The organism is Kitasatospora sp. NPDC101176, from assembly GCF_044768035.1.
GTDB lineage: Bacteria > Actinomycetota > Actinomycetes > Streptomycetales > Streptomycetaceae > Kitasatospora.
The window spans coordinates 112,222-157,743 of record NZ_JBIWPA010000020.1; the positions used below are offsets into that span (position 1 = coordinate 112,222).

The following is a 45,522-nucleotide window of genomic DNA, read 5'->3' on the forward strand; positions in this document are numbered from 1 at the left end:
CCGTCCCGCCAGGTCCAGATCGCCGGCCAGGCACCCAGCTGGAGGGGAAGCGTGACCCGGGCCGACACGACGTCCCCGGTGTGCACCTGGAAGCCGTCCGGGCTGCCCTCGGTGGTGAGCAGACTGCAGGTCCACAGCCCGCCGGTCAGTCGCCGGGCGGCCGTGAACACGCCGCCCGGGCAGTAGGCGCGGCCGAGGTAGTCGAGTTTGTGGTCGCTCCGGTTGGTCGGCCCCATCCGGGGATAGGCGCTGCTGCGCCCTGCGATCCACTGCCTGGTCGAAGTGAAGTCTGCGTCGAACACGACTGCCACGGCCGCCTCCCCTGGGCTCCGGCGCCCCGGGGGTCCGAACCGCCGGGCACACAGAGTGAGTTACCCGATACGCTCCGCAGTATGCGAACCGGATCGCTCCGGTCCGTGCCGGGCAGCTCGAACGATCGGCGGATCAGCCCACCGGCGCGGCCGCTCCCCCGGCCTCCAGCCGGTCGGTGACCGACACCACGCCGTCCACCGAGCGGCACAGGTTGAGCACGATCGGCACCAAGTGCAGCTCCGGCACCGTCCCGCTGAGCACCACCCGCCCCTGGTCGACCTCGACGCCGACCTCCGCCGGGCTCACCCCCTCGACCCGGCCGAGCACCTCCTCCACGATCTCCCGCCGGATCACCCGGTCCTCGCGCAGGAACACCCGCAGCAGGTCCCCGCGGCTCACCATGCCGATCACCCGCCCCTCCTCGTCCAGCACCGGCAGCCGCTTCAGCCCGTGCCGGCTCATCAGCCGGGCCGCCGCCACCACGCTGGTGCCGGGGGTGGTGCAGACCGGCTGCCCGGTCATCAGGTCCGCGGCGGTGACGGCCCCGCCCGGCCCCGGAGGCGGCGCCGCCTCCGGGGCCGGCAGCAGGGCGCCCGGATCCTCCTGCGCGGCCAGGGTGCGCAGCAGGTCCGCCTCGGACACCACGCCGAGCGGCCGACCCTCGGCGTCCACCACCGGCACCCCGGTGATGTCGTAGTCGGTCAACAGCGCCACGATCTCCCGGAAGCCGGTCTCGGGCGCGACCCGGACCACGGGGCTGGTCATCACTGATTCGACGGTGGCATGCCGCACGCCGGTTCACCTCGTCCACGACGCTACTCCGCCCGGGCACGGATCGTCCCGGCCGTACCGGCAGCATCGCTCCCGGCCGCGCGGACCGCCAGGGGCCAAGGGGCTGAACGGGAGGGACCAAGGCCCCCGCCAGCCGAACACCTCTCCGACATCCGCTCACACGTTCCCATCGACACCTGGCGCGGCCGCACCCCCGCCCCCGCCCCGCAGCAGCGTGCCCGCGGACGGCCGGCACCCCGGACGGCGCAACCATCACATGATCGACTCGTTGGACCGTCCACCACGACAGCACCGACGACTCCGGGGAGGGCCCGTTGGCAGAACGGACGGTGGACTCGGCGGCGCCCGCCCGGGGTACCGCCGCGCGCCCGGTGGCCCGGGCCGAGGCCGCCCTGGTGCGCCACTACCGCAGGCTGGTCCGGCTCGCGTACCTCGCGCTGCCCGCGGACCGCGACCGGCACAGCCGCGTCCTCGCCGCCCACACGGCCGTCCAGCGCGCCCTGCCGTCCCGCTGGACCCGCCCGGTCGACCCGGCGCCGGCCGACGAGGACCCGGTCTACGCCGCACTGCGGCTGCGGGTGCTGCGCGACGCGCTGCGCCCCCGTCCCGCCCGCCGGCTGCTGGCACCCCGGGTCTGGGGCCTGCGGCTGTTCACCCCGCACGGCGGCGAACAGGACGCCGCACTGGACCACGCGCTCGCGGCGCTCGACGCACCCGCCCGGGCCGCGTTCGCGCTGCGCGCCGTGGAGGGGCTGACCGGCGCGGAGGCCGCGGAGGTGCTGCGGCACGCCGGGGTCGAGCAGCCCGAGCAGGCCCTCGCCGCGGCGGCCGGCGTCGGCTCGGAGGCGGAGCCGGACCCGTCCGCCCCGGAGCCGGGCGCCTTCGACCCGTCCGCGTTCGACACGAGGACCTTCGACCCGTCCGCGTTCGACCCGTGCGCCGTCCGGGTCCAGCCCACCGACCTGCTGCGCCGCCGCCGGGCGCTGACCGCCGTGCTGCTGGTCGGCGCGCTCGGCCTCACCACCACGGCCGCCGTGCTCACCGGCACCGGCCCCGCCGCCTCCACCACCCGGCCGGCGCCCGCCCCGCCCGCCGGCGCCACGGCCGATCCGGCGCACCTGGTCCGGGTGCCCGCGGACCTGTGGCAGCACACCGCCCGGGTCGACTTCACCGCCTGGCCGGCCCGCGGCGACCGCCGCGAGGACGCCGCGCTGCTCGGCCGCGCGCTGACCGCCTGGGAGCGTCCCGGCCCGCAGACCCGCGCCGAACCGGGCGCGGACACCGCGCCGCCGGTCACCGCGCCACGGCTGCTCTACGCCGGGACGGTGGACGGCGCCGCCGTCGTCCTGCTGTACGACGGGCAGCGGCTGGCCCGCTACACCGACGGACGCGGCGGCGGCCTCGACCTCGCCCGGGCCGACGACTCGGACGTCACGACGGCCGGCGCGGTGGTGCTGCGCCGCCAAGGCACCTCCGTGCGCTACCTGCTGGCCCCCTGGGTGGAGGCCGCCGAGACCCGCCGGATCGACCAGCCCGACACCCCCGCCCGCCCGTTGGAGCACCCCGACGGCCTCACCCCGGCGGCGCCGGGCGGCGTGCTGACGGACTGCCGGGGTGCCACCGTGCTCCAACTGCACTCCTCCCCCCTCATCGCGGAGAAGCACGCCTTCCTGCTGGCCGACCTCGGCGGGCTGGTCCCCGCCCACCTCACCTACACGCCGCCCCCGGACCGCAGCCAGCCGGCGCGCGAGCCGCGCGAGGCCACCGGCCCGGACGCGCTGCAGGCCTGGGCCCGGGCGGGCTGCGCGGCTCCCGACGGCACTCCCGGCGTCAAGCAGCTCAACCTGTGGGCCTTCGCGGTGCAGCCGCTGCCGCAGAACGCGGGCTCGGCGTCCTGGGTCTGCCTGCGCGCCGACCGCTGGACCGGCGAGGGCAGCGCCGCCACCGCCGTCCTGCTGCCCGCCGCCCGGGGGCCGCAGCGCACCGGCGGCGGCCCGGGCCGGGCGTGCAGCCGGTTCGAGCAGGACACCGTGGGCTGGGCCTGGTGGCGCTCCCCGCAGGGCACCGAGTTCCTGCTGGCGGCGGGCAGCCGGCGGGTCGCCCGGCTCGCCGTCAAGGGCCCGGACTGGTCCGCCGACCGGCCCGCTCCGGACCACACCCTGGCCGTGGAGCGCCCGGTCCGGGCGAACGTCCAGGTGGAGGGGGTGCTGGACGGCGGCACCCGGATCAGCCCGCAGCACTGACCCGGACGGACGGCTCGCACCCGTAGTCGGGCAGCTCGACGCTGGAGACCTCCTGACCCAGCTGCAGCATCCGGTCCAGGATCCAGCGCCGGTTCAGCAGGCCGTTGCGCACCCGCAGGCCGGCGGCGGTGCGGGGCGCCAGGAACGGGCCGGTGCGGTCACCGCCCTTCTGGCAGCCCCGGGCGTAGTCACGCAGCAGCGCCTCGTACCGGCCGAAGGCGGTGCGGTGGTCGCCGCCGGAGCGGGCCAGTTCGCCGGCCAGCACGTACGCGGCCACCACGGCGGTACCGGTGCCCATGCCACCGATGGTGGCTCCGCAGGCGGCGTCTCCGAGCAGCGCGATCCGGCCGGTGGACCAGCTGGGGACGTCGGCGCGGCTGATCGAGTCGAAGTACAGCTCGGGGGCGTCCCGCAGGCTGTCCAGCAGGCGGGGCACCTCCCAGCCGAGGCCCGCGAAGGCCTGGTGGACCAGGGCCTTCTGCTGGTCCTGGTCGTGCCGGTGGTGGCTCAGCTCGGGCGAGGCGAAGAGGCAGAAGGCGCCCGCCCTGGTCGGGTCGCGGTGGTCGCCGCCGAGCGCGGCCAGCCGGCCGGGGACGTTGAGGCCGAGGGAGCCGGGCGGCAGGCCGAGGTCGTTGGGCAGCTGCCAGGTCGCCGCGTAGTAGCCGAGGTGGCGGACGAAGCGCTGCTCGGGGCCGAAGGCGAGCCGGCGGACGGTGGAGTGCAGCCCGTCGGCACCGATCACCAGGTCGAACTCCCGCGGCGCGCCGTCCCGGAAGGCGACCCGCACCCCGCGCGGGGTCTCCTCCAGGGCCGTGATCGTGTCGCCGAAGACGTACTCGGCGCGGTTCCGGCTGTGCCGGTGGAGCAGCTGGGCGAGCTCGCCGCGCGGGATCTCCAGTTCGCCGCCCGCGAACTCGGCCGGCAGGCGCAGGAGTCGTCGCCCGTCGGGGCCGAGGAAGGTCATCGGGGAGCCTCCGGTGTCGAGCGCGCGCAGTTCGTCGAGGACGCCCATCCGCTCCAGCACGGTCAGGTGGGTCCGGCCGCGGAAGTCGACGTTCTGGCCGCCGCCGCGCAGCGCGGGGGCGATCTCGACGACGGTGACCTCGAAGCCGTACCGGCCCAGCCAGTGCGCCAGGGCCGGGCCGGCGATGCTCGCGCCCGAGATCAGGACCTTGGTGCTCATGGGAGTGCTCCGTTCGATAGGGACGAAGAACTGTGTCCATCGGACACTGTTTTCTTGCTGTGTACGGTAGACACAGTTCAAGCCGAGGGCAACCCCCGGACCGGGGGCGATCACAGGAACAGGAGCGGAACGTGAGCGAGGCGGCGAACCCCGCAGGGCCGGCCAACCCCGCAGGCCCGGCGGACGCGACCGGCGCGGCGGACACCACCGGCCCGAAGGGCACGGTCGCCTCGAAGGGCACAGTCGGGCCGGACGACCCGGCGAACGCCGTGGTGCGACTGCTCTGGGGCCCCGCCCCCAAGCCGACCCGGGGCCCGAAGCCGGCCCTCAGCCTGGAGCGGATCGCCGCGGCGGGCGTCGAGATCGCCGACGCGGAGGGCCTGGGCGCCGTCTCCATGCAGAAGGTCGCCGGGCTGCTGGACTTCACCAAGATGTCGCTGTACCGGTACGTACCGGGCAAGGCCGAACTCGTCGCCCTGATGGTCGAGTCCGCCGCCGGCGACCCGCCGGCGGCCGGGCCCGCGCTCGGCTGGCGGGAGCAACTCACCGCCTGGGCGAAGCTGTTGGCCGAATCGTTCGACCGCCACCCCTGGCTGCTGGACGCCACCGTCGGCCCCCGGGTCATCGGCCCGAGGGAACTCGCCTGGCTGGAAAGGGTGGTGGCCGCCCTCGACGGTTGCGGACTGACCGGCCCCGAGCGCATGGACGCCGCCGTGCTGCTCGCCGGGCACGTCCGCAGCATCGCCGAACAGTCCCGCGCCGCCGGCCCGGACGGCTCCCCCGAGGCCGACCTGCTCGCCGCTCTGGGCACGGTGGTGCACCGGCACGCCGACCGCTACCCCGCCGTCGCCGTCGCCATGGCCGAACCCGGCGGCCGTGACCAGGCCCTGGGCTTCGGCCTCGAACGGATCCTGGACGGCCTCGCCGCCCTGATCAGCCGCCGGACGGGCGCCGCGTAGCCGGACACGCCCTCAGGGACGGCCGGCGGACCGTGCCGGGCGCGAGACGCCGGACACGCCCTACGGGCGGCGGCCCCAGGCGGAGACCATCGGGGCGGTGGCCAGGTCCAGCCGGCCGGCGGCGACGTTCGCGAGGTGGCGGTCGATCTCCTCGTCGGTGGCCAGCCCCTGCCCGGTCAGGTGATGCCGGATCTGCCGCACGGTCGCGTCCTCCAGCACGGCGCAGGCCGGCGAGGTGATCGGGAAGTACGCGTCGGCCCGGACGTCGACCAGGCCCGCCTCGCGCAGCACCCGCGGCAGCGTCCGGCCGTAGGAGAGGTCCGCGCCGCGGGCCGCCATCAGGGTCCGAAAGCCGGCCCGCAGACGGTTGGCGAGCCGCTGCTCGGGGCCCGACTCGTCCGGGCACAGCAGCGGCTGCAGGGCGGGGTCGGCGTCCTCCAGCAGCAGCCGGCCACCGGGGCGCAGTGCCCCGACCATCCGGCGCAGGGCCTCCGCACGGTCGGCGACGTGGACCAGCACCAGCCGGGCGTGCACCAGGTCGAAGCCGCCGGGCGGCGGCGGGTCGGCCGCCACGTCGTGGGCCAGCACCCGGATCACGCCGCCGGCCGCACCGGCGGTCCAGGACACGTCGATGTCGGTCGCGACGACCTCACCGGTGGGGCCGACGCGCTCGGCGAGTCCGAGCGGGACGGAGGGGCCGCCGGCACCGACCTCCCAGCAGCGCGTGCCGGGGCCGATCCCGAGCCGGTCGACGTGCCGGAAGGTCACCGGGTCGAACAGCTCGGCGAGGGCGCCGAAGCGGGCGCCGGCCTCCGACTGCCGGTTGTCCAGCAGGTAGCCGTCCTCGCCGCGATGCTCAGCCATGCGGCGATTCTGGCAGACGGCCACGGCCACGGCCCGGGCCGTGGCCGTACGGGGCGGCACCGGGAAATCCCCTCGCGCCCCGCCCGGGCGAGGCCCTAACGTCCCCCTCCATGGCGATGTTCGTGCACCTGACCGCCGCGGCGAACGCACCGCGGATCCGCCGCGCCGGGATCCGGGCCGACAGCCGCGGGCAGGGCGGCGCACGCGGGCTGTACTGCTTCCCCGTGCTGCCGTCCTACCCGCTGACCCACCAGTGGCTGCGCGAGCTGGCCCGGTTCGGCGCCCGGGGCCCGCTGGTCGCCGTGCACCTCCGGCTGGACGACGCGCAGCCCGTACTGGCCGGGCACTACCGGGACCGCGCGCAGGCCGCCCAGCAGCGGCTGCCGGCCGCCGAGGCGGTGCGCCGGATCGGCGCACTGGCCGATCCGCGCGGCTGGGAGGTGTTCGTTCCGCGGGCGGCGGGCCCCCGCGAGGTGCACCGGATCCGCCCGGTGCCCCAGGTCGCCGGCTGGCGCTACCGGCTGGACGCCCACGGCACCCGGCCCTGCACCTGCTACGGCTGCCGGGTCCGAGGCGAGTACGGCGGCCGCCGGCTGCGCGAGCGCCTTCCGCACCCGCTGGACGGCCCGCCGCCGCCCGTGCCGGTCCTGCTGGCGCGGCTGGACGCCGCCGGCGAGCCGGGGGACGCCGCCGAACTGCGGGCCGCCCTGCACTGGTTCGGGATGCGCCGCCGCGGGCCGGTGGACCGGCTCGCCCGGCTCGCCGCCCATCCGGACCCGGGGGTGCGCACCGAGCTGGTGTGGGCCGTCGGCGGCTGGTCCACCCCCGGGGTCGCGGCGCTGCTGGCCGGCCTCGCCGGGGACCCGCATCCGGACGTCCGCGAGGCCGTCGAGGCGGTGCTGGACCGCTGAGACCTGCGGGTGTCCGGGCCTGCAGCGGTCCGGCCGGCGGGGGCCCGCCGCCTCCCGACGGGCGTCAGGAGACGCGCTTGAGCTGCCAGGAGTTGTCGTTCAGGCTCGGCACCGCGGAGTACTTGCAGCCGGCGCTGTAGAAGCTGCTGACGATGGTCCAGCCGGCCGGCGGCCAGGTGGAGCCGCAGGCGTTGACGACGGTGCCGACGGGGTAGCCGGTGAGCTGCATGATCTTCTTGGTGTTCGGGTTGAAGCCGGAGCCGCAGCCGCCGCTGTTCCACCACTGGACGTCCACGAAGCCGCTGGGGGTCAGCGAGGATCCGCACATGGTGGTGGTGTCGCCGGGCGCGGCCTGTGCGGTGCCCATAGTCAGGGTGAGGGCGGCGGCGGTACAGCCGAGGGTCATGACGGCAGCGCGGAGTCGGCTCACGGGGGGCTCCTCTCGGTGACGCGGCGGGTCCGCGCCAGGCACATTCCTATCGGCGCCCGCCCCTGACGGACAGTGGGTTTCCGGCCCGCTCATCGGCGCGTTTTCGCTCCCCACACGCCACCGCCACATGCTGTTTACCGTTGCACACCTCGCTGACCTGCGGGTCTTCGCGCCGACATGCCCGGCGGGCGGAACCGGGCGATCATGGGACGAACCGTGTCTTCGGCGATGCGGCGCACCGGTGCCCCTCCGGCCGCGCCCGGAAGGTGGACCGCGATGTTCCAGCTCCTGTGGATCCTGATGATCGGCTTCGTGCTGGGCCTGCTCGCCAAGCTGCTGCTGCGCGGCCCGCAGTCGATCCCCTGGTGGCTGACCATGCTGCTCGGCGCGGCCGGAGCCTGGCTCGGCAACGCCGTCTCCGGCTGGATCGGCGTGCGCCACACCTCGGGCATCGACTGGATCCGCCACCTGCTCCAACTCGGCTTCGCCGTCGCCCTGGTGGCCTTCGTGGCGCCCGCCTGGAGCAGGTCCCACCCGAACCGCTGACCGCCGGGCCCCGAGCCCCGCGCCCTGGAAGAGGACGCCGGGCCGCGGGGCGCCGTCAGCCGACGTGCACGGCCGGGCGCCGCCCGCGCTCCGGTTCGGCCTCCCGCAGCACCTCGCGGGTGACGGGTGCGATCTCGCCCTGCCCGAACAGGAGGAACCGCAGGAACTGGGCGAAGGGGTTGCCCTCCGTCCACTCGAAGTAGATGTGCGGCTGCTGCCCGGTGAGGTCGCGCACCCGCAGCAGCAGCGCGGCCAGCGCGTTCGGCACGCTGGAGCTCTCCAGCGAGAGCACCCGGTAGCGCTCGTGCAGGACCTCCCCGCGCACCGTGAGCTCGGCCTCGAAGTCGGACGGGTCCAGCACGGTGACCTCGACGAAGACCAGGTCGTCCTCGGCCGGGATGTCGTTGTCGCGCCGGATCTGGTGGATCTTGTCCCGGTACTCGGCGAGGTCCCTGCTGTTCGGCTCGTTGGCGATCAGCCGCAGCGGGCGGTGCATGTAGTCGCGGACGAAGCGCTCCGCCACGTCGTCCAGCACCACGTCGGTGACGCGCAGTTCGAACGCCCGCTTGAGCCGGGACAGGAAGGAGACCAGCATGATCCCGGCGATGAAGCAGGCGCCGATCTTGACGCCGTCCGGCCGCTCGGCGATGTTCACGGCGGTGGTGTAGAGGAAGACCGCGGCGATCACCGCGAAGCCCGCCGTCCAGCGGCGTTGGGCGGCCTTGTGGGCGGCGATGGTGACGGCGATGGCGGCCGAGCTGATCAGCACCAGGACGCCGGTGGCGTAGGCGCCGCCCTGGGCGTCGACGTTGGCGTCGAAGAGCCAGGTGACCAGGAAGGCGATCAGGGTCAGCACGATCACCGTGGGGCGCACGGCCCGGGCCCAGTGCGGGGCCATGCCGTAGCGGGGCAGGTAGCGGGGCATCAGGTTGAGCAGTCCGGCCATCGCGGAGGCGCCGGCGAACCAGAGGATGGCGATGGTGGACAGGTCGTAGACGCTGCCGAAGGTGTTGCCCAGGTTCTCGTGCGCGAGGTAGGCGAGCGCCCGCCCGTTGGCCGGCCCCCCGGTCTTGAAGTCGTCCGGGGGGATCAGCAGGGTGGTGATGAAGCTGGTGGTGATCAGGAAGCAGCTCATGATCACGGCCGCAGTGGTGAGCAGCTTGCGGGCGCCGCGGATCCGGCCGGTGGGCTTCTCCTCGGTGTCGTCCGGGTCGCCCTCGATGTGCGGCATCACGGCGACACCGGTCTCGAATCCGGACAGGCCCAGCGCGAGCTTGGGGAAGACGATCAGGGCGACGCCGATCACGGCGATCGCATTCCCGTGCTCGGCGGTGAGCGCGTCGGTCCAGTCGGCGAACAGGTGCGGGGCCTGGAGCACCTTCCAGATGCCGTTGACCACCACCACGACGTTGAGCGCCAGGTAGACCCCGACCAGGACGACGGCCACGCCGATCGCCTCGCCGAAGCCCTTCAGGAAGACCCCGCCGAGCAGCGCGATCAGGATCAGCGTGATCAGCACCTGTTTGCCGTCCAGCGCCGTGTGCAGGTGCGGGTTCTCCACCAGGTGCGCGGTCGCGTCGGCGGCCGACAGGGTGATGGTGATCATGAAGTCGGTGGCCGCGAAGCCCAGCAGCGTCAGGACGAAGAGCTTGCCCTGCCAGAACGAGAGCAGCCGCTCCAGCATCGCGATGGAGCCCTCGCCGTGCGGGCTCTCCTGCGCCACCCGGCGGTAGACCGGCAGGGCGCCGAGCAGGGTGACGAGCACCAGCACGAGGGTCGCGATCGGCGAGACCAGGCCGGCGGCGAGGGCGGCGATGCCGGGCTGGTAGCCGAGCGTGGAGAAGTAGTCCAGGCCGGTCAGGCACATCACCCGCCACCAGCGCTGGCCCTTCACGTGCGGAACCTGCGCGTGCGGGCCGGGGTGCTGCTTGGCCATGTCGGACAGGCCCTCCAGCAACCACGCCCGCAACCGCGAGCCGCGGTTCACGGGCGCCGACCCGACTCCGACCGAACCCGACGAGACCACGCGCACCCCTGTCCACGGTCGGCCGGGCACACTGCGCCCGACCCTCTGGCCGCCGGACGGCGGGCCTGGTCAGGCTAGGTGACGCGGCGCCACGGCCGGGCGGCCGCGGGCCCGGACACGCCGGGGTCCCCCCGGACGGCCCCGGGCGCGGCGCACGGCGCGGCGGGGCCGCCCCGCCGGCGGACGGCCACCCGGCGCGGCGGCCCGTAGACCTCACCCCCGAGGGGTAAGGATGACCGCGCGCATTGACCCACCGTCTTGACCCGCCGTCCTGGCCCATGGTCCTGACACGGCGTCGCACCCCGCCGTCCGGACGCGGCGCGGGGCGCAGCGGGCCGTCGCACCCCGGCGAGGGACCGATCGCACACCAGGGAGGCCACGATGGCGGAACCGAGCCGGCGCGGCGTACTGGGCCTGGGCCTGATGGCCGCGGCCCTCTCCTCCTGCGGCACCGGCCCGGACCGGGCCGCCCCCGCACCGCACCCCTCCCCCGACGCGGGCGGCCCGGGTACCGCCGAACACGTCGGCCTGCGCACCGAGCAGTCCCTCCCCGGCGACCCGGACTGGGAGATCACCGACCCCGGCCCCGCCGACGCCATCGAGGGCTTCGCCGACCGCGTCAGCGTGCTGCCCGGCGAGCAGTTCGGGCTGCACGTCTCCACCCCGGCCACCGCCTTCACCGTCTCCGCCTACCGCGCCGGCTGGTACGGCGGCGCCCGCGCCCGCCTGGTCTGGCGCCGCGAGCACGTCCCCGGCGGCAGACAGCCGGCGCCGCACGTGGACCCGGCCACCCGCACCGTGCTCACCGGCTGGCGGCGCACCCTCGCCGTGGACACCACCGGCTGGCCCGAGGGCGCCTACCTGCTGCGCCTGGACGCCGAGGACGGCACCGGCCGGCGCTACGTCCCGCTCACCGTCCGCTCCGCCACCACCGCCGGCCGGACGGTGGTGATGAGCGCCCCGGCCACCTGGCAGGCCTACAACGAGTGGGGCGGGCACAGCCTCTACAACGGCCCCACCGGCGGGCTCGCCACCCGCTCGCTGCGGGTCGTCTTCGACCGGCCGTACGACTACGACCACGGCGCCGGGCTGTTCCTGGTCTACGAGGCCCCGCTGGTCGCGCTCGCCGAGCGGCTCGGGCTGCCGCTCGCCTACACCACCGGCATCGACGTCGCCCGCGAACCCGGGCTGCTGCACGGCGCGAGCACCGTCGTGTCCCTCGGCCACGACGAGTACTGGTCCCCCGAGCAGCGCGCCCACGTCACCGCGGCCCGCGACGCCGGGACCAACCTGGCCGTCCTCGGCGCCAACTGCTGCTACCGCCGGATCCGCCTCGAACCCTCCGAGCTGGGCCCGGACCGCACGGTGGTCTGCTACAAGGGCGCCTGGGCGCAGGACCCGGGCCACCTGGCCGGCGCCCCCGCCACCACCGACTTCCGGGCCGACCCCGGCGCCGACCCCGAGAGCTCCCTGCTCGGCGTCCTCTACGACGGCTACCCGGTGGACGCCCCGTACGTGGTCCGCGCGGCGGACCACTGGGCCTTCGAGGGCACCGGCGTCGCCGCCGGGGCGTCCTTCCCGCACCTCGTCGGCGTCGAGTACGACCGGGTGGACACCGCCTTCCCCACCCCGCGCCCGATCCAGGTGCTCGCCCACTCCCCGGTGGTCTGCGAGGGCCGGCCCTCGCACGCCGACACCGCCTACCACACCCTTCCCGGCGGCGCCGGGGTGTTCGCCACCGGGACGATGCGCTGGGTCGAGGCCCTGGACGCGCACGGCCCCGGCGGCACCGGCGCCGACCACGGCATCGACGCCCGCGCCGGCGACCTCGTCCGCAAGGTCACCGAGAACGTCCTGCGCACCTTCGCCGCCGGCCCCGCCGCCCGCACCCACCCGGCCACCGACGACCTGGCCACCGTCTACGGCCCGGCGTAGGGCCCGGTCAGGGGGTCGCTCCCGGGGCCGGGGCGGCGGCGAGGAGCCGGGGGGCGACGGATCTTCACAAGAGGTCTCCATGTCGGTCGGTCGGACGGCAGCGGCAGCCTGGCATGGACACGCATCGAGGTCGAACGGTCTTCCGACGGGCCGTCAGCCGGGTCGGCCGGGACGCCCGGGGCGGGGGGAGCCCCGTGGCACGGATAGACTCACACGGTCCAATCCAGCGCAGGTCGTCCAGACAGACCGACCGGTGCGGCACGGGTGCCGGCCGGCGAGGGCACGAGGGAAACAGAACATGGTCGAGGCCTCCCCGAAGGTCGTTGTCGTCGTCCCCACGTACAACGAGCGGGAGAACCTCCCGGTCCTCGCGGGGCTCCTCGCGGACCTCCCGGTTCCCGACCTGCACCTGCTGGTCGTCGACGACAACTCCCCGGACGGCACCGGCGAACTGGCCGACAAGCTCGCCGCGGACTCCGGCGGCACCGTCGGCGTGCTGCACCGCACCGAGAAGAACGGCCTCGGCCGCGCCTACCTGGCCGGCATGGCCCGGGCGCTGGACGAGGGCGCGGACGTCGTGGTCCAGATGGACGCCGACCTCTCGCACCCCGCCTCGGCGATACCCGCCATGGTGGAGGCCCTGCTCGCCGACGAGACCGCCGTGGTGCTCGGCTCCCGCTACGTCCCCGGCGGCTCCACCGCCGCGGAGTGGCCCTGGCACCGCAAGGCCCTGTCCGCCTGGGCCAACCTGTACGTCAACACCATCCTCGGCCTGGGCGTCCGGGACGCCACCGCGGGCTTCAAGGCCTGGCGGGCCGCCACCCTGCAGGCGATCGACCTGCCGAGCGTGCAGAGCAGCGGGTACTCGTTCCAGGTCGAGATGAACTACCGGGTCGTCCAGCGCGGCATGACGATCCGCGAGGTGCCGATCCGCTTCGAGGAGCGGATCGAGGGCGCCTCGAAGATGAGCATCGGGGTACAGGTCGAGTCCGCGCTGGCGCCCTGGAAGCTGCGGCTGAACCGCTGAACCGTCGGGCTGCCCGCCCCTCGGGCCGTCGGGCCGTCCGACCCGCCGAACGGTCGGCCCCGACGAGTCGTCGGCCCGGCTGGAGCACGGGGACGCGCCGCGGGGTGGCTCCGTAGGGCTCCGTAGGGCTCCATAGGGCGCCGGACGGCTCCGAAACGGGCATACGGGTGCCCGTCGGGCCGCCCGGCGGTGTGGACGGCGGCTGCGGGGAAAGAAGGGCCACATGTCCCTTCTCCCGGAGTCCCTGACGGCCCTCGTCCGCCGCGGCGCCCGAGAACCCTTCGTCGTGCAGACCGTGCGGGCCACGGTGGCCGCCACCCTCGCCTACGCGGTGGCGACCAGGCTCAGCAGCGAGCCGGCCCCGCTGACGGCCCCGCTCACCGCCCTGCTGGTGGTGCAGGTCACCGTCTACTCGACGCTCAAGACCAGCATCCGCCGGGTCAACTCGGTGGTGGTCGGGGTCCTGATCGCGATCGGCTTCAGCGCCGTGGTGGGGCTCTCCTGGTGGAGCCTCGGGCTGATCATCCTCGCCTCGCTGGTCGTCGGCCGGTTCGTCCGGGTCGAGGAGTTCGTCCAGGAGGTCGCGATCAGCGCGATGCTGATCCTGGGCGTCACCAAACTCGCCTCGCAGGCCTGGGACCGGGTGCTGGAGACGCTCATCGGCGCCGCCGTCGGCCTGCTGTTCAACCTGCTGTTCGCCCCTCCGGTGTGGGTGGACACCGCCGGTGAGTCGATCGAGGACCTCGCCCGGCGCGCCCGCCACCTGCTGCTGGACATCTCCGAGGAGCTGGGCCGCCCGACCCCGGTCGCCCGGGCCGCCGAGCGGCTGCACGAGGCCCGGCGGCTCGACCAGGCGATCGCCGACGTGGACGCGGCGCTGCGCCAGGCCGAGGACAGCCTGCGGCTCAACCCGCGGATCAGCGAGGGGCTGCTCTCCCGGCTGGTGCTGCGCACCGGGCTGGACACCCTGGAGATCTGCGTGGTGGTGATCCGGGTGCTGGCCCGCTCGCTGACGGACCTGGCCAAACGCCGGGCACCCGGCGAACGGCTGCTCCCCCCGGACGTGGCGGTCGGCCTGGAGGAGCTGCTCGGGCACGTCGGCGGGGCCATGGTGAGCTTCGCGGTGCTGGTGACCACGCAGGTCAGCCGCAACGCCGAGGAGGCGGAGCAGCGGCTTGCCGCCGAGCTGGCCGCGGCCTGGAGCTGCCGCGAGAACGTCGCCCAGGTGCTGCTGCGCAGGGTGCAGGAGCACCCCGAGGCGTGGCAGCTGCACGGGTCGATACTGGCCGAGGTGGACCGGATCCTGGACGAGCTGGACCCGGAGCACCGCGGCCGGCGACTGATGGAGGAGCTGGACCGGGCCTCGGTGGCCAACCGGGAGCGGTTCTCCCGGTTCGCCGGGCTGCGCCGCTTCCTGCGGGGCGAGCGCTGGCGGGCCCGGCGGCGGGGCCGGCCGGACGGCCCCGGCGACGGGCCGGAGCAGGGGGGACGGGAGCGCCCGACGGTGGGGGCCGGGCGCTGACCCGGCGCCCCCGGGACCTCGGTCGCGCCGTCAGCCCCGGGCCGCGTCGAGCAGCGGCTGCACCTCGATCTTGCGCATCTGCAGCATCACCGCCATGACCCGGTCGGCCGCGGCCCGGTCCAGCCCGCTGATCAGCTCGTTGAGGACCCGCGGCACGATCTGCCAGGACAGGCCCCAGCGGTCCTTGAGCCAGCCGCAGGGGCCCTCCTGTCCGCCGTCGGCGGTGAGCCTGGACCAGAGGTCGTCGACCTCCTGCTGGTCCTCGCAGTCCACCTGGAGCGAGATCGCCTCGGTGAAGCGGAACTCGGGGCCCCCGTTGAGCGCCACGTACTGCTGGCCGGCGAGCTCGAAGACCACGGTCATCACCGAGCCGGGCGCGCCGGGGCCGGCCTCGCCGTAGCGGTTGACCTGGGTGATCCGGGAGTCGGGGAAGAGCGAGGTGTAGAAGGTCGCGGCCTGTTCGGCCTGGTCGTCGAACCAGAGGAAGGTGGTGATCTTCTGCATGCGCCCGACCGTAGACCCGGGCCGCGGCCGGGTGGCCGAGCCACGGCCGGGGGTCACCGGTTCGGAGCCCCGGGCGCACGGGGGAGCGGCCGGGAGCGCCCGGGCGAGGCGCCGCGGGGCGGGAGGGCCTGCGTCCCCCGGGGTGTGCGGCTGGTGGTGACACCCGGCGCGCGGGGCGGGCCCGCGCGCCGGGGCCGGTCCGTGGACCCGACCGGTCAGTGCACCCAGCCCGCGTAGCGCTGGGCGAAGCGCCGCCCGCTGTGGGCGGTGACCACCACGTCGTAGCGGCCCTGCCTGTCCAGCGGCCAGGCCACGTCGACCTGCTTGCCGGGCCGCACCCACACCGTCCGCGCCGTCCCCGCGAAGTCGTTGGGCTCGGCCGTGAAGGCGAGGTCCGTCAGACCGTCGTTGACGAGCTGCAGGGTGAGCCGACGGCCGCGCAGGTCCGCGGTGACGATCGGTACGGCGACGTCGTTCTGTCCGTCCCGGCCGTCACGGACCACCGTGCCGGCGAACCGGCGCACGAAGCCGTCCGGGCCGTGGACGGTGAAGTCGTAGCGCCCGTTGGTGGCGGCCGCGTCCCAGGTGTACGTGGCGGTGGCACCGGGCGCGACGGTGTACGGGGTGCCCGCGAACGGGAACACGATGTTGGGGTAGACGGTGTAGGGGAAGGCGACCGAGCCGTCGTTGCTCAGGGTGCAGACGACCTTGCCGCTCGTCCGGTCCACCTCCACGTCGGCCCACGGCTGGTACGGCAGCGCGCGGTGCGGCCGCTCACCGCGCTCCTGGACCGGCATCGACTGGGCGCCGACCGCGGGCAGGACGACGCCGGGCAGCTTGGTCCCGGCGTCGGCCCTGGCCATCAGCGCGGTGGTGTCCGGCAGCTCGGGGATCGAGTGGTCCGGCGCGGCGAAGTCCAGGCAGCTGGTGAGGTCGCCGCAGACGGCCCGGCGCCAGGCGGAGATGTTCGGCTCGGCGACCCCGGTCACCAGCTCCATGAAGCGCAGCACGGAGGTGTGGTCGAAGACCTGGGAGTCGACCCACCCACCGCGCGACCACGGCGAGACGACCCAGAGCGGGACGCGGTTGCCCAGACCGATCGCACGCCCGTGGGTGAACTCCTCGGGGGTGCCCGGCTCCGGGGTGGGCGGGACCATGTGGTCGAAGTAGCCGTCGTTCTCGTCGTACATCACGAGGAACACGGTGTGCCGCCAGACGTCCGGGTTGGACGTCAGCGACTTCAGGGCCTGGTCGACCCAGTGCGCGCCGTACGCCGGGCCGGCCTCCGGGTGCTCGGAGAACAGGTAGGGCGCGACCAGCCAGGAGATCGTCGGCAGGGTGCCGTCCTTGCAGTGCCGGTCGAAGTCCGCCGGGTCGAACTTGGTCATCGCGTTGACGTACCGCGGGTCCGTGGGCGGGAACGCGTGGAACTGTTTGAAGTAGGAGAGCGCGTTGTCGTCGTAGTCGCCGGTGCGGTCGTCCTTGCTGGGGTTGTGGTAGACCCGCCAGCTGACGCCGGCCTGCTCCAGGCGCTCGGCGTAGGTGGTCCAGTCGGCGACGGGGTTGTCGGTGACCGGGGTGTTGTCGATCCAGGGCCCGGTGGTGCCGTCGCGGCCGGGCCCGGCCGTACCGGTCCACAGGTAGAGGCGGTTGGGGTCGGTCGGGCCGGCGAGCGAGGTGAAGTAGGCGTCGCAGAGGGTGAAGGCGTCGGCCAGCGCGTACTGGTAGGGGATGTCGTCCCGGGTGAAGTACCCCATGGTCCGCTCGCCCTTGGCCGCGATCCACTTGTTCATCGCGCCGTTGTTGATGGCCTGGTGGCCCGTCGCCCAGTCGTGCGCCAGACCGCCCGCGTTCTGCGCGTTGTACCTGGAGGTGTCCATCCGGTACGGCAGCATCGCCCCGCCGTCGCTGCGCCCGGCGTCGGGCTGGCGGAACACGTCGGTGCCGTCCGGGAAGCGCAGGGCCTGGCGGTCGCCGAAGCCGCGCACGCCGGAGAGCGTGCCGAAGTAGTGGTCGAAGCTGCGGTTCTCCTGCATCAGCACCACGACGTGCTTGACGTCCTTGATGGTGCCGGTGAGCCGGTCCGGGGAGGGGGCGGGAGCAGGAGCGGCCTCGGCGGGGGCGGCCGCCAGGCCGGTCAGGGCGGTCGCGCCGACGGCCGCGGTGGCGCCGACGAAGGTGCGGCGGGAGAGCTCGGACATCACGAACTGGCCTCTCAGAGCTGGAAGGTGGCGACGGCGGCGGCGGTGTCGGAGGGCCACTCGTTGGCGGCGGTGTTCGGCTCGGGCTGCGGCCAGTCGGCGACCAGCGTGTGCGCCTCGACCAGCTTCAGCGGGCCCGCGTAGTGGACGTGGTCGGTGCGGTCCTGCGGCTCCGGCCGGTCACCGCGCTGCTTGCGGGTGGGCGACCAGGTGGCACCCGGGAAGGCCACCGGGTCGCGGTGCTCCTCCCGGAAGGCGTCGGTCAGCCCCGCGCCCTGCAGCGCCTTGCTGACCGCCCAGTCGAGCGCGCCGACCCCGTTGTGGGCGGCGGCGGTGGCGGCCGTCCAGTCCAGGTGGGACGGCGAGGACATGGCCCCGGCGAGCACCACCGGGACGTTCCGGGCCGCGTCGGCGCGCACCGCGGCGGCCAGCGCCGTCGCCTGCCGGCCGCGGAGCGAGGCGGCCTCGGCGGCGGTCACGTCGGCGGCGCTGCGCCCGTCCTGGATCGCGTACGGGCCGTAGCCGGCCTCGTCCAGGTGCGCGGCCCAGAAGCGGACGGTGCGCCCGCCCGGCAGCTGGACGGTGGCCGCGGCCGCGGGGAGGTCCGCGGTCACCGGGGTGACGTCGGTGAGCGGGTGACGGCTGAGGATGCCGACGCTGCCGGGGCTCTGGTAGGCGTACCAGCCGAGCGCGTCGGCGAGGGTCTTCGCGCGCTCGCCGGCGGTCTCCTGGAGCGCGAGCACGTCCAGGCCCTGGGTGAGCACGACGCGCAGCTGCTTCTCCAGCGCGTCGGTGTGACCGCGGCCCGCGTCGTGCAGGTTCCAGCTGGCGGCCTTGAGGCGCGGCGGCGCGGCCGGGTCGGCGACGGGGACGAGCACGGTGACGGTGTCGGTGGCGCCCGTGCCGTCCTTGACCGCGCTGTCCTTGACGGCGACGACCACCATCTCCGGGGTCTTGCCGGCCGCACCCGCCGCGCCGGCCGCGGGGGCGGTGCCGGTGAGCGTGCCGTCGGCGCTGACGTTCAGCCAGGACGGACCGCTCACCTTGCGGAACGCGGCGGTGCCGGCGGCGTTGCCCGCCGGGCGGGACCAGAGGCCGCCGAGCCTGACGGTCAGTGCGGCACCGGGGGCGACCGGGGTGGCGGTGAGTGCGTCCACGGCGGCGTGCGGGCGCACGACGGCCGGCTTCGGGCGGAAGCTGAAGGGCTCGGTCCGGGCGAGCACGCCGTAGCCGTCCTTCGCCAGCAGGTAGGCGGTGTACGGGCCGCCGGTGAGCGCGGAGGTGTCCAGCTGGACGTCACCGGAGGCGGCCGGGGTGTACTTCCACAGCAGGGAGGAGCCGGTGCCGGGCTGGCGGGTGCCGTCGTAGACACCGACCCAGTTCTTGGCGTCGGGGGCGTCGGTGGTCCAGTGGAAGGTGAGCCGGTCGCCTTCGGTGGGGTTGGCGGAGGAGGTGAGGGTCAGGGCGCTGCCTGCGGCCACGGTTGTCCTGTCCGCCGCCCGGGGCCGGTCCGCCGGGGGACGGCCGGGTCCGCGCGCGGCTGGTCACGGAGGTTGGGAGGGAGGCCTCACAGTTGGCTGTACAACTGCGGGCGGCCCTCATTCATCCGAAAGCCAGCGACCGGGACGTGAACGACGCATGACGGAACATCGGGCGATTCGGGAACTCCGGGGCGCAGGCGCCGCCGCGGCGGGGTGGGCTTGGCTGGTTCCCGCGCCGCTCGGCGGCCGGCGGGCCGGTAGGGTCGACCTCGTGGTGCCGATGAGGTGGACCTCCCGCGTCCTGCTGGTCGACGAGCGCGACCGGCTCCTCCTGCTCTGCGCGCGGGACCCCCGCAGACCGGGCGCCCGCTGGTGGTTCACCGTCGGCGGCGGAGTGGAGGACGGCGAGGACCACCGGCAGGCCGCCCTGCGCGAACTGCGCGAGGAGACGGCGCTGAGCCTGCCCGCCGAGCGGCTCGGCCCCCTCCTCTGGACGCGGCGGACCCACCTCAGCGTCGACGGCCGGGCCTTCGACCAGCACGAGGAGTACCGCCTCGTCCGCCTCAGCGCCGCGGAGGCCGCGGCCACCAGGGTCGACCCGGCGGAGGCGTCGCACGGGCACCACTGGTGGACCGTGCAGGAACTCGCCACCACCTCGGAGACGGTGCGCCCCAAACGGCTGGCCCCGCTCCTCGCCGAGGTGCTGACGGCCGGCGGGCAGGCCCGGACACCGCTGCACCTGGGGGACTTCGACGAGGACGCCGACCCGGAGTAGGCGGCTGTGCCGGGGGTGGTGGCGATCGGTCGGGACGGCCCACCGGTACGGGCGACGACGCCTACGCGTCGGGATGCTCCGGCAGGGCGAGCCAGTCCGACCAGGAGATCCCGCGGCCGAGGAAGCGCGGCTGCTCGAACGGCCAGTCGGCGGCGATCCACTGCGGCACCAGGGCGTCGAAGGCCTGCTCGACCTCGCTGCCCACCAGCTCGTCCACCACCCACCAGGAGATCTCGCCGTCCGCGCCGACCCGCTCCGGCGGGTCGATGTAGACGCAGCCGAGCAGAGCCGTCTCCGCCGCGTCGAACAGCGCGTAGTTGAAGGACTGGTGTGCGGCGATCTCCTTCTCGTGCCGCAACAGGTCGGCCTGGTCGGCCTCGTAGGTCATGGTGGCCGCGGGCCAGCCCCAGGCCGGACCGAACATGGCCCACAGCCGCTCGCGCGAACCCATCACGGCCGGATAGTCGAGCGGGGCGTCCGCCTCCCGGATCGGCCGCAGGTGATGGCCACCGCCCGGCAGCGGCACCAGGACGGGGTGGACGAAGTCATCGGGAAGCCAGCTCATGGCGCCCGACCGTATCAGCGCGCGGCCGCCCGCTCCCCTGGATTTTCCCCGCCTACGGCCAGGCCCTGCCCCCATGCCGGGCAGGGCCCGCGATCACCCGGTCGAGACTCCCGTTCGACCGACGGACTCCATGATCGGTACGGCAACGGCTGCTCGGCCGAGCGCAGGGCCGGCCTGGTCATTGCGGGCAGGGCCAGGACACGTCATTTCAGGCAGGGCCAGGCAGGGTCATTGCGGGCAAGGTGAGGCCGGGTCAGGTCAGGCAAGGGCGAGGAACAGCTTCTCCAGCTCGGCCTCGCTCATCGGCGGGGTGTCGTCGTCGGCGGCGGCCATGCACTGGCGCATGCCGCTGGCCACGATCTTGAAGCCGGCCCGGTCGAGGGCGCGCGAGACCGCGGCGAGCTGGGTGACGACGTCCTTGCAGTCGCGCCCTGCCTCGATCATCGCGATGACTCCGGCCAACTGGCCCTGGGCGCGGCGCAGCCGGTTCAGCACCGCGCCGACCGACTCCTCGTCCACCTGCATGTCCGGGCCGCCTTTCACATCGACTGTCGACGGACAAGTGTACCCCGTGGGGTATCCATTCCCCGGGGGTCCGATGTGGGCCGACCGGCGGCGCGACCCCGGCCCGACCTGAGCGCGACGATCTGCCCGGGTCGGGCTCGGGGCTCAGGGCTCAGGGCTCAGGGCTCAGGACTCAGGGCTCGGGGCTCAGGACTCAGGACTCAGGACTCAGGACTCAGGACTCAGGGCTCAGGGCTCAGCGGCGGGCGAGGCGCCGTTCGCCGCCGGCACCCGTGGCGTAGGGGAGCTCGTAGTGCGCGAACACGGCGGGCTCGTCCTCGGCGGGCAGGACGTCGTCGGTGCCGATCGACGGGGCCTGCTTGACCTGGCCCTTCGAGAACGGGACGCGGACGTACTTCGGCCCGACCACCGCGCCGTCCAGGGGAACGAACACCAGCCGGCGCCGGGTCGCCAGGCCGATCGCGACCGTGGCGAAGAAGGGCTGGTCGGAGGCCGTCTCCACGTAGACGGCCTCCAGCGAGCCGATCCGGTGGCTCTTCTCGTCGACCACCGTGTGGCCGCGCCACTCCCGGATGTCTGCCATGTCGATCGCCACGACCCTGACCTCCCGTCTCCCGGCGCCCTCGTGTCGCAGCGCTCCGGCGCTGCGGTGCCGGGACCTCCCATCCTGCGCCGGGACGGCGGACGGCGCGCGGCGAGGCACAGGGGTCGCGCGGGGCCCACCTGCGGGCGAAACGGGCATAGAAGGGGTATTCCGGGGCGACCCGACCATCCGCCTCCACCGCCTTGACCAGGGCTTTAAGCTGTCCGCCAAGAACGCTGCAAGTAGATCGTCAGATCTTCGACAGATGGGGGCGACGGTCATGCCCGTGGGCTACGAGAGCATGTGGGATCCCGGCCGACCCGGAGTCCCCGCCGACCTGAGACCCGACATCCCGCACCCGGCCCGGATGTACGACTACTACCTCGGCGGGAAGGACAACTTCCCCGCCGACCGCGCCGCGGCCGAGAAGGCCCTCGCGGCCAATCCGGAGTTCCGCTCCACCGCGCGCGCCAACCGGGGCTTCCTCACCCGGGCCGTACGCTGCGTCGCCGACCTCGGCATCGACCAGTTCCTCGACATCGGCACCGGCATCCCCACCGCCGGCAACACCCACGAGATCGCCCAGGCCGTCAACCCCGCCGTGCGCGTCGTCTACGCCGACAACGACCCCATCGTGCTCAGCCACGCCCGCGCACTGATGTCCGGAACGGGCTCGGGACGCACCACCGTCCTCCAGGCCGACCTGCGCGAACCGGCCGCGGTACTCGCCGCCGTCGAGAGCGAGGAACTCCTCGACCTCTCCCGCCCCATCGGCCTCGTCCTGGCCGCGGTGCTGCACTTCCTGCGCGACGAGGACAAGCCCTACCAGGTGGTGACCACCCTCCTGGACGCCCTGCCGTCCGGCAGCCACCTGATCCTCTCCCACGGCACGGCCGACTTCATCCCCGCCGCGGTCCGCGACCGCGTCACCGGCGTCTACGACAAGGCCACCGCACCCCTCGTCGGCCGCACCCGCGACGAGGTCCGCGCCTTCCTCGACGGCCTCGACGTCCTCACCCCGGGCGTCACCACCGTCCCCCTCTGGCGCCCCGAGACCACCCCCTCTCCCGACGCCGACCGCGTCAGCATGTACGGCGCCGTAGCCCGCAAGCCCTGACCGGCTCGCACCAGCTTCGGGAAAATATACCGACCGGTCTACCGATTTACGCGGTAGCGCTGACCGGCGCCCGTGCACCCGCGCAGGAAGTCGACCGGATCGACTTCCTGCGCACCCAGCAAGGTCAGCATCCGCCCCTCCCGGTCAAGCCTCGCAGAAAATCTGCAGACCGGTCTACAGATCCGGTGCCGGCCCTCCCCTCGCCGCACACGGGAAGTCGACCGGATCGACTTCCCGTGCGGGACCTGTCGTCGACGCTCGCCGTCAGGCCGCGACCTTGGCAACGAACGCCGCGAGGTTCACAACGGACCGCTGAATCCGCTCCTCAAGGGTGAGCGACTCGTGGAAGCCCGACCCCGGGCCCGCGTCCTTCCTGCCCCGGACGTACAGCGAACAGGCTAGGTCGCTGCAGATGTAGGCACCCACGGAGTTGCCCTGCTTCCCCGCCTTGCCCGCCCTCGCGGCGACCATCAACGACACCCCACCGGTGTGCACGGTCACGCAGATCGAACACATGCTGCGCCGCCCCTGCCACGCGGCGACACCGGGACTGCGCAGCGCGACGGCCACGACGCGCCCGTCCGACTCGGCGGCGAGATAGGCCCGATCGGGAGCCTGCGGATCCCGCCAACCGAGGAAGTCCAGTTCCCCCCAGGGCCGCTCGACCAGGTCCCGGGGGACGAACAGCCGCTTGGCCTCGCCCTTGCTGCAGTTCAGGAAGGCGGCTCGGATCTCTGGTTCGGTCAGCTGCTTCATAATCGGCAGGCTAATTTACCTAAACCGATTAGGCAAATACATAACGCCCATCGCCCACAGGGCCCCCTCCGCGCCTCCGCCCTGTCCGCGCGGGAACAGAACGCCCGCTGCCGAGAGGACGCCCCACGGGCAACCCCAGCCCAGGGACAGAAGGAGCCGCTCCCCCGACCGGCCAGTCCCGCACCACCACCCCCCCCACAGCCCCGAGTGCCCCGCACTCCCGACGGCATCGCCGCCGCGCTGCAGGGCGGCCGCCGGATGGAGTTCTACCGCGAACTCGGCCAGGCCCCCATCGACCAGGCCGAACAGGTCCTCAACCGCTGGTGGTGCGAAGCGGAGATGGACACCGACCCCGAACAGGACCGCATCATCGCCGCGGCCCGCAACGGCACCCTGCCCACCGCCACCATGGCCGACGTCCTACGACTGCGCCGTGACCGGGGCGGGGACCTGCCGGGTGAGTAACGAAGAGCCGGACGACCTGTGGCCGGTCCTGCCCTCCGAAGCCGTCCAGGACGCCCTGTCCGACCCCAACCTGCCCGTCGAACTGTCCTCCGCGATCGTCGCGCTCACCGTCGCGATCGCCGAGAACCCGTGGCTACCGGAGAGCAGCGCCCGCGACAGCGCTGGCGACTGGCGCCGGCTCCCCATCCCCCATGGACGCGGCCTGGTCGAGTACGTCATCGACACCGACAACCACCTCGTACGCCTCACCCGCGTCATCCCCCTCTGACAAACCACGGTCCGGGGCCTCCCGGCGTCCCCGAAGAGATACCTCGACGCCTGCGGGTCTGCTAGCGGACTGTTTGTACAGCTGTGCTGGGCAGGCGCAGGCCGGTGAGGGGGATCGCCCCGGACAGGGTGAGCAACTGGGTGCCGTCGGACCGAAGCCGGAGCGAGGTGTCGGTCTGCCCGAACGGCCCGTCCAGGAAGCGGCTGGCGGCGGCTTCGTGCAGGCGCATGACCGCCGAGACGAAACGGCCGGCCTCCTGGGCGAGGAAGGCGGGAGCCGGTTCGCCGTCCGGAGCGCAGAGGAAAGCGTCGGCAACCGCCGAGTGCGCAGGCACGCCGGGGTACTCGGCGCAGGTCGGAGCGGCAGGTGGCTACGCCCGGCACGTGTGCCAGCCACCTTCTCCGAGGGCAACTGCCCAGGCCGGACCGTGGACGGTCCGGCCGGTGCGGCGACGGGCCCACGGCTGATCCGGCGGCACAATCCAGGCGGCAGCGAAGGATTGTCCAGCGCATCCGGGCGCTGGCCAGGGTGCGGTAGCGGAGCGCGCCGCGCCCAGCCACCTGCCTGGTCAGGTCCGCGTCGGTCACAAGGTTGCTGCCCGGTCCCGGCGTCGCGGCAGGGCAGGTGCCGCCACCGACGGACGGGGAGAGCGAGGGGTGGGTGGGTCCATCAACCCTCCGCCTTGGTGGCCAGCGGAACTCCCCGCCCAGGGCAGGGAGAGCAGCACCAGCTCCTGCCCGGAGACCGCAGTGTCGCTGATCCGCCGCTCGTACCCGCTGTGCACGCGCTCGGACCAGGTCCCGCAGCCGGGGCATGTCGCTCCCGGTGTCCTGCCGCGAGTATGCACCCGAACCGACCGGCCAACCGATCTGAGCGAGCTCACGTGAAGCGACGCGGACTGGGGGAACAAGACGGTTAGAAGATCAGCAACAGGCACCCGACATGATCGCCAACCGTCAAGATCCGCGGGCGGATTTCACGGAACTCGCGCCAGAGCCAACTCCTACTGTCCCTTGACACACCGCACCTTCTCGGCCGGCCCCCGGTGGGCAGCCTGCTCTGCCTGCACGGTGGTGCCCCGCCCAGGGCCCAGACGGCCGCCGCTGGGTTCCTCGTCCGCTCCGCCCCGCGCGGAGGTGACCCGGGCAGCGGGATGTTGCCCGCCCTGCGCCGCGGCAGACGGACGCGATAGGAGTTCACGGCCGTCGCCGGGGCGTTCGGTGGAACCGTTCCAGCCGTAGAGCCCGGCGCGTGCCTGTCGGGAACCTACTTCAGGAACCGGGCGTAGACCCCGGGGTGGGTGGAAGCAGGCAGGGAGTGGTGACTCTCAGGTACATGCGGTCCCCGGTACCCGAGGTGGACGCCGTGGCGGAGTACCGGCTGGTGGGGTGGTAGGTGTCGACGAGTGCGTCCGGTTTGCCGTCGGCGCTCTCGCGGTAGCCCTTCACCGTCAGTCCTTCGCCGGTCAGCATGTCGCGGATCTTCCTGACCGCGTCGGGGTGCTGGGAGCGTGGAACCGAGCTCTTCACGCTGTACATCAGGATGTACCGGTCGTCAGGGGCGGTTTCGCCGTTCTTGCCGGTGCACGGGGTGAAGAGCGCGGAGATCGTCGAGGGGTCGGTCTCGATGCCGGCGGTGCGGGCCATGTGCTCGGTGATCTGCTGGGCCCAGGTCTGGGCGTCGGCTTTGGACTTCACGGGTGGTGTGTCACTCCTGTCGGCAGCGGATGAGCATCCGCCGAGTGCCGCGAGCAGGAGCGCGGTGGCGATGATCCGCCTGGTGGTGCGGGGCGCGCTGGAAGTCATGGTGCTCCTGAGTCGGCGGTCGGTCGGACTGGTCGCGGGGTCAGTGTGGGGGTTTGGGAGCGAGCGTCGGTGGCCGGCCCGCGATGATCCGCCCCTGGTTGTCGAGGCTTTCGCTGGCCCCGTTGGGGCCCATGTCCCAGTAGCCGCCGTGTCCGCTGGTGTCGATCTGGATGCGCTGGCCGCCGAAGACCCCGTTCTGGGGGCCCTCGCCGAACACGGTGCCGGTGAACGTCTGGATGAAGTCGTCCTTGGCCGTGCCGACCCAGACGTGCCTGGGGTCGATGTTGAGCTCGGACGCCTTGTCCACTCCCATTCCCGGGCTGCCGAGCGCGATGATGTCGTCGACATTCGCACCGCCGTCGCGCGCGGCCGCGCCCACCACGTAGGTCCCGTAGCTGTGGCCCATCAGGGTCAGGTGCGAACACAGGCCGTTGTCGCCCTCGGCCACCCGCAGCCCCTTGGTGAAGTTGCGTAGGAGTGGGGCCCCGGCATCTCCCCGGTCGGTTTCGGCGACGGTGCCGTCCAGCCAGTTCGGCGTCTCGTAGCCGAGCCACGAGACGACGGCGACGTTCGCACCGCCGTCGGCTTCGTCCTCGGCCGCCTTCTGGAGACGCCGGATGTGGTCCATCTGTCCCGGCACCCCGGCGAACACCGTTCCGGTGCCCGGCACGAAGACCGCCGTGTGCTGAGCCTTGTCGGGGTTGCCTGTCGAGACGATGGCCCGGCCGTTGTGCGCCTCGGGATCGATTCCCAGCAGGAACATCCGGTGGTTCTCGGGGTTCCCGTCGGACGCTGCCAGCTTCCTGCGGACCTCCTCCAGGGCGTTGATCCGCGACGTGTACTCGTCCTCGTCGATATCGAAGTCGCCGGGCTTCCCGCTTCGGTAGGCGTCCAGCTTCTCGTCGAGCACGAGCCGGTTGGCCTCGTCGCGGACGGTCGTGGGAAGCCCGTCGAGGCGGCCGATCTGATCGGGGTGCAGGGCCAGGTAGGCGTCCTGCTGCTCGGGGGTGAGCCCCTTCCACCAGGCGGCGGACTTCTCCGGGTCCTTGCCGTCCGGGATGTAGGGGTCGACCAGTCCGAGGTCCTGCATCGCGGCGGCGGCCGCGTTCTTCGCCCCTGCCAGCGCGCCGTTCACCTTGGCCGGGTCGAGGGCGTTCGAGCTGAGCCGGCCCAACGCCGAATTGCCCTGGTCGCTTGCCGTCTGGGCGTCCTTCAGAGCGGCGTTGATCCGGTCCTGGAAGCTCTTCATCTGCGACCCGAGCTGCTGGCGCGCCTTCTGCGCGTCCGGGTCGTTGTGCTCCCCCTTGCCCTCGGGCGGGAGGCTGACGATGCCGTCGGCGGACACGTCCAGGCCGGCGTCCACCGCACGGTTCACGGCGTTGGTGAGGTTGGTCTGCGCCTGGTACATCCGGTCGGCGACGGTGTTGAGGACGAGGGCGGCGGTGTCGGCCTCCATCTTGACGATGTTCAGGTGCTGCTCCGTCTTCGCCAGGAACGGCAGCGCGGCCTTCGCGTCCTCGCCTTCCCAGTTGCCGGCCAGCGGTCCGTCCACCTGGCTGCGGTGCCGCTGGCCGGTGGTCTCCGCGGCGTGGCCGAGCGCCGTCCAGGCCTTCGCCGCGTCGTGCAGCCCGTGCGGGTCGAGCTTCACCAGGAGCTCATACGCGCTGGTCACTTCGCCACCTGCGGTATGAGCGCCCACGCGCCGGCGGCGGCCTGGTCGTTGTGCTCGTGCGCGGTCGCGTTGGCCTCCAGGTTGGTCGCGGTGTTCGCGAGACGCTGCTGCAGGTCGCCGAGCGGCTTGGACCAGTCGGTACCCAGCTGCGCGAGTCCACCCGCGATCGACCAGCCGGTCAACTGCCCGGAGACGGTGGCGCTGGTGTTCACCGCGTTCTGGATCGGCGCGCCGAACTCCTCCCCCAGCGTCTTCACGACACCCGCGGATGCCCGTAGATCCGCCGGCTTGATCACAACCTTGCCCGTGGTGTGGTCAGCCACGTGGGTTCCCCTCCCCGAAACGAATGTCTGAGCTCAACCCCCGCAGAACCCTAGACAGGCGATGCGCGCTCCGCATCCGTACAAATACTCAGATGCTACTGCGGACCGCACAGGCGGTCAGGGCTAAACAGGGAGCTCCGGCCCTGGGCTCGCGCAGCGGGGCGGAGGTGAACGGCCGGATCCACCGCGAGACCCGCCGGATCCCGGCCGAGCTGCTGGCCGAGGAGCGGCTGCGGCTGCACCCGGTGCCCGAGCAGCCGTTCACCGCCGCGTTCGGCGACACCCGCCGGGTCGGCAAGGACTCCACGATCTCGGTCGAGTCGGTCCGCTACTCGGTCCCGTACGAGCTCGTCGACGAGCGGGTCTGGGTCCGCTTCCACGGCGACGAGCTGATCGTCACCGCGATGGCCGCGGGCAGCGCGGTCGAGGTCGCCCGCCACCCGCGCTCGGCGCCGGGCAGTCCGCGGATCGCCGACGAGCACTACCCCGACGCGCCGCGCGGTGAGCGCACGCCGAAGCCGACGAACCCGGCCGAGGCCCAGTTCCTGGCCATCGGCCCGGGGGCGGCGGCCTGGCTGGTCGAGGCGGCGGCGACCGGTGTCCGCCGGATCAGGGCGAAGATGGCCGATGCGGTTGCGCTCGCCAAGCTCTACGGGACCGCCGACGTCGACCGCGCACTCGGGACCGCGGCGACGGTCGGCCGGTTTGCCGAGGGCGACGTGCTGTCGATCCTGGGCCACCAGGGCGAGCACGACCGCGTCGAGCCGATCCGCCGCAGCGAGGACCACAGTCTGCAGCCGGGCACCTCCGCCTGGTCGGGCTTCGGCTCGGCCTGAGCCCTCCTACTCCTCGACCAGGCCGCTGGCGACGGGGAAGTTCTCCAGGAACTCCCGTCGGCCCGGGTCCTGCTCGGCCTCGGCCAGGTCGGCGAGCACGGTCAGGAACCGCTCGCGCTGGTCCTGCGGCAACTGCCCGAGCCCCCAGCTCACGCCCTCCATCATCTTCACCGCGGAGTCGGGGTCGGCCTCGTCGTCCTCGCAGCTGTCGAGGAACCGGACGACGTCGACGACGAGTCCGGCAAGGACGGGCACCAGCGGGTCCGTGTCAGTCATCCGGGCAACCTATCCGACCCCCACGACAGCAACATCATCACCTCGGCCGACGGCACTCGACGTCGGCCACGACCGGGAAAGAGCACCTGTTTCATGAACGACAGTCCTGCCCAAGCAGCAGCCGCGACGCGGCCGCGCATGCAAGCACCTGCCTCCGCGGTCGCCGCAACGTCCGGCGCCGCCGATCCCGATCCCCACGCAGTCCGCCCTGCGGACCCTGGAGGGGGTCGGCCAGCGCGAGAACCTCTGCGTCGTCGGCCCCTCCGGCACGGGAAAGTCGCACTTCAGCGAGGCGCTCGGCCAGTCGGCGGTCGACGCCGGGATGACCGTTGCCTGGTTCACCATCGAGGACCGCGGAGCCCTGATCCGCCGTCACCGCGTCGACGACTCCGTCTCGAAGGCCATCTCCCGGATCACCCGAACCGATCTGATCATCGTCGACCTATGCCGAGAGCGCGACTATGTGGAGGGGGTGTCCGTGTGGCTGGCTGCAGCGGGTGTGACGGCTGCTCGACTCGGCATAGTGGAGGGTGAGTGCGAGGTTCTGGCGGCCCGCGGCTGAATGATGGCTCGGCGTCTGACACACTGGCGCCATGACATTGCAGCGAAAGGACCATGCCGCGTAGGCGTCCTTCGGACCTGCGCTCAGAGCGCCGGAGGTTCCCGGTTGAGCGTGGGCGATATTCGAAGATCGGTCAGGTTTCAGGCTCGGCGCAGGCCGAGATCATCCGTTTGGAGCGAACTCGCTTCGCGCCCGGTGACCTGGGCAAAGCCCTGGTTGCCTGGAGTGCGCTGGCGCATACCCCGCGACGACGTTCACCTGTCGTGCGCACTGGCTGCGGCGAACCGTCCTGCTGCCCACCGGAGCCAAGCGAGTGGCGGGACCTCCTGGACCTGGCCATGCATGCCTTGCCTCCGAAGTCCGCGCGCGAGCTCGCCCGCATCGTCGGGCGCCTCGACAGCAGAATTCTCGATCACCCGGCCCTGAGACACACCGTCTCACCGCGCGGTCCGTGGTGGCGCTTCAGTCTGTGGCCGTGGGAGGACTGACCGTCGTTGCGCCGACAGCCCTTCAACTCCAGCCGCGCCGATCACCGACCTCACAGGCGGTCGAGGAAGGCGAGGACCTTGTCGCTCGGTTGGTAGCGGCCGGGGCGGGCGGTGACCGGTGTCGTGAGAGCGAGTGCCTTCTCCTTGATGGTCATGTCGGCGTGGACGTAGGCGTCGGTGGAGCGGACGCCGGCGTGGCCGAGCCAGAGTGCGATGACCGTGGTGTCGACCCCGGCCTGCAGCAGCGACATCGCGCAGCCATGGCTTGTGTCCGCACAGGCCGTGTGCGGAGGGGTGCGTGTTGTCATTGAGATGGAGGTGTTCGGTGACCGCGTTTGCGACCCTGACACCGGTGCGTGTTGGATTACAGCGACGAGTGTGTGACGCAAGCCACACTCTCGCCCTGCTTGTTCAGATCCCTTCCGGTCGGTCCGAGCCGATGCCTCCGCCGGCTTCGCTGCCTGCAGCGAAGCTGCAGAGATCGTCCATGAACCGGCTCGGCGATGATGACCTTGGCTGCGGCTCGTTCCACTGGTCCCAGAGGCCGCCGGGCGCCAGGATTCGGGCGGCGTGGTTGCTTCCCGTGAGGCTGTCGACGTGGAGGAGCGCGCTGATGGCCCAGTGCTGGTCGTACTGGCAGTCGGGCCGTTGGAGGTAGCGGTCCAGGTAGACCGTGAGGTGCTGGGCGTCCTCGTCGGTGCCGAAGCGTGCGAGGGCAAAGCAGTAGCCCTGACCAGCGAAGCAGAGCTGACTGGCCAGGAGAAGATCGCCGAGAATGTCACGGAAGTGGTCACGGCGGTCGAAGCCGATCAGCCACGATGCCGTCAGGCGGGAGCGCCACTCGCTCTCCAGCAGAATTTCGAGTTCTTCATCGGTGATCTCCCGGGCAGCATCACGCATGGACTGCAGGAAGGGCGTGCGCTCGCTCTCATCATCACGCGCGAAGTTGCCATGCAGCAGGTGCAGGTAACGCCCGACACCTTGCGTTGCTGGTTTGACGTAGCGATCAATGACGTCGAGAAGCTCGGGGTCGGAGGCACGAGGAAAGCGCATGAAGGCATCCTCACGTGGCCAGCGGGCCGGGGCCAGAGGTTTTGGTGGTCCGCCTGCGCCGAGGGTGGTGAGTCGGAGTCAGGATCTGGTCAGTGGGTCTGCGGGGAGCCGAGTTGTCCGCGTCAGCGCGCCCCGGCCTCCTCTTCCTTGGCTTCAAGTAGACGGTTGAGGCGTCGGATCTCGGCAACCAGCAGCGGGACGACCTGTCGGGCGCTGGCGATGAAATGGGCGTTCTCGTCCCAGCGTTCGTCCGCGACGTCAACATACCGCGGCTGCTGGACGAGGGTGGTGGCCACGATCTGATGGTGGTCGAAGGCCGGCCAGCGCTCACCGAGCCCGGTGTCGGGAACGGTGCTGATCGCGACGAGGCTCATAGCGGAGTCGTCATCGAGCTGGCGGACGTACCAGGGGCCGGGGGTCGCGGCCTGGGCGATCTCCTCGATCTCGGCGAGTTCCTCGTTGGTCAGCGGTTCGGGTGTGTTCATCGGGCTGTCAGTTCCTCGCGTTCGCTGTTCCCGGCCATTCTGACGATCATCGCATTCGCTGCTGCGCGGGTCAGGACGGTTGCCTAACTGCAGGTTCCGATCGTTGTGGTTCGGGCTGTCGGGAGGCGAGTCACTCCAGTGGCTGCCGCCGCTGACCTGCGAAGGTGCAGGATCTCTTCATGCTGGGCGGCGAGCCGGGCCAGGGCCTGGACGCGGAACTCGCTCAGCTCTCCATTCACGTTCTCGGCGCGGGCCAGCCGTTCTTTCAGACTGGCGATCTCGGTCTTGAGCCGCTCGATCTGGGCTTCGCGCGGGTCGGGGATCTGGCCCGCTTCCTGCAGAATCTGGAGGCGACGCTCGAACTCGGCGCGGAGGTGGGCATAGGGGCGGGTGCCGTAGAAGGCAGTGCGGTCGACGGCGGCCTCGTGGGCGAGGGTCTTGATGTCGCACTTTCCGCCGGGCGGGATCTCTCCGCGTAGGAGCCTGTCCATGGCGGCTCGGATGCGGTTCTCGTTCTCAGTGCGCTGGGCTGCGGTGATCCTCATGCGGATTCCTCATCGGGTCGGTGGAGGGTTGCCGCGTCGATCTCGGCGACGACTCGAAGGGCCCGGTCGTAGTCGCTCTGCAGGCGGGAGCGTTCGGTTTTGCGGGTCTTGCCCAGGTCGCCGAGGAACGTCCTCGTCCGAGCGGCGTGCTCGGCCCAGACGGGCCGGTGGCAGGGGTGATGGGTGGCCTGCGGGCAGCGGGCAGAGTCACACATCCCGACCAATGGCCGGTCTGCGGTGGGGGTGCCGGCGAGCTTGAGGCAGAGCGCGCGCGAGGGGTCGGTGAACCAGCAGAAGTTCGCCGGGCCGATGTGCAGGGTCTTGGCGCGCTTCGTCAGCAGGTTCAGCACGTCCCGGTCGCTGTGCTGGGTCCTGGGCGCCGGTGCTGCGGCCGGTTCGAGCTTCTCGTCAACGCTGGCGAAGAACTCGGTGAGGCTGCGGGCGCCTGGGCCGGCGGGCAGGATTCCCTGTTGGAAGTTGCGGAACTCGGTCAGGACCAGGTCCAGGTTGCGGTCGCTCTCGTACTTGTTGACCTCGGCCAGGAGTTCGGCCTGGGCCCCGCCGGGGCGCGAACTGTAGCCCTCGGTCGTGGCGACCGCGATGTGTTTGAGATGGATCTTGGTCGCGAGGACACCACCGGGCCGGTAGGCCATCTCCAGAGCCAGAGTGCGCCTGAGCATCCTCAGGTTCACGGGCCCTTCGGGGATCGGAGCAAGTGCGAGCTGTTGCCCGGCCTGCGAGTTGACCCAGTTGCGGAACCAGCGATAGCGGACGCTGAAGGAGAACAGGCCGAAGAGCAGGACGCCGTCCTCGGGTTCCTCGTGGAGCTGTTCGGCGAGCTCAATGGCGCGATAGACCTGCTCGATGACGACCCATTCGTCGTCGGTCCCGCCGAATAGCTGGCCTTTGACGACCTTGCTGGCGATCCGGTAGCGGGTGAACCCGGGGACGGGCTCTTCGAGAGGAAGGCGGCAGCCGATCCGCAGTTCCATCAGCTCGCTCGCCCGCATTCCTGAGGCGGTGGCCAGCACGATCATCGCCGCTGTGCGGACGATGCCGACCAGAGCGACGGCTTGGAGGCGGTGCAGGGGTGGGGTCCAGGGCAGCACGGACGAGGAGTCCGCCGCGGTGATCTCGGCGGCGTCCCGGGCGAAGACCGCCGCGACCCCGACCGCGGCGACGGCGTGCTCCAGAGGGTCGCGCAAGGCCGGCATCCACCGAGCCCAGAACTGGGTCACTCCGGCCTGACGTGCCAGAACTCCCGTGGCAACCGGCAAGAGCGGGTCCTCAGCAGGCCAACCGTCAGTGAGGCGGTCGGCGATGTGGTGCTCGGCCAGCATCGGCAGCGGCGTGCACGTTCGCTCGTACTCGGCAAGCAGGGCGGTGAACTCGCTCACCGGAGCGCGGCCGGCTTTGCGCAGTCCTGGCGCCTTGCAGGAGGAGAGGCGGTCGGCCTGCTGGATCTGCTGGGCGAGTTCGACGGCGTGAGGGCCGATGGAGGAGACCAGAAACAGGGCAGCGGCGAGCATCGGCTGCATGACCGCGTCCTCGACGGGCTGGGTCTTGTTCTCGGTCCGGCCGCAGGGCATCTCGGCGATGGCGGAGGCGGTGGCCCCGCCCCAGGGCCGCAGGTCGGCGGGAACGCGGTCGGCGGTGAACAGCTCGCGGTAGTTGACCAGGTCGACGACGACCTGTGCGGCCGAACGCCGGGTTGCAGGGCTCTGCTCGCCGACGACCGTGCCCTGCTCGTTGAGCACATAGCGCCGGTGGGCCATGTAGGCGTCGCAGACGCGGGTGTCGATCTGCGCGAGGCTCGACACCCCGTGCCCGGACAGCCACTGGCAGAACCGGGTGAACTCGTCCAGCCGAGCCGCGCAGCTGGTCAGGTGCAGGGTGGTGCGATGCGCCCGGGGCAGCGGAGCGACGGCCGGGTGGCGTGGAGCGAGCATGGCCAGGACCAGTTCCTTGGCGACCAGCCGCCACCGGGGGTCGGTGATGGCGGTGAAGACGAACCGGCGGATGGAGAGCGCCATCTGGACGGGCAGGCCGACGACCTCGGTGAAGTCCCAGACATCGTCCTCGAAGCGCGGGCGGCGGGTTCCCCCGGGGAGCGTGAGGCCGGCTTCGCGGCAGACGTCGGCACCGGCGAAGACCGCAGACCGGCCGTCGAATTCTGAGGAAGCGAGGGCGGTGGTCATGCGGTCATCTCCTCAGGTTGCAGGGGCAGTTCGTGGTCCTGGTCCTCGACATGGCGGGCTGCCGCGGCCAGGACAGCAGGCTCGAAACGGTCCAGGACCTGCTGGATCCGGGTGGCGTAGGGGCCGAAGACCGCCATGAACTGGGCGGCGGGCATCTGCTGCCACTGCCGGGAGAAGAACGCCTTGAGTCGCAGCAGGTTGGCCGCGTGCCGCGGGGCGAACACGGCCAGCGGACAGAGAAGGCAGACCCAGGGGCGGGCCGGGCAGGGCTTGCCCTTGGGCCCGTGCAGCCCGGAGAGCTGGTCGCCGCAGGCCGCGGTGAACACGTCCCGCTGCCCGCCGACCAGCTCGGCGATCGCCGAGTCGTCCAGGTCCATGGCCGCGACCAGCTGCGGATAGCCGGCGGCCAGCACGGCGGCGTCTTCTCCGGTGATCACGGTGGGCGGGTGCGCGCGCCGGAGCATGTCGTGCTGGGCGTCCTCGATGATGGCCTCGACGGCCTGCCGCTGGGCCTCGGTGGTGGCGGTCAGGTAGTGGTCGCCCTCGACGGCCGGAGTGTGGTTCGGGTCGATGGCGGCGCGACCGCTGCCGGTCCAACCGGCCTTGTCGCGCATGGCGAGGTGGGTGGTGCGGATCCGCGAGCGGTGGATCTTCAGTGGACGGCCGTCCTGCGCGAGCACCCCGTGGCGCACGGTCCAGCGCTGGACGGCCGCGCGGGCCCCGGAGCCGGTGACAACGGTGAACCGCCCCGGGTTGCTCTGGGCCAGCCACAGGTTCCGCCGCCGTCCGGGCCCGGTGAAGCTCCGCAGCAGGGCGGAGTGCGCGAGCCACTGCTCCAGCAGCCGCACGGCCCGGCGGGGCAGGGTCGTGCTCTCGGCCGCGGTGCGGCCCTTGATGTAGGAGCAGGACCGTGGAGTCCCCGGCCCAGTCGATGTCGCCGGTCACCAGGTCGTCGATGCCGTCGGGCACGATACCGGAGTAGATGCCGAACAGCAGCCGGTAGGCGATCAGCATGTTGTGGGTGGGGAACAGGTCAGCGCTGGCCTGCAGGAACCCGCCCCGCTGCCAGAGCGCGCCTTCCGTGATACCGAGTGCTGCGGCGAATCGCGGGGCGGAGAGCGGGCCGAGCCGGGCCAGCAGCCACCGCTGGTTCTCCACGTTCCACTCTCCTCTGTGGGGGCACCGTCCTCGGGGCAGCGCGGCCAGGGCCTGCCGGTGGGCGGCGTACGACTCGTCGGCCAGCGTGCGGCAGACCTCGGTGAGCTGGGCCCATTCCTCCTCTGCGTAGGGCGGCAGCTGATGGTGGTTCGGCTGGAGGTTGTAGGGCCGTCCCGTCGCCAGGTCCAGCACTCCGTCCGCAAGGGTGCCGCCGACCTGGGCGAATGCCCGCACCATCGCACGGCTGGTTGCCTCCCGCGGGCCGGTGCTGCCCATCCAGTACTCGGCCAGCTGGCCCCGTCGCAGCTGTGCGGCTCCGCCGGTGAACCCCCGCTCGGCGAGCGTGTGCACCATTTGCCGCAGGGACTGGATGTAGTGGTTGACCGTGCCCGCCGAATCCGCGGTGCCGTGCGGATGGATCAGGTCGACCAGTCCGGTGGCCAGGTCTCGGGCCAGCCGCGGGTTCGGCAGGCCGTCCAGGAAGAACGCCGCGCGGCTGCCGTCGCTGAAGACGCAGGAGATGCCGAGCGGTTCGTCGATGAGCATCGTCGGCATCAGACTTCCCCGTCCTCGGTGCCGTCGCCGAACTCCTCCGCGGCCTCGCGGTCAGCCTCCGCGTCGCAGGTCAGCCCGGCTGCGGCCTCGGCGCCGTCGTAGGCATCCCGGTAGATGCGGGTCGTGTCCAGGCGCCGGAGGTACTTTTCCGTCGTCAGGACAGTGGAGTGGCCCAACAAGTCGCGCAGCACCAGCAACGGGTCCGCCTTGGAGAGGTAGAGGACCAGTGCGGCGTCCGTGTCGGTGTCCCTCACGAGCTTCGCGGCCTGCCGGTAGTGGCCGGTGACCAGGTATTCCAAGGTCCTCATCGAGAACGTGTGGCGACATCGGTGGGGCCAGACGTGAGGGAAACGGGGCTCGAAGCGGGCCCGGATCCGGTCCGAGGTCCGCTCGAAGACCGTGGCCCAGGCGGTGAACGGGCCACCGCCGTGCTTCACCGCCAGCAGGCATGAGCCGCCCTCGGGAGCGACCAGGCGGCGGCGTTCGGCCGGGGTGAGTGAGTCCCACGAGCGGCGCACCCCGTTGACCCGCCCGCCCCGGTGATCGGGCTCGGTAACCATGAGCGGTTCACCCCACCGCAGCGGTGGCCGCACGGTCCAGCACCAGGTAGTCGTGCAACCCGGCGAGGGCCTCGTAGGAAGTCCAGGTGGTGCGGAACTTCTTCCCCTTGGTAATCCCGGCCGGAACCGGGAACGGGATCGGCACCGGGTCGTGTCCCATGAAGTGGTGTAGTGGTCGTGGACCAACGGTCATGAAGTAGGCGGGAGTTCGTTGCGGGCGGGCTCGTTGGGGTAGATCTTCTCCATGCTGGCCTCGGGCAGGTAGCGGCGGGGGAAGGCGATCCACTCGTCGTGCATCTCGAAGAGCACGGCCGTGACCAGTCGCAGGAGCGCGTCGTCGTTGGGGAAGACCTGGACGACGTCGGTGCGGCGCTTGATCTCGCGGTTGATCCGTTCCAGCGGGTTGGTGGACTGGATCTTTTTCCAATGTCGTTCGGGGAAGGCGGCGAAGGCGGTCAGGTCGTCTTTGGCCTCCAGCAGCATCGCCCTGACCTTGGGGAACTGCTCGCCGAGCATGTCGGCGACGGTGTCCAGTTGGGCGCGGACCGCGGCTTCGGCGGGCTGGGCGAAGATCGTGCGGATGGTCGCCGCGACCATCTCGCCGGCGTCCTTCGGGATCACCGCGAAGGTGTTGCGCAGGAAGTGGACGCGGCAGCGCTGGTAGGCGGCCCCGAGCATGACCTTGCGGATCGCCTTGACCAGGCCCAGGCGGTGGTCGCCGATGACCAGGCGGACCCCTGTCAGGCCGCGTTCACGCAGGTGGCGGAGGAACTCGGCCCAGAACAGCTCGGTCTCGCTGTCACCGACCATCAGCCCGAGAACTTCTCGGCCGCCGTCCTCGGTGATGCCGGTGGCGACCACCACGGCCCGGGAGACGATCTGGTGGTCCACCCTGGCCTTGCAGTAGGTCGCATCCAGATAGACGTAGGGGAAGCGGGTGTGGCCCAGGGGCCTGTCCCGGAAGGCGGTGAGCTGTTCGTCCAGGTCCACGCAGATGCGGGAGACCTCGCTCTTGGAGATACCGGTGTCCGCGCCGAGGGCTCTGACCAGGTCGTCGACAGAGCGGGTGGACACGCCCAGCACGTAGGCCTCCATGATGACCGCGTAGAGGGCCTGGTCGATGCGGCGGCGTCGCTCCAGCAGGCTGGGGAAGAAGCTGCCGGTGCGGACCTTGGGGATGGCCAGCTCCAGGTCGCCGGCCTGCGTGGTCAGGGTCTTGCCGCGGTGGCCGTTGCGCCAGGTGGTGCGGGCTTCGGTGTGCTCGCCCGGCTCGGCGCCGATCCGGGCGGTCGCCTCGGCCTCGATCAGCTCCTGCAGGAGCCGCTGGGCCAGGGTCCTGATCAACTCGATTCCGTCTGCCGTACGCAGTGACTCCATGAGGCGGAGTAGGTCAGACTGGGACAAGGCCATCGCGCACCTCTCACTCAACGAGCATGCCTACTCGGAGAGTTGCGCGATGGTTCCTTTATGACCAGGGGTCACGTCAAGATCCCTACTACACCACTCGGCGGGACACCATCGGGGCCAACTTTCACCGTTCCTCGGTGGGGCCACCTGCCGCCGTTACCCCGGGGCCAGAAAACGGGTCTGGCTCAACTTCCGTGACTTGGTGACGGTAAGTCACGGATTGGCAGTGTGACAGCCATGCGGTGATCGTCCTGGTGCAGCTGGCAGAGGTATGGCAAGCTCGGACAGTCGCTTCAACAGGCGCCGCCGGGGCGCCCGAGGTCCTTGCGGGCCGAACCAGCGGGAGTAAGGGGCGGTGCAGGCGGCAGCCGCACGCGTGGCTCACGATCGGAGCCCTGAGTAGGCCCCGCTGGATCCCGGTCTGTTCGTGATCACGTTCATCGGTCCCGACAACAGTACGGGCTTGTCGAGTAGTTGGGCGGCAGGCTCAGTTGTGTGACGTGGTCACGCAGTGTCAGGCGAGAAGGACTCGCTTGCGCAGGAGCGCGAAGCCGGCGCGTCCGAACATTTGTCGTTTCAGCATTTTGATCCGATTAACGGCTCCCTCGACAGGGCCGGAGTTCCAGTGGCTGGTGAGCCCGGCCTCGACGGCGGCGTAGTCGGTGTTCAGGCCTGCAGCGAAGGTGCTGACCCCGGGCAGGCCGGAGGCCGTTGCCTTGGTGATCCAGTCGGTGAGGTGTTCGCCTTCCAGGAGGGTGAGCATGCGGGCGAAGGCGGTGACCAAGTAGGCGGCGGTGTCCAACTCTGGGCAGTGCGCCAGGACGGCCTTGCGCTGGACTTCCTCGTCAGGGGCGAGACCGGCGGGGTGGCGGGTGAGCCAGCCGGTGACCTGCCGGACCGTGGGCGCCGGGGACGGTGGCGGCATGCCGTCCGGGTCGGCCAGGGCATCCTGCTTCCAGACGGCGAGGATCGTGTAGCTGCCGCGATAGCCCTGCTGTTTGATCTCTTCCAGCAGGGCCAGGCCGGTGATCCTCCCTCCGGTCTCCTCCCAGCGCTGGGCCAGGTAGGCCTTGAAGGGGTCGAGCTTGCTGGCCCGCGGGCGCTGCCCCTTCACCATGTCCTGCCAGTGCTTCGCTCGCGCATATCGCTGCACGGTGTGGCGCCCCCAGCCCAGGTGGCGGGCGACCTCACGCAGGCCCATGCCGCGTGCCAGCAACTGGTGGACCAGGGCGTGGTGTTCGCGGCGGCGGTCGGCCATCCACCCGGTCGGGTCGACCGGTCCGACCGTGTCGCTGCCGGTGGGCAGTGGGGTCTCCCACTGGGGCCCGGGTTCCTGTTCGACGGCGGGGAGGCTGGCCAGGCACGGCCGGCGGTCCATAACGGTGCGCTCGACGGCCCGGACCAGGTTCGCCCACAAGTGGTACCGGTCGGCGACCTGCCGAGCCTGCGGAGCCGCGGTGTCGGCGGCCTCCGCGTAGGCGCTGGCACGGTCCCGGCAGATCACCTCGATCTGCGGGTGCCCGGCCAGCCAGGGCGCGAGCGTTGCCGCGTCGCGGTCAGGAAGCAGGTCCACGACCCGGTGGGTGACCGCGTCGGTGATGACAGTGCCGTAGACATGACCCTTTCGCAGGGCGAAGTCATCGACACCGACCGCCGTCGGCGTACCGACGGCAGGGTCGGGCAGCTCCATCACCCGTCGCAGCAGCGTGCTGCGGCTGGCTCGGATGCTCAGCAGTGCGGCCATGCGAGCCCCGGCACGGCCAGCCAGCGCGAGGCCCAGGCCGGCTACGGACTTGCGCTGCCGTTCGGCGACCTGGCCGTGACGGCGTGTCAGTCCAGCGACCTGCTCGGCGAACGTGCGCCGTGGACATGAAGCATCCGGGCAGGTGAAGCGCCGCACCCGCAAGGCGAGAACGACCGGGCGCCCGCAACTGGGCAGATCCGAGGGATAGCGCAGGTAGGAGCCGTGGACTCGCTTCGACCACTCCCCGCAGCCAGGGCAGGAGGCACCCGGCGCGGCTACCCGGGCCTCGACCCGCACCACCGCACCGGACACTTCGACACCGACCACCTCCACCTCCGGCAGCGACGGGAACAGCAACTCGCAGAGCCACGACCAAGATTGCGACACAAGAGACGACCGTCAGCCATCCGCAGCAGCCGGCCGCCGAGTTTCGGACGATCTTCAGACCCCACGGACCCGCAGAATCCGTGACCGAGCGTCACCGATCACAGAACCTGGGCCAGACCCCAGAAAACACCGTCCTAGACAGCCGTCCTGTACCTGGGCCACGAGTTCGCGCAGCGGGTGGGGTGCCAGCAGCAGCCGGCGCTGGGATGGGACGGGCGGTCCGGCTGGTACTACTTCGTGGACAGCGACGACAAGCTGCCCTCGGAGTCGGTCATCGGCGCGCGCTGGCTGAGCGACGGCCTGGTGCCCGACCCGGCCCGGGTGGTGGCGTTCGTCTCGGCACTCCTGCTGGACAGCGGCACCGCAGGCAGCGGGGAGCGCCCCTTCTACCGGGAAGCCGGCCAGGACGTGGCGGACCTCATCAACCGCCTCTCCCCTCACCTGCCCAACCACATCGGGCGCGGTGAGAAACCCTGGCTCTCCCACCTCGCCCACAGCCCCGACTGGTTCTACCTCCAGCGGGCCCTGCACCACCTGACGACCGACGACCAGACGGTCCACGTGCCCATGCGAGTGGGCGAGCTGCGTACCGTCCTGGAACTGCTCAAGCTCCACGAGATGAGCGCCAACGGCCCCCTTGGCAGTCTCAGCCAGCAACTCGGACGAGACCTGGAGCGCAGGATGTCCTCCGGCGCCGTCCTTCCGCAGAGTGAAGTCGCCCGCGCGACGGCAGCCCGCATCAAGAGCCAGCTGCAGGAGGCGGCAGCCCGCCAGCGGCAACGAGAGCAGCGGGACGAGGACGGCTGACGCTCCTGCCACGGACGCGCTGCTGCTACACCTTGGCCGTGCAGCAGGCGCTGCACTCCGGCTGCCCGCTGCAGCTGCTGCTACTTGGTTCTGCTGCTCCTTCACATGCTGCACACCGCGAGCAGCACGACCCGCTACGGGTAGCAGCATTGGTGCTGCTACCCCGCGTCCGTGCCGGGCGGCACCACCGCCAGGTGCGAGCGGGACGGCTCAGGGACGTGGTGGGAGTCGCTTAGCTGCTGCTGGCCCTGTTCTTGCGGGCCATGCGCGCGGGGTGCGGGCCTCCGTTCGTCGTGGCGCACGCTTCGCCCGGGGGCCGGCCGCAGACCGGGCAGGTTCCCCGCCGATGGCTAGCCTTTCGTTCGTCGAGGATCAGCTGGGTCCGTTCTTCGTGGGGCCCCCGGCGCCACGGTTCGGCTGCCTGGCAGTCTTGCCCGGCCTCCGCGCCGCACCGAGGGCACGAACGCGCGATCCAAAAACGGCGGGCGACCTTATCGTGCATGCTCCACGGGTAGCTCACCGGTCGGTCCGGGGAGACGGCCCATGCGACAGCCCGGTTGCTGCCGGCACGGGCGACCCAGCGCTGGACGAGCGCCTGGTCCTCGGGGCTGAGCGCGTCGCCGGCCGTGGCCGCTTCCTGAACAAGTGCGTCCACCAGTGGGCACAGCTCGGCCGTCTTCGTGGAGCGCTGGCCTTCGAGGTCGTCCAGCAGCCTTCCCGCCCGGTGACGGGCAATCACGACCGAGGTGGGCAGCCCTGGCTGTGGGGCAGCCCGGCTGCGTGCGGCAACGGCGGCGAGGTGCTCGGCGGCGGCCGCCAGGGCCGCCTCCTCGTCGACGGTGCGTTCGTGGGAGGCCTTGACGTTGGCGAGGAGCAGTAGGTGGCGCACCTCACCGGTGTCCTGGTTCTGGACGGCCTGGTCGATGCGGGTGAACAGGTCCCGGCGAGCCTGCGCCTGTACGGCGAACCACTGCTCGAGGTCCTGAAGGGCTTGGTCAACCTGGGATCGGGTCGGCGGGTCAAGCGGGCCGAGGGCACGGATCTCCTCGACGACGCCGGTGACGAGGACCACCGACTCGAGCTTGCGGCCCTCCGCGAGGCGGCGCAGCAGCCCTTGGCGCGGGCCGCCGTGTTGGGTGTCCCCGCCGCTGGCCGGTATCCGGTGCCACCTGATCGGGGAGCGCGGCGGGCGGCGGAGATCTCCTCGACGGCGGGCGTGCTCAGGCCCCGCTCGGTGATGCTGCACTCCTGGAGGGTGAACCACTGAGTCGGCCGGGCGAACGCCTCGGTTCCGATGCGCACGTCGCGGGCGGTCCCCTGACTTTCCAGCCGAATGCGGTGGACGTACCAGCGGCGCACCAGCGTCGCGTCGTCGACCGGCACCGACACGCCCAGGACCGGCTCCATGGTCTCGTCGTCCCACACCGGTGCCACCGTGTCGTCCAGGTGCAGGCGCAGTCCGCGGGGCTGGTGCTCGAAGGTGACGTCGACGAGGGAGCCGAGCGGCTCGCGCAGGTGGACGGCGCCCCGGTGGCCCTGGTCGCGCAGCCAGGCCGCGGCGGCGGACTTCGCGTAGAGGTGGTCGGCGCTCGCCACGCCCCGGGCCCGGCGCTCGCACACGTGCAGGCCGGTCGGGTCGGGCAGGTGGGAGAAGTGGCAGACCCGGTCGGTGTAGAGCTTGGTGGTGAGCTGGGTGCCACAGCCGCCGAGCAGCAACCCGCACCAGAAGGTGTCCTCGACGTGCCGCCGGCGGAAGGCCTCCAGCTCGATCGCCTCGAGCGGCAGGAGCAGCGGCTCCTCCGACTGCGCGCTGCCCAGCACCGCCGTCTGAATACGGCGCTTGTCACCCGGCAATGACAACCCCCCAACAGGCGCCTGACCATGGACATCTCATCGTGCCACCGAGGCGGGGCCCCGGGCGGGGCAATGTAGAAATCGCCCCTCGCCGCCGCCACCGCCGAGGCGGCGGCGGCGAGGGTGAGTGCCGCTCGGGCGTCATCGCCGACGCGTGGCGCAGCGGAACCGCGCCGGCTCGGTCGCGGTGCTCGCCGACGGTCAGCCGCGTTGGCGAAGGTGGAAGGCGACGTCCGAGGGCGTTTGGCCGGCCAGGAGCACGAGGGGCTCCAACAGCCCCTCCCAGAGCGCGTCGGTGCCTTCGGGCTGCGCCTCGGTCAGCCAGCTGACGGCGGCCTGCTCCCGGTTCAACGGCGAGGGCAGCATCGGGTCAGCGAGGGATTCGTAGATGCCCTCCACCCTTGCCAGCAGCTGCTCGCGGCGCTGCTGGGCGGATTTGATGGACTGGGCGTCGCGCGCGGCCAGCAGAGCCACGACCGGAACGGACAGCGCGGCGTGCAGCTGTCCGAGCGTCGGCTCCTCGGCCAGCTCCGCCACCACCTGGTCGGTCAGTCGAGCCTTGCCGTCGACTACCCGCTCCAGGACGGCGATGCCGAGCACGGTGTAGGCGCTGACACACGGCCACATCGCTCTCTCCACCGCATCGGTGTACCGGTAGGCGGCACGGCGCACTCCGTCCAGCGCCTGCGACCGGAAGGTGAACCGGGCACCGTCATCAAGGTGCTCGGCGTGATCGGACAACGCGAACAGCCGGTCCAGGGCCGCCCTGGAGGTACCCCACTCGTGCCGCACCTCCGTCATCGCGAAGTGCAACGAGGCGAGCGCCTCGAACTCGGCCTCGCTCAGGACCGCCAGCTGCTCCCTGCTGGGAAACCGCACGGCTTACCCCTCCCCGTCGATCAACATCCCGCGGCCGCCCACGCTACCCGCGCCGGCCGACTCGGCTCAGCGGCTTGACGCGAACAGGGTTCGCCCGGTGATGAGAGCGGATCGAGCTGGCCTGGGGCCCTCGCCGATACGCGGGCGCCAGGCCGTCGCGGTTCCCCGTACCGGTCGGCGCAGCACCGCGGGGTCGAGGTCGAGGTGGAACGGGTCGGTGAGTGCGGTGGTCTCGCCGACCCGGACGAGGCGGTCGACGTAGCTGCCGCGCTCGAGGTGGCCGAGGTAGAGGCGCCCGTCGTGGTCGGGCTGGGTGGTCACCTGGGCTCGCGCCACGTGGGCAGGCGGGTCGCCGGCGCAGTCGCGGCGTGGTGAGCGGAACGCAGTTGGAGCAGGCCCCGGGGTGGCCTACCCGTACAGCAATAGCGCCGTACCGACGGCGGTGGCGATCAAGGCCGAGAGCAGCACGCGTCTCCAGCCGTGGGCGTCGAAGCCGAGGTAGTCGCGGACTGCCACGAAGACCGTGCGCCGGGGGAAGCGGGCGACGCCCTGCGCGGGCGTCTCGCGCAAGGACAGCTGTGGCGATGTGGTTGGGGACACCGACGTGAGCGGCGGGTCGGCTGGTGGAACAGGGGGTGTTGTTGTCTCCGCTGGAGGTCGAGGGGGCGGTACCCGTTGGAGCGAGACGGGTCTGGGAGGCGGCGGGGAAGGCCTGTCTGCCGGCCCCGGGACGGTCAGTGGTTCAGGTCCACCACGGGGAGATCGGGTCGGTCCGGCTCGTCGTCAGTTACCACCTGGGTAGCGCTCAGGGTGACTTCGTCGTGTCGACGCTGTGCGCTGGCCAGGGCGTTGCGCCAGCGGTCACGCGTGGGGCCCGGCAGCTTTTCGAGGAGGTCTTGGGCGTCGTCCCAGAGCAGGTTCGGGTTCGCGGCCACGGCCTGGGAAGCGGCCGTGGCCAGGGCGGGGTAGCTCGAGATGCAGCGGCCGACGATGGTCAGGCAGTGCCGGCGTTGGGCGGGGGACATACGGGGGTGAGTCAGCGTCTGGGTGATGAACGTCCCGTCCTCGGGCTCACCGCAGCCTTCGGCCTCAACGTCGTTAATGAGCCTGGCGGTCAGCGCGTCGGGGCCGACCCCACCCCAGTAGGCATGGCCGGTCGGCGGGTACACCGTGGTGAGGAACCTGCGCTGGGCGCGCACCATGTCCGGAGTCAGGAGCGGCGCCATGGGGTCGTCGCCGTGGTAGACCGCCCACGCTGTGCGGATCGCGGCATCCGCCTCTTTCTGGTCGGCCGCGCCGGTCATACGCTGCACGGCGACCAGCGTCTTGCGGTAGTCCGGGTCGAGGGGCTGCTGGAACAGCGTGGCCGAGGCCCGGTCCCAGTACTTCTCCTCGTGGTAGAGCAGAACCTCCTGCGGGTCGAGGTTGTCGTGGAGCGGATTGTCGATCAGGACCCCGGCGAGGGTCTCGATGTGCAGAGACAGGACGGTGGCCGGAGCGCCCTCGGCGAGGATTTCCTCAAGAGGCGCGCCGTGCGGGATCTGGTCGAGGAACTCCTGGGGATCCCAGTCGTCTGGCACTCCTGACCATTGCAGGGCGGCGATCCGCCGGCTGAACGCAGTCCAGGCTCGCTCGCGAAGTTCTCCCGCGTCGACCTGTCGCAGCACGTTGCCCGGGGTGAGGACGATTTCGGTGCCGCTGGCCATCGCGGGGTTCCGGGCGCGCAGCTTGGCCCACCACTGGTGAGTGGAACGGGCGACCAGCAGGATCCGGACGCGGTGTCCTGGAGCGCGGTGGTTGGCCAGGGCTGTCAACAGTGCTGTGACCTGGTCGAGGTGGTATTAGAAGTCATCTCATTTGGGCTTGTAGGCTGCTCGCATGACGATCGTGGAGCGTCTGGTGCCGGACGAGTTGTGGGAGTTGTTCCAGCGGGTGGTG

The 45,522-nt window shown here is 72.0% G+C and carries 47 protein-coding genes and 1 pseudogene (1 of these 48 only partly in view); 15 read left to right on the top strand and 33 right to left on the bottom strand.

Going from position 1 to position 45,522, the window contains the following annotated elements; genetic code table 11:
- A protein-coding gene (locus tag ACIRS1_RS25235; RefSeq protein ID WP_402843665.1) for a beta-glucanase crosses the window boundary here: on the bottom strand, positions 1 to 311 show its 5' end (the start). It extends 340 nt beyond the left edge of the window; 311 of the gene's 651 nt are visible here — the first part of the coding sequence; its start codon is at positions 309 to 311; the stop codon falls past the left edge of the window.
- A gap of 133 nt (positions 312 to 444) precedes the next feature.
- Positions 445 to 1,077 (bottom strand): CBS domain-containing protein, encoded by a 633-nt coding sequence (locus tag ACIRS1_RS25240; RefSeq protein WP_402843668.1) that lies wholly within the window; start codon positions 1,075 to 1,077, stop codon positions 445 to 447.
- A gap of 341 nt (positions 1,078 to 1,418) precedes the next feature.
- Between ACIRS1_RS25240 and ACIRS1_RS25245 the strand changes: the two genes are divergently transcribed.
- Positions 1,419 to 3,347 (top strand): hypothetical protein, encoded by a 1,929-nt coding sequence (locus ACIRS1_RS25245; RefSeq protein ID WP_402843671.1) that lies wholly within the window; start codon positions 1,419 to 1,421, stop codon positions 3,345 to 3,347.
- Here ACIRS1_RS25245 and ACIRS1_RS25250 read toward each other — a convergent pair.
- Positions 3,331 to 4,530, bottom strand: a complete 1,200-nt coding sequence (locus ACIRS1_RS25250; RefSeq protein ID WP_402843674.1) for an FAD-dependent monooxygenase — start codon at positions 4,528 to 4,530, stop codon at positions 3,331 to 3,333. The two genes, ACIRS1_RS25245 and ACIRS1_RS25250, sit on opposite strands and share 17 nt — an antisense overlap.
- Before the next feature lie 131 nt (positions 4,531 to 4,661).
- On the opposite strand from ACIRS1_RS25250, the gene ACIRS1_RS25255 reads away from it, so the two are divergent.
- Positions 4,662 to 5,489, top strand: coding sequence for a TetR/AcrR family transcriptional regulator (locus ACIRS1_RS25255; protein WP_402843677.1), 828 nt, complete (start codon positions 4,662 to 4,664; stop codon positions 5,487 to 5,489).
- Positions 5,490 to 5,549: 60 nt separating this feature from the next.
- Here the strand turns inward: ACIRS1_RS25255 and ACIRS1_RS25260 are convergent, their stop codons facing one another.
- Positions 5,550 to 6,353 carry a methyltransferase domain-containing protein gene (locus ACIRS1_RS25260; protein ID WP_402843680.1) on the bottom strand — a complete coding sequence of 268 codons (804 nt, stop codon included), beginning with the start codon at positions 6,351 to 6,353 and terminating at the stop codon, positions 5,550 to 5,552.
- Between the two features lie 110 nt (positions 6,354 to 6,463).
- On the opposite strand from ACIRS1_RS25260, the gene ACIRS1_RS25265 reads away from it, so the two are divergent.
- Positions 6,464 to 7,264: a HEAT repeat domain-containing protein gene (locus ACIRS1_RS25265; protein WP_402843683.1), complete on the top strand. Its 801-nt coding sequence runs from the start codon at positions 6,464 to 6,466 to the stop codon at positions 7,262 to 7,264.
- Positions 7,265 to 7,328: 64 nt separating this feature from the next.
- On the opposite strand, the gene ACIRS1_RS25270 is transcribed toward ACIRS1_RS25265, so the two are convergent.
- The gene (locus tag ACIRS1_RS25270; protein WP_360206173.1) at positions 7,329 to 7,694 is read right to left on the bottom strand and encodes a hypothetical protein; all 366 of its coding nucleotides are present in this window, start codon (positions 7,692 to 7,694) and stop codon (positions 7,329 to 7,331) included.
- A 276-nt stretch (positions 7,695 to 7,970) separates the two neighbouring features.
- Here ACIRS1_RS25270 and ACIRS1_RS25275 point away from each other — a divergent pair, with 276 nt between their 5' ends.
- On the top strand, positions 7,971 to 8,240 hold the full coding sequence (locus ACIRS1_RS25275) for a GlsB/YeaQ/YmgE family stress response membrane protein (protein WP_402843686.1): 270 nt from the start codon (positions 7,971 to 7,973) through the stop codon (positions 8,238 to 8,240).
- Positions 8,241 to 8,295: 55 nt separating this feature from the next.
- Here ACIRS1_RS25275 and ACIRS1_RS25280 read toward each other — a convergent pair whose 3' ends face one another.
- On the bottom strand, positions 8,296 to 10,176 hold the full coding sequence (locus ACIRS1_RS25280; protein ID WP_402843778.1) for an amino acid transporter: 1,881 nt from the start codon (positions 10,174 to 10,176) through the stop codon (positions 8,296 to 8,298).
- A gap of 471 nt (positions 10,177 to 10,647) precedes the next feature.
- On the opposite strand from ACIRS1_RS25280, the gene ACIRS1_RS25285 reads away from it, so the two are divergent.
- The 3 genes from ACIRS1_RS25285 to ACIRS1_RS25295 all read left to right on the top strand — a co-directional run bounded on the left by ACIRS1_RS25285 (position 10,648) and on the right by ACIRS1_RS25295 (position 14,750).
- Positions 10,648 to 12,201 carry a N,N-dimethylformamidase beta subunit family domain-containing protein gene (locus ACIRS1_RS25285; protein ID WP_402843689.1) on the top strand — a complete coding sequence of 518 codons (1,554 nt, stop codon included), beginning with the start codon at positions 10,648 to 10,650 and terminating at the stop codon, positions 12,199 to 12,201.
- Positions 12,202 to 12,499: 298 nt separating this feature from the next.
- Positions 12,500 to 13,228, top strand: a complete 729-nt coding sequence (locus ACIRS1_RS25290; protein WP_402843692.1) for a polyprenol monophosphomannose synthase — start codon at positions 12,500 to 12,502, stop codon at positions 13,226 to 13,228.
- Between the two features lie 223 nt (positions 13,229 to 13,451).
- Complete coding sequence (locus ACIRS1_RS25295) at positions 13,452 to 14,750, top strand: aromatic acid exporter family protein (RefSeq protein ID WP_402843695.1); 1,299 nt, start codon at positions 13,452 to 13,454, stop codon at positions 14,748 to 14,750.
- A 30-nt stretch (positions 14,751 to 14,780) separates the two neighbouring features.
- Here ACIRS1_RS25295 and ACIRS1_RS25300 read toward each other — a convergent pair whose 3' ends face one another.
- The 3 genes from ACIRS1_RS25300 to ACIRS1_RS25310 form a co-directional block, all read right to left on the bottom strand.
- On the bottom strand, positions 14,781 to 15,254 hold the full coding sequence (locus tag ACIRS1_RS25300; RefSeq protein ID WP_360206190.1) for a VOC family protein: 474 nt from the start codon (positions 15,252 to 15,254) through the stop codon (positions 14,781 to 14,783).
- Between the two features lie 215 nt (positions 15,255 to 15,469).
- The gene (locus ACIRS1_RS25305) at positions 15,470 to 17,455 is read right to left on the bottom strand and encodes a phosphocholine-specific phospholipase C (RefSeq protein WP_402843698.1); all 1,986 of its coding nucleotides are present in this window, start codon (positions 17,453 to 17,455) and stop codon (positions 15,470 to 15,472) included.
- A gap of 14 nt (positions 17,456 to 17,469) precedes the next feature.
- Positions 17,470 to 18,936 carry an endonuclease/exonuclease/phosphatase family protein gene (locus ACIRS1_RS25310; RefSeq protein WP_402843699.1) on the bottom strand — a complete coding sequence of 489 codons (1,467 nt, stop codon included), beginning with the start codon at positions 18,934 to 18,936 and terminating at the stop codon, positions 17,470 to 17,472.
- A 280-nt stretch (positions 18,937 to 19,216) separates the two neighbouring features.
- Here ACIRS1_RS25310 and ACIRS1_RS25315 point away from each other — a divergent pair, with 280 nt between their 5' ends.
- Positions 19,217 to 19,711, top strand: coding sequence for an NUDIX hydrolase (locus ACIRS1_RS25315; RefSeq protein ID WP_402843781.1), 495 nt, complete (start codon positions 19,217 to 19,219; stop codon positions 19,709 to 19,711).
- A 61-nt stretch (positions 19,712 to 19,772) separates the two neighbouring features.
- Here ACIRS1_RS25315 and ACIRS1_RS25320 read toward each other — a convergent pair whose 3' ends face one another.
- The 3 genes from ACIRS1_RS25320 to ACIRS1_RS25330 all read right to left on the bottom strand — a co-directional run bounded on the left by ACIRS1_RS25320 (position 19,773) and on the right by ACIRS1_RS25330 (position 21,384).
- Positions 19,773 to 20,276, bottom strand: coding sequence for a GNAT family N-acetyltransferase (locus ACIRS1_RS25320; protein ID WP_402843701.1), 504 nt, complete (start codon positions 20,274 to 20,276; stop codon positions 19,773 to 19,775).
- Between the two features lie 258 nt (positions 20,277 to 20,534).
- Complete coding sequence (locus ACIRS1_RS25325) at positions 20,535 to 20,801, bottom strand: metal-sensitive transcriptional regulator (protein WP_360206201.1); 267 nt, start codon at positions 20,799 to 20,801, stop codon at positions 20,535 to 20,537.
- Between the two features lie 235 nt (positions 20,802 to 21,036).
- Positions 21,037 to 21,384, bottom strand: coding sequence for a PRC-barrel domain-containing protein (locus ACIRS1_RS25330; RefSeq protein ID WP_396316654.1), 348 nt, complete (start codon positions 21,382 to 21,384; stop codon positions 21,037 to 21,039).
- A 280-nt stretch (positions 21,385 to 21,664) separates the two neighbouring features.
- On the opposite strand from ACIRS1_RS25330, the gene ACIRS1_RS25335 reads away from it, so the two are divergent.
- Positions 21,665 to 22,501, top strand: coding sequence for an SAM-dependent methyltransferase (locus ACIRS1_RS25335; protein ID WP_402843786.1), 837 nt, complete (start codon positions 21,665 to 21,667; stop codon positions 22,499 to 22,501).
- A 264-nt stretch (positions 22,502 to 22,765) separates the two neighbouring features.
- On the opposite strand, the gene ACIRS1_RS25340 is transcribed toward ACIRS1_RS25335, so the two are convergent.
- Positions 22,766 to 23,257 (bottom strand): FBP domain-containing protein, encoded by a 492-nt coding sequence (locus ACIRS1_RS25340; RefSeq protein WP_402843703.1) that lies wholly within the window; start codon positions 23,255 to 23,257, stop codon positions 22,766 to 22,768.
- A gap of 207 nt (positions 23,258 to 23,464) precedes the next feature.
- Between ACIRS1_RS25340 and ACIRS1_RS25345 the strand changes: the two genes are divergently transcribed.
- Both ACIRS1_RS25345 and ACIRS1_RS25350 read left to right on the top strand, forming a co-directional pair.
- Entirely contained in the window at positions 23,465 to 23,722 is a 258-nt protein-coding gene (locus ACIRS1_RS25345; RefSeq protein ID WP_402843706.1) for a hypothetical protein, read from the top strand.
- The gene (locus ACIRS1_RS25350) at positions 23,715 to 23,990 is read left to right on the top strand and encodes a hypothetical protein (protein WP_402843708.1); all 276 of its coding nucleotides are present in this window, start codon (positions 23,715 to 23,717) and stop codon (positions 23,988 to 23,990) included. Before ACIRS1_RS25345 ends, ACIRS1_RS25350 begins: the two co-directional genes overlap by 8 nt.
- A 61-nt stretch (positions 23,991 to 24,051) precedes the next feature.
- Here ACIRS1_RS25350 and ACIRS1_RS25355 read toward each other — a convergent pair whose 3' ends face one another.
- From ACIRS1_RS25355 to ACIRS1_RS25370, 4 genes are all read right to left on the bottom strand, one after another.
- Positions 24,052 to 24,324, bottom strand: a complete 273-nt coding sequence (locus tag ACIRS1_RS25355) for a hypothetical protein (protein ID WP_402843711.1) — start codon at positions 24,322 to 24,324, stop codon at positions 24,052 to 24,054.
- A gap of 937 nt (positions 24,325 to 25,261) precedes the next feature.
- Complete coding sequence (locus ACIRS1_RS25360; RefSeq protein WP_402843714.1) at positions 25,262 to 25,687, bottom strand: hypothetical protein; 426 nt, start codon at positions 25,685 to 25,687, stop codon at positions 25,262 to 25,264.
- 148 nt (positions 25,688 to 25,835) lie between these two features.
- Entirely contained in the window at positions 25,836 to 27,467 is a 1,632-nt protein-coding gene (locus tag ACIRS1_RS25365; RefSeq protein ID WP_402843716.1) for an alpha/beta hydrolase, read from the bottom strand.
- Complete coding sequence (locus ACIRS1_RS25370; RefSeq protein WP_402843717.1) at positions 27,464 to 27,790, bottom strand: hypothetical protein; 327 nt, start codon at positions 27,788 to 27,790, stop codon at positions 27,464 to 27,466. The genes ACIRS1_RS25365 and ACIRS1_RS25370 overlap by 4 nt, the downstream gene beginning before the upstream one ends.
- Before the next feature lie 164 nt (positions 27,791 to 27,954).
- On the opposite strand from ACIRS1_RS25370, the pseudogene ACIRS1_RS25375 reads away from it, so the two are divergent.
- A pseudogene (locus tag ACIRS1_RS25375) lies at positions 27,955 to 28,626 on the top strand (Mu transposase domain-containing protein); the annotation flags it as partial.
- A gap of 6 nt (positions 28,627 to 28,632) precedes the next feature.
- Here ACIRS1_RS25375 and ACIRS1_RS25380 read toward each other — a convergent pair.
- The gene (locus ACIRS1_RS25380; RefSeq protein ID WP_402843720.1) at positions 28,633 to 28,902 is read right to left on the bottom strand and encodes a hypothetical protein; all 270 of its coding nucleotides are present in this window, start codon (positions 28,900 to 28,902) and stop codon (positions 28,633 to 28,635) included.
- 208 nt (positions 28,903 to 29,110) lie between these two features.
- Between ACIRS1_RS25380 and ACIRS1_RS25385 the strand changes: the two genes are divergently transcribed.
- Positions 29,111 to 29,464 (top strand): ATP-binding protein, encoded by a 354-nt coding sequence (locus tag ACIRS1_RS25385; protein ID WP_402843789.1) that lies wholly within the window; start codon positions 29,111 to 29,113, stop codon positions 29,462 to 29,464.
- A gap of 538 nt (positions 29,465 to 30,002) precedes the next feature.
- Here ACIRS1_RS25385 and ACIRS1_RS25390 read toward each other — a convergent pair.
- The 10 genes from ACIRS1_RS25390 to ACIRS1_RS25435 all read right to left on the bottom strand — a co-directional run bounded on the left by ACIRS1_RS25390 (position 30,003) and on the right by ACIRS1_RS25435 (position 40,014).
- Positions 30,003 to 30,203: a hypothetical protein gene (locus tag ACIRS1_RS25390; RefSeq protein WP_402843723.1), complete on the bottom strand. Its 201-nt coding sequence runs from the start codon at positions 30,201 to 30,203 to the stop codon at positions 30,003 to 30,005.
- A gap of 160 nt (positions 30,204 to 30,363) precedes the next feature.
- Positions 30,364 to 31,005, bottom strand: a complete 642-nt coding sequence (locus tag ACIRS1_RS25395; RefSeq protein WP_402843726.1) for a DUF6000 family protein — start codon at positions 31,003 to 31,005, stop codon at positions 30,364 to 30,366.
- 122 nt (positions 31,006 to 31,127) lie between these two features.
- On the bottom strand, positions 31,128 to 31,490 hold the full coding sequence (locus ACIRS1_RS25400) for a hypothetical protein (RefSeq protein WP_402843729.1): 363 nt from the start codon (positions 31,488 to 31,490) through the stop codon (positions 31,128 to 31,130).
- An 83-nt stretch (positions 31,491 to 31,573) separates the two neighbouring features.
- Positions 31,574 to 32,035 (bottom strand): hypothetical protein, encoded by a 462-nt coding sequence (locus ACIRS1_RS25405; protein WP_402843732.1) that lies wholly within the window; start codon positions 32,033 to 32,035, stop codon positions 31,574 to 31,576.
- Positions 32,032 to 34,233, bottom strand: coding sequence for a site-specific integrase (locus ACIRS1_RS25410; RefSeq protein WP_402843734.1), 2,202 nt, complete (start codon positions 34,231 to 34,233; stop codon positions 32,032 to 32,034). Before ACIRS1_RS25410 ends, ACIRS1_RS25405 begins: the two co-directional genes overlap by 4 nt.
- Positions 34,230 to 35,081, bottom strand: a complete 852-nt coding sequence (locus ACIRS1_RS25415; RefSeq protein WP_402843736.1) for a hypothetical protein — start codon at positions 35,079 to 35,081, stop codon at positions 34,230 to 34,232. Before ACIRS1_RS25415 ends, ACIRS1_RS25410 begins: the two co-directional genes overlap by 4 nt.
- Positions 35,082 to 35,945: 864 nt before the next feature.
- Complete coding sequence (locus ACIRS1_RS25420; RefSeq protein ID WP_402843739.1) at positions 35,946 to 36,254, bottom strand: hypothetical protein; 309 nt, start codon at positions 36,252 to 36,254, stop codon at positions 35,946 to 35,948.
- A gap of 259 nt (positions 36,255 to 36,513) precedes the next feature.
- Positions 36,514 to 36,666, bottom strand: coding sequence for a hypothetical protein (locus ACIRS1_RS25425; protein WP_402843742.1), 153 nt, complete (start codon positions 36,664 to 36,666; stop codon positions 36,514 to 36,516).
- Between the two features lie 29 nt (positions 36,667 to 36,695).
- Positions 36,696 to 37,916: an IS256 family transposase gene (locus tag ACIRS1_RS25430; RefSeq protein WP_402843745.1), complete on the bottom strand. Its 1,221-nt coding sequence runs from the start codon at positions 37,914 to 37,916 to the stop codon at positions 36,696 to 36,698.
- A gap of 511 nt (positions 37,917 to 38,427) precedes the next feature.
- Positions 38,428 to 40,014, bottom strand: a complete 1,587-nt coding sequence (locus ACIRS1_RS25435) for an ISL3 family transposase (RefSeq protein WP_402843748.1) — start codon at positions 40,012 to 40,014, stop codon at positions 38,428 to 38,430.
- A 183-nt stretch (positions 40,015 to 40,197) separates the two neighbouring features.
- On the opposite strand from ACIRS1_RS25435, the gene ACIRS1_RS25440 reads away from it, so the two are divergent.
- On the top strand, positions 40,198 to 40,851 hold the full coding sequence (locus ACIRS1_RS25440) for a hypothetical protein (protein WP_402843792.1): 654 nt from the start codon (positions 40,198 to 40,200) through the stop codon (positions 40,849 to 40,851).
- A gap of 232 nt (positions 40,852 to 41,083) precedes the next feature.
- Here the strand turns inward: ACIRS1_RS25440 and ACIRS1_RS25445 are convergent, their stop codons facing one another.
- Positions 41,084 to 41,923 carry a hypothetical protein gene (locus tag ACIRS1_RS25445; RefSeq protein WP_402843751.1) on the bottom strand — a complete coding sequence of 280 codons (840 nt, stop codon included), beginning with the start codon at positions 41,921 to 41,923 and terminating at the stop codon, positions 41,084 to 41,086.
- A 374-nt stretch (positions 41,924 to 42,297) separates the two neighbouring features.
- On the opposite strand from ACIRS1_RS25445, the gene ACIRS1_RS25450 reads away from it, so the two are divergent.
- A complete protein-coding gene (locus ACIRS1_RS25450) occupies positions 42,298 to 42,708 on the top strand; it encodes a hypothetical protein (protein WP_402843754.1) in 411 nt (136 codons plus the stop codon).
- Positions 42,709 to 42,906: 198 nt separating this feature from the next.
- On the opposite strand, the gene ACIRS1_RS25455 is transcribed toward ACIRS1_RS25450, so the two are convergent.
- The 4 genes from ACIRS1_RS25455 to ACIRS1_RS25470 all read right to left on the bottom strand — a co-directional run bounded on the left by ACIRS1_RS25455 (position 42,907) and on the right by ACIRS1_RS25470 (position 45,290).
- Positions 42,907 to 43,584 carry a hypothetical protein gene (locus tag ACIRS1_RS25455; RefSeq protein WP_402843757.1) on the bottom strand — a complete coding sequence of 226 codons (678 nt, stop codon included), beginning with the start codon at positions 43,582 to 43,584 and terminating at the stop codon, positions 42,907 to 42,909.
- 66 nt (positions 43,585 to 43,650) lie between these two features.
- Complete coding sequence (locus ACIRS1_RS25460; RefSeq protein ID WP_402843760.1) at positions 43,651 to 43,920, bottom strand: hypothetical protein; 270 nt, start codon at positions 43,918 to 43,920, stop codon at positions 43,651 to 43,653.
- A gap of 72 nt (positions 43,921 to 43,992) precedes the next feature.
- Positions 43,993 to 44,154 carry a hypothetical protein gene (locus ACIRS1_RS25465; protein ID WP_402843763.1) on the bottom strand — a complete coding sequence of 54 codons (162 nt, stop codon included), beginning with the start codon at positions 44,152 to 44,154 and terminating at the stop codon, positions 43,993 to 43,995.
- 164 nt (positions 44,155 to 44,318) lie between these two features.
- Complete coding sequence (locus tag ACIRS1_RS25470; protein ID WP_402843766.1) at positions 44,319 to 45,290, bottom strand: hypothetical protein; 972 nt, start codon at positions 45,288 to 45,290, stop codon at positions 44,319 to 44,321.
- Positions 45,291 to 45,522: the final 232 nt, after the last annotated feature.

Bases quoted from the DNA above. Each gene is read 5' to 3' on its own strand.
- ACIRS1_RS25330 (WP_396316654.1), bottom strand. From the start codon at position 21,384: ATGGCAGACATCCGGGAGTGGCGCGGCCACACGGTGGTCGACGAGAAG.
- ACIRS1_RS25325 (WP_360206201.1), bottom strand. From the start codon at position 20,801: ATGCAGGTGGACGAGGAGTCGGTCGGCGCGGTGCTGAACCGGCTGCGC.
- ACIRS1_RS25420 (WP_402843739.1), bottom strand. From the start codon at position 36,254: ATGAGGACCTTGGAATACCTGGTCACCGGCCACTACCGGCAGGCCGCG.
- ACIRS1_RS25320 (WP_402843701.1), bottom strand. From the start codon at position 20,276: ATGAGCTGGCTTCCCGATGACTTCGTCCACCCCGTCCTGGTGCCGCTG.
- ACIRS1_RS25390 (WP_402843723.1), bottom strand. From the start codon at position 30,203: ATGTCGCTGCTGCAGGCCGGGGTCGACACCACGGTCATCGCACTCTGG.
- ACIRS1_RS25335 (WP_402843786.1), top strand. From the start codon at position 21,665: ATGCCCGTGGGCTACGAGAGCATGTGGGATCCCGGCCGACCCGGAGTC.
- ACIRS1_RS25400 (WP_402843729.1), bottom strand. From the start codon at position 31,490: ATGAACACACCCGAACCGCTGACCAACGAGGAACTCGCCGAGATCGAG.
- ACIRS1_RS25410 (WP_402843734.1), bottom strand. From the start codon at position 34,233: ATGACCACCGCCCTCGCTTCCTCAGAATTCGACGGCCGGTCTGCGGTC.
- ACIRS1_RS25380 (WP_402843720.1), bottom strand. From the start codon at position 28,902: ATGACTGACACGGACCCGCTGGTGCCCGTCCTTGCCGGACTCGTCGTC.
- ACIRS1_RS25295 (WP_402843695.1), top strand. From the start codon at position 13,452: ATGTCCCTTCTCCCGGAGTCCCTGACGGCCCTCGTCCGCCGCGGCGCC.
- ACIRS1_RS25250 (WP_402843674.1), bottom strand. From the start codon at position 4,530: ATGAGCACCAAGGTCCTGATCTCGGGCGCGAGCATCGCCGGCCCGGCC.
- ACIRS1_RS25305 (WP_402843698.1), bottom strand. From the start codon at position 17,455: ATGTCCGAGCTCTCCCGCCGCACCTTCGTCGGCGCCACCGCGGCCGTC.
- ACIRS1_RS25430 (WP_402843745.1), bottom strand. From the start codon at position 37,916: ATGGCCTTGTCCCAGTCTGACCTACTCCGCCTCATGGAGTCACTGCGT.
- ACIRS1_RS25275 (WP_402843686.1), top strand. From the start codon at position 7,971: ATGTTCCAGCTCCTGTGGATCCTGATGATCGGCTTCGTGCTGGGCCTG.
- ACIRS1_RS25425 (WP_402843742.1), bottom strand. From the start codon at position 36,666: ATGGGACACGACCCGGTGCCGATCCCGTTCCCGGTTCCGGCCGGGATT.
- ACIRS1_RS25240 (WP_402843668.1), bottom strand. From the start codon at position 1,077: ATGACCAGCCCCGTGGTCCGGGTCGCGCCCGAGACCGGCTTCCGGGAG.
- ACIRS1_RS25280 (WP_402843778.1), bottom strand. From the start codon at position 10,176: ATGGCCAAGCAGCACCCCGGCCCGCACGCGCAGGTTCCGCACGTGAAG.
- ACIRS1_RS25470 (WP_402843766.1), bottom strand. From the start codon at position 45,290: ATGGCCAGCGGCACCGAAATCGTCCTCACCCCGGGCAACGTGCTGCGA.
- ACIRS1_RS25290 (WP_402843692.1), top strand. From the start codon at position 12,500: ATGGTCGAGGCCTCCCCGAAGGTCGTTGTCGTCGTCCCCACGTACAAC.
- ACIRS1_RS25265 (WP_402843683.1), top strand. From the start codon at position 6,464: ATGGCGATGTTCGTGCACCTGACCGCCGCGGCGAACGCACCGCGGATC.
- ACIRS1_RS25285 (WP_402843689.1), top strand. From the start codon at position 10,648: ATGGCGGAACCGAGCCGGCGCGGCGTACTGGGCCTGGGCCTGATGGCC.
- ACIRS1_RS25395 (WP_402843726.1), bottom strand. From the start codon at position 31,005: ATGCGCTTTCCTCGTGCCTCCGACCCCGAGCTTCTCGACGTCATTGAT.
- ACIRS1_RS25260 (WP_402843680.1), bottom strand. From the start codon at position 6,353: ATGGCTGAGCATCGCGGCGAGGACGGCTACCTGCTGGACAACCGGCAG.
- ACIRS1_RS25315 (WP_402843781.1), top strand. From the start codon at position 19,217: ATGAGGTGGACCTCCCGCGTCCTGCTGGTCGACGAGCGCGACCGGCTC.
- ACIRS1_RS25340 (WP_402843703.1), bottom strand. From the start codon at position 23,257: ATGAAGCAGCTGACCGAACCAGAGATCCGAGCCGCCTTCCTGAACTGC.
- ACIRS1_RS25300 (WP_360206190.1), bottom strand. From the start codon at position 15,254: ATGCAGAAGATCACCACCTTCCTCTGGTTCGACGACCAGGCCGAACAG.
- ACIRS1_RS25405 (WP_402843732.1), bottom strand. From the start codon at position 32,035: ATGAGGATCACCGCAGCCCAGCGCACTGAGAACGAGAACCGCATCCGA.